The sequence below is a fragment of the Paenibacillus sp. LHD-117 genome (assembly GCF_030929555.1).
Taxonomy (GTDB): Bacteria; Bacillota; Bacilli; order Paenibacillales; family Paenibacillaceae; genus Pristimantibacillus.
Genome location: NZ_JAVFVT010000002.1, coordinates 115343 through 173013, shown reverse-complemented (window position 1 = coordinate 173013; position 57671 = coordinate 115343). Strand labels below are relative to the sequence as shown.

Below are 57671 nucleotides of genomic sequence, written 5' to 3'. Positions count from 1 at the left end.
AAGAGCGAATTTCGGAGACGCGCGCTGGAGATCATCGATGATTTGGCTGATCATGCTGCGGCTTCCGGCGAAGCCGCGATCGCGATCGCGAAAGCCCAGGTCGAGGAGCTTCGAGGCAGGACGGCTGCAGTCGACGCGCTCTCGGAGCTGGACCTGGAAGCAGAACGGAAGGAAGCTCATATCCTTGCGAGCTTGCCTGCCCGGCCGGATCAACCTGTTCTGCCGCATCCGGACGCAATCGCCCGCTTGACGGATGCCAATCGTCAAGGAGAAGCTGCGAGCACGGAGGCAGACGCGCCGGAGCAGCTACAGCATTCGTACGGCCAAGACGAATCATTGCACGCGAAGCGGCAGGTCGCTGCCGCCAAGCTTGCGGCGTCGGCAGTGGAAGACCTTGCTCCGGAACAATCTTCAACCATCCGTTCGAAGCAGCTGGCAGCGGCGAAGCGCATGCGATTAGCATCGGAACTGCTTGCGCCTCATAAGCTGCTGCAAGCTCCAGCTACGGCTTTGAGAGAGAAAGCCGACCGGCTCGGGAACAGCCGATTCACGATCGCGTTATTCGGCGCGTTCAGCGCGGGCAAATCTTCGCTAGCGAACGCTTTGATCGGCGAAGCCGTGCTTCCCGTGTCGCCGAATCCGACGACCGCGGCGATTAACAGGCTTATGCCGCCAACGGAGCAGTTCGGACACGGAACGGCTCGCGTCGCGATGAAGGCGAAGGAAGCGATGCTTGACGATCTGCGTTACTCGTTGTCACTGCTAGGCGAACAAGCGACGAAGGATACGTTGCCAGACGGGCAAGCGATTCTATCATTGATCGATAAATTATCGCCGGACGCAATCGGAGCTGGCGGAAGGCCGCATTACAGCTTCCTTCGAGCCGCCCGGAACGGTTGGCAAGCGCATGAAGCGCTGCTCGGTACGGAGCTGCATGTGGACCGTGACGAATATGCGTCATATGTGGCTGACGAATCCCGATCCTGCTTCGTGAGCGAGATCGACTTCCATTACGATTGCCCGTTAACGTCGGAAGGCATCGTGCTTGTCGACACGCCTGGGGCGGACTCCGTGAACGCAAGGCACACGGGCGTCTCGTTCAACTATATCAAAAACGCGGACGCGGTCCTCTTCGTCACGTATTACAACCATGCTTTCTCCCAAGCGGATCGGCAGTTTTTGGATCAGCTGGGGCGTGTGAAGGACCAGTTCGAGCTGGACAAAATGTTCTTCATCGTCAACGCGGCCGATCTGGCTGCGGACGAAGAGGAGCTGCAGCATGTGCTGATGCATGTCGAACACAATCTGCTGCAGCATGCGATCCGTCATCCGAGGCTGTACCCCGTCTCCAGCATTGAAGCGCTGGACGGCAAGCAGGACCGTATTCCTTCTTTGGTCGAGCGGTCTAGAATCGTCGCGTTCGAGCAGGACTTCATGTCCTTCATCGCCACGGATTTGGGCGCTCTGGCGATTGATTCCGCGGAACAGGAGCTAAATCGGACCGTCAGCCTGATTGAAGGCTGGATCCGTAGCGCGGAAGGCGACGAGGCGGCCCGCGAAGCCGAGCGGGAGAAACTGGCCGCGGCATTACTTCAGGTTCAGCCGCCGGTCGATCGGTTCCGCGGAAGCGTTCTGCCTGAAGGGTTGAAGCAGGAAATGACGGAGCTGCTCTATTATGTAGCGCAGCGTCTCCAATTCCGGCTTGGCGATTTTTATCATTTGGCATTTAATCCCGCTTCCCTGCAGGATGACGGACGGGATTTGAAGCGGGTCGTCTGGACCGGGTGGCTCGAGCTGCAGCGGCTGATCCAGCGGGAGCTGGCACAGGAGCTGCAAGCAACGTCGCTGCGCGTCGAACGAGCGATGAACGGTACGCTGAAGCAATTGTACGGCAGCTGCTCGGAAGAGCTCGGTAATCTGTTGACCGGTTATGACGCCGCGCCGTTCGCTTCGCAATCGCTCTCCGCGCCGGAAGAAGCGTTGCCTTGGGAAGAAGGGCGGATTGAGGCAAGATGGCTGTGGAGCCGCTTCAAATCGCCGCGTCAATTTTTTGAAGGAGACGGCAAGGCTTTGCTTCGCAAGGAGCTTGAAGGCCTGATCGTCCCATCGGTCCAGCAATGGACGAACGCGGCTTCGGACGCATGGCGGGATCATTACGGCAGAATATGGTCGGCAGCGGCAAACGCGGCGGCGGAAAAGCTGTCTTCCGACGTCTCCGCCTACTCCGAAGGCAAGCGGCAATCGTTAGCCGGCGGTTCGGCGGCGGCCGAATTAACCGAGCTGAGAGAATCGTTGATCCATATCCAAAAAGACTGATCTTTTCCTACTTCCATATCACGATTCGCTCAATGCTTTTGCCAGGGTTGTTCCGCCTGGCAAAAGCTTTTTTTATTTTTGTGTGCAAACGTGCAAAAACGGAGCAATACGTACAGTTTGGCATCGATTCGAGATCATTTGGGAGGTATGTCGGTTTCCATTTCCTCTATCGCCATAATAAGCGGTTTCACTCAAAAATTCGCAATTTTATCGAATTTGCTCCTCCTAACCGATGCTGATAATATTCATTCATGCTTAAGAAAACAGAGATGGGGAGATGGATTTACTTGGACGTACTGAGGCAGTTAAAGGCCTTCTATTGGCCAGAGCGAAAGTACTTGATCGGCTCGATCTTGTTCCTGATGATCGCGACGGCGCTCGGCCTGGTCTATCCGAACTTGTTGCGTTACCTGATCGACGACGTTATCAAACCAACAAGGTTCGACCTGGTGCCCGGGCTTGCGATGATCGTGGTGGGCGTCATTTCATTGAAAGCGCTCAATCAGTTCCTGCACGGCTTCTACGGAGGAAGACTCGGCAACAAAGTCGCTTATCACATGAGGAATGCGTTGTACGATAAGCTGCAAACCTTATCGTTCCAATATTACGATAAGGCGAAGACGGGCGATCTCATGTCCCGCTTGACGGCCGACCTGGAAGCGATCCGCAACTTCATCGGCTTCGGCTTCGCGCAAATTTTGAACACGGTGCTGATGGTTGTATTCGGCGGGGCCATGATGCTATACCTGAATTGGCAGCTGACGCTGATTACACTCATCCCGATGCCGATTCTGGCTTTCTTGGCGCTTCGGTTCGAGCGTCAGATCCATCCGGCATTCCGCGAAATGCGCCAAGCGATGAGCAATTTGACGACGGCCGTGCAAGAGAACATTACGGGCGTGCGCACCGTCAAGTCGTTCGCGAGAGAGTCCCATGAAGTGAACAAGTTTTCCGTGCGGAGCGAAGCGTATCAGCAAAATCAGGTCGGCGCCGCTTCGATCTGGGCGCGTTTCTTCCCGGTGATGGAGCTGACGGCGAACCTTAGCGCGGTCATTCTCCTCATTGCTGGCGGCACCATGGTCATTAACGGTTCGCTTCTGCTCGGGGAATTCGTAGCGTTCTTCAGCTTGATCTGGTACATTATCGGTCCGATGTGGGGCCTAGGCTTCCATATCAACAACTATACGCAGTTCAAAGCGTCGGGCGAGCGCGTGCTGTCGCTGCTGAACGAACATATTCATGTCAAAAGCGTGCAAGACGCGATCGAGCTTGACGACAGCCAAGTAAAAGGCCATGTCCGCTTCGAAAACGTCACGTTCAACTATCCGGACAAATCGCCGGCCATCACGGACCTTAACATCGATGCTCCGGCGGGCTCCGTCATCGGCTTTCTTGGCGCCACGGGTTCGGGCAAGTCGACGGTCATTCAACTGCTCATGCGAGCATATAACGTGAAGCAGGGTAGCATCACGCTGGACGGCATGGACATCCGGAACCTCGACGTGGCAACGCTAAGACGCCAAATCGCGCCGGTGTTCCAGGAGACGTTCCTGTTCTCCGCCTCCATTCGCGACAATATCGCCTACGGCGTTCGCGACGTTACGGACGAAGCGATCATGCGGGCGGCAAAGCTTGCGAAGGCGCATGATTTTATTATGGAGATGCCGCTTGGCTACGACACCGTCGTCGGCGAGAGGGGCATGGGGTTGTCGGGCGGCCAGAAGCAGCGGATCTCCATTGCAAGAGCGCTCATCAAAAACCCGCGCATTCTGATCCTTGACGACGCGACAAGCGCGGTCGACATGGAAACGGAGCATGAAATTCAAGCCGGATTCAAGGAATTGATGGCCGGCAGAACGACCTTTATTATCGCTCACCGCATCTCGTCGCTCCGCCACGCCGACGAAATTATCGTTTTGGATGAAGGGCATGTCGTGCAGCGGGGCACGCATGAACAATTAATCGCGCAAAAAGGGCCTTATTTGGATACGTATCGCATTCAGTACGCGGATTACATCGAGAAGCAGAAGGCGGAGTCCGGCCGCGAACCAATACCGGGAGTCTACGAAGCGCGGAGGAGTTCGATCTAATGAGCGCAAAAACGCATGCCAACGCAAGAAACAGAAACGAAAGATTCGTATACCAGGACGACGACGCGATCGAAAAGCCGTTTAACTGGGCGCAGCTTCGCCGGTTGTATCTGTACATGAAACCTTACAAGCGCCAGCTGATGCCCGTCATTATTATGATGGTCATCGGCACGCTGACGAGGCTGACGATCCCGCTGCTCATGCTGTACGCGATCGACAACATTCTTAACGCGGAATCCGGATCGCGCAGCGCGTGGGAGCTAGTGGCGGTTGCCGCCGGCATGCTCGTTCTGTACATCGTCCAATGGCTGTCCAACACGTACCGCATCAAATATACGAACATCATCGGCCAGAGCGTCATTTACGACCTGCGCCAACATTTGTTCCAGCATATCCAGAAGCTGTCGTTCCGCTTCTACGACAAGCGGCCGGCGGGTTCCGTTCTCGTGCGCGTCACGAATGACGTCAACGCGCTGCAGGACTTGTTCACGAACGGCGTCGTCAACTTGCTCATGGACTGCATCCAGCTGCTAGGCATTGTTATTATTTTGCTGGCGCTGAATGTGAAGCTCGGTCTTGCGGTCATGATTACCGTGCCGGTCATGTTCCTGGTATCGTCCTCCCTGCGGAAGAAGATCCGCTTCGCATGGCAGACGGTGCGGATGAAACAATCCCGCATCAACGCTCACTTGAACGAAAGCATCCAAGGGATGAAGGTGACGCAATCCTACGTTCAGGAGAAGGACAATATGGCCTTCTTCGACCATATGAACAGCGACAACGTCAAGTCGTGGAACAAAGCATCGGCGCTGAACCAAGGGTTCGGGCCCGTCATCGAGGTGACGTCCGCGATCGGCACATGCATCCTGTTCTGGTACGGCGCTTCGCTTATCGAGGACAAAGCGATTACGGTCGGCTTGCTCGTCGTGTTCGCCAACTATATCGGCAACTTCTGGGAGCCGATCAACAGGCTCGGCCAAATGTATTCGCAGCTGCTGATCGCTATGGCATCGTCGGAGCGGATCTTCGAATTCATCGACGAAGAGCCGACGGTAGCCGAGGCGCCACGCGCAAGGCTGCTGCCGGCCATCAAAGGCGACGTCGCGTTCGAGAATCTCGTCTTCGAATACGAACCGAACCGCCCGGCGCTCAAAAACGTCAGCATTTCGGTAAAAGCAGGGCAGTCCATCGCGCTGGTAGGTCACACAGGTTCGGGCAAAAGCACGATCATCAACCTGCTTTGCCGGTTTTACGATCCCGTGCAAGGCCGGGTTCTGATCGACGGCATCGATATTCGCGACGTGACGATCGAAAGCCTTCGTTCGCAGGTCGGCATCGTGCTTCAGGACACGTTTATTTTCGCCGGATCGATTCGCGACAATATCCGCTACGGCCGATTGGACGCGACGGACGACGAAATCGTCAAGGCCTCGCAAGCCGTGCACGCGCATGATTTCATCATGAGTTTGCCGGACGGCTACGATACGCAGGTCGAGGAACGCGGCAACGTGCTCTCGATGGGTCAGCGGCAGCTGCTGTCCTTCGCGCGCGCGCTGCTCGCCGATCCGAAGATTCTGATCTTGGACGAAGCGACCGCGAGCATCGATACCGAAACCGAGCTCAAAATCCAAGAGGCGCTGAAGACGCTGTTGAAAGGCAGAACGTCGTTTATGATCGCCCACCGGTTGTCGACGATTCGCCACGCGGACGAAATCATCGTGCTCGATCATGGCGTGATCGTCGAGCAGGGCAACCATACCGAACTGATTGCAAAGAGAGGCGTCTACAACGGCCTCATCGAAGCGCAGTACAAATTTGTTTGAGTTTGTTTGAGTGAATGTGAGTTAAATGAAAGTTCAAAAGTTCGGTTTCGAGTACCGAGAAGATTGAATGAAGCTAGAAACTGAGTAGCGGAGCGTAGCAGAGCTACGTGAGCAACGGAAGTTTCGGCTGAGTTCAATATTCGACGTCGAGTAAGCTACTTGGCATCCCATCGTAATCGTAATCGGACTTTTGAACATCCTTATATTGATTTTTGGGCGAAGAACCTCCACAATGGAAACATCATGTTTCCAGGAGGTTCTTTTGTTATGTATGGATCACCTTTATCTTCGCAAGCCCGTAAAATCATGTTGCTCGGCTCCGGCGAGCTCGGCAAGGAAGTCGTGCTGGAAGCACAGCGGCTTGGCGTCGAGACGATCGCCGTCGACCGGTACGACAACGCGCCGGCCATGCAGGTCGCGCATCGGAAGTACGTAACCGACATGCTGGACGGAGAGGCGATTCGCCGCATCATCGAGGAGGAACGACCTGACCTGATCGTTCCGGAAATCGAGGCGATCGCAACGGAGACGCTTCTTGCGCTCGAGAGCGAAGGCCATCGCGTCATCCCGACCGCTCGCGCCGCCCGCTTAACGATGGACCGCGAAGGCATCCGCAGGCTTGCCGCCGAGACGCTTGGCTTGCCGACGGCGCCGTACCGGTTCGCCGATTCGCTGGAGGAGCTGCGAGCCGCCGCAAGCGAGCTCGGATTCCCATGCGTCATCAAACCGATCATGAGCTCGTCGGGCAAAGGCCAGAGCGTCTGCCGCTCCGAAGCGGAGCTGGAGAGCTGCTGGAATTACGCGATGGAAGGCGGGCGCGCCAAGAAGACGCGCATCATCGTCGAAGGATTTATTACGTTTGATTCGGAAATTACGCTCTTGACGGTTCGTTCCGTCTCCGGCACGAGTTATTGCCCGCCGATCGGCCATGTCCAGAAGGACGGCGATTATATCGAATCGTGGCAGCCGCATGCGATGAGCGAAGCCCATATTCGCGAGGCGGAAGATATCGCCCTTCGCATTACGGAAGAGCTTGGCGGCTATGGCATCTATGGCGTGGAACTGTTCATAACGCCGAATGGCGTCCTGTTCAGCGAGGTGTCTCCGCGTCCGCACGATACGGGCATGGTGACGATGGCGACGCAGGATCTGTCGGAGTTCGCGCTGCATGTGCGCGCGATATTGGGCTTCCCAATTCCAACGATCCGGCTGCTGACGCCGGGGGCGTCCCATACGCTCAAAGCGGACCGCGAAGCAAGCGACTTCCGGATCGGAGGCATCGAAGAGGCGTTATCCGTTCCGAATACGCAAGTGCGCTTATTCGGCAAGCCGGAAACGAAGGTCGGACGCAGGATGGCCGTTGCGTTGTCCAGCGCCGGCGATATCGACGCTGCAAGATATCTGGCGCGTACTGCGGCGGAATCCTTATTTATCGAATACTCCGGCAAGTAGGTGAACAACGGCTATGGGCAAGAAGCAGAAGCGGCATGACGGATCCAATAAGTAGCAAAACAACGCGTCGGCGGCTCCGGAGCAAGGAGCGACGCTGAAGGAGCTGCTCGGCGCGGACGTGCTTAAGAAGCTGAAAGAACAATCCGATCAGTTAAAGCAAGAAGACACAGATCGCAAAGAGCGCGAGCGCAAGGAAGCCGAAGAAGCGAAGAAACGCGAGAAGAAGCAAAAAGAAAACGATTTTTCTTACTTGCTCGACAACAGCGATCCGAGCTGGAGCAAGTACAAATAGGCGTGTTTCGTCAAAGGCGTTATCCGCCCTAACCGAACCTCATGCTAATCCCCGCCATACGATAAGGTAGAATGCGACTGCACGATTGGAGCATGAACGACCGCTTACGTATGGGGAGGCAAAAGCATGCAAGTGAAGGTTAGGCCGGGGGATACGTTATGGAAATACAGCATTTTGTTCGGCGTCCCTTATCAATTGATTTTGGATTCCAATCGCGAAGCGATCCCGCAAGCATTAGCGATCGGCGATACGGTTAACATACCGGGTTACATGTGGGCGGAGCATACGGTCATCGCAGGAGATTCGCTTTGGCGCATCGCGACGATGAACGGCGTTTCGGTCGATCTGCTCATACAAAGCAACCCGGGGCTGCAAGGCGGACTGCTGTCCATCGGCTCCAAAGTATCGGTGCCGCGCAGGGTTACGAGCCGCGTCGTCGAACCGAAGCGGGAGTACGGATACGGATCGCTGCTGCAGGACTTGAATCGGCTGGCGGATATCTACCCGTTCCTGAGGCGATCCGAGATCGGCTCGTCGGTGATGGGCAAGTCGATTCCCGAAGTCGTTATCGGAGGCGGACAGAAAAAAGTTCACTTCAACGGATCGATCCATGCGAACGAATGGATTACGACATCCGTCATCATGCAATTCCTGAATGATTATTTGCTCGCGCTGACGAACAGCACGGATCTTGGCGGGCTGGCGATGTATCCGCAATATTTGACCACATCGCTATCGGTCGTGCCGATGGTGAATCCTGACGGCGTCAATCTGGTCGTCAGCGGGTTGCCGACTTATGAACCGTACCGCAGCGAAGCGCTTGCGATCAACGGAGGCAGCGAAAATTTTGATGGCTGGAAAGCAAATATTCGCGGGGTCGATCTGAACAAACAATTCCCGGCTTTGTGGGAACGCGATGCCGTCCAGGGGCCGCAAGAGCCGGCGCCCCGCGACTATTCGGGTTCTGCTCCGCTCACGGAGCCGGAGGTGCAGGCGCTGGCGGAATTGACGCGCGGCAGCGGATTCCAGCGCGTACTGGCGTTCCATACGCAAGGCCAGGTTATCTATTGGGGCTTCGAGGGACTCGAGCCGCCGCAATCCGAAGTATTGGCGAACGAATTCGCCGCCGTCAGCGGATACGAGGCGGTCCGGTACGTGGACAGCACGGCCGGCTACAAGGATTGGTTCATACAAGACTTCCGGCTGCCCGGTTTTACGCTGGAGCTGGGAAGCGGGGTCAATCCGCTGCCCATTGAGCAATTCGGGGAAATATACGGGCATACGCTCGGGATTATGCTCGCCGCTTTGTATATGTAACCGCTTCGGGATCGTCCCGAATGGAGGAAAGGATGCTGATCCAGCATCCTTTTTTCATCCGCGCGGCATAAGGGACGGCCGAAATGCGCACCATGGTAACAACTTCGCATGTTTCCTGAACGACCTTGGAATGGGATGTCCTGTTACGATGTCCCGCTATTATCGGAACAACAAAGATTATTTTGCGAACGTTCGTTCGATTTGATAAAATGGTTAAATTGCTTGCCATTACGGCATTATGGGTCGCCGGAAGGGGCCGTTCCGGAACGGCAGCAAAACATCCTTTACGATCATGACTTTACGAAAGGATTGTCTTGCTTTAAAATAGCTTGAAGATAAACGAGATTTACGGACTGGGGGAAGCTCATGGCTGAGCAAATGGATTTATTCATGAACGGAACGGCCACGGAACGGAATTACGAGGCCGATGATATACAAGTGCTCGAGGGATTGACGGCAGTTAGGAAACGCCCTGGCATGTACATAGGAAGCACCAGCGTCTCCGGTTTGCACCATCTGGTATGGGAGATCGTCGACAACGCCGTGGACGAGCATTTGGCGAAGTTTTGTTCCTCGATCGAGGTGACGCTCCATAAGAACGGTTCCATCACCGTACACGACAACGGGCGGGGCATCCCGACAGGCATGCACAAGACCGGCATTCCGACGCCGCAGGTCGTCTATACGATTCTCCACGCGGGCGGCAAGTTCGGCGGAGGCGGCTATAAGAAATCGGGCGGCCTCCATGGCGTCGGCGCTTCGGTTACGAACGCGTTGTCCGAATGGCTCGAGGTCGAGATTTTCCGCGACGGCAAAATACATAAAATGAGATTCGAGTATTGGGTGGACGACAGCGGCAAAGAGCATGTCGGCGAGCCGGTGACCGGCCTCGAACAGATCGGCAATACGAACCGCACGGGGACGAAGGTGACGTTCAAGCCGGATGGAAGGGTATTCCAGAACGGCACGTCGTTCAACTACGATACGCTTGCCGAACGCCTGCAAGAGATCGCATTCCTGAATTCGGGGTTGAAAGTGACGATCAAGGACGACCGAAGCGGCAAATCGGATGTATTCCATTACGAAGGCGGCGCAAGCGAGTTCGTGCAGTTCCTGAACGAGGAGAAGACGGTCTTGCACGACGTCGTCCACTTCGCCGGCGAACGCGACGACATCGAGGTCGAAGTCGCGCTCCAGTATAACGACGGATATACTGAAACGATCGCGTCATTCGTCAATTCCATCCCTACGCGCGGCGGCGGCACGCACGAGACGGGCTTCAAAACGGCGTATACGCGCGTTATGAACGATTATGCTCGCAAAGCCGCTCTGCTTAAGGAAAAGGACAAAAATCTCGAAGGCAACGATTTGCGCGAAGGCATGATGGCCGTCATCAATATTAAGATGTCCGAAGTCGAGTTCGTCGGCCAGACCAAGGATCAGCTCGGCAGCGCTTCCGCGCGCAGCGCGGTGGACGCCGTCGTCGCGGAGAAGATGCAAGTGTTCCTCGAGGAAAACCCGCAGGTCGCCCAATCGCTGCTGAAGAAGGCCGTGCAGGCGTCGAAGGCCCGCGAAGCGGCCCGCAAGGCGCGCGAGGAAATCCGCAGCGGCAAGAAAAAAAGCGAAAGCTCCAATCTGGGCGGCAAGCTGACGCCGGCGCAATCGAAGGATTACGCGCGCAACGAGCTGTTCATCGTGGAAGGCGATTCCGCGGGCGGATCCGCCAAGCAGGGAAGGGATTCGAAACATCAGGCGATTCTGCCTCTGAAGGGCAAGCCGATGAATCCGGAAAAGGCCAAGCTCGTCGATATTCTCAAAAACGACGAGTACAAAGCGATCATTTCGGCGATCGGAGCGGGCGTGGGTCCGGAATTCGAAGCCGAAGAAAGCAACTATAACAAAATCATTATTATGACGGATGCGGACACGGACGGCGCCCATATCCAGGTGCTGCTCCTGACATTTTTCTACCGGTATATGAAACCGCTGATCGACAGCGGTCGCATCTATATTGCGCAGCCGCCGCTCTTCAAGATTACGCGCAAGTCCGGGAAGCTCGAGACGGTGCGTTACGCGTGGACGGACGAGCAGCTGCAGAACTATTTGAAGGAATACGGGAAAGGCTACGAGCTTCAGCGCTACAAGGGTCTCGGGGAGATGAACCCGGACCAGCTTTGGGAAACGACGATGAATCCGGAATCGCGCACGCTGCTGCAAGTGCAGATCGAAGACGCGGCCAAGGCGGAGCGCCGGGTATCGACGCTGATGGGCGACAAGGTGGATCCGCGCAAGCGCTGGATTATCGAGAACGTAGATTTTACGGAATTTGAAGAGTAAGGGGGATTAGCATGAGTATCCTGGAACAATTCCTGCCGGCGTTCCTGGAGGAGGTCGTTGGAGACCGCTTCGGACGTTATTCGAAATACATCATTCAGGACCGCGCCATTCCCGACGTCCGCGACGGGCTTAAGCCCGTGCAGCGGCGTATCCTGTACGCCATGTACGATGCCGGCAATACGCCGGACAAGCCATACCGCAAGTCGGCCAAGACGGTAGGCGACGTCATGGGCAACTATCATCCGCACGGCGATTCTTCGATCTATGAAGGCATGGTACGCATGGCGCAGCCGTGGAAGATGGGACATCCGCTCGTCGACGGCCATGGCAACTGGGGTTCGCAGGACGACGATCCGGCGGCGGCGATGAGATATACCGAAGCTCGGTTGTCCAAAATCGCGATGGAGCTGCTTCGCGACATCGACAAACGAACCGTGCAGTTCAAAGACAACTTCGATAATACGACGAAGGAGCCGGTTGTACTGCCATCCCGTTATCCAAACCTGCTGGTAAACGGGGTCAGCGGTATCTCTTCCGGCTTCGCGACGGAGATTCCACCGCATAACCTTCGCGAGATCATAGACGCTTGCATCGCCTTTATGGCGAATCCGCAGCTGCCGCTTGAACAGCTTATGGCCATCGTGAAAGGCCCCGACTTCCCGACGGGCGGCCTGATCATGGGCGAAGAAGGGATTCGGGAAGCGTATACGACGGGCAAAGGCCGCATTTATATTCGCTCGAAGACGGCCATCGAGGATATGCGGGGCGGCAAGCAGCAGATCGTCATCACCGAAATTCCATATCAAGTCGTCAAATCGCGGCTTGTCACGGCGATGGAGAACATTCGGCTGGAGAAAAAGGTCGAGGGGATCGCGGAGGTGCGCGACGAGAGCGGCCGCAATGGGCTTCGCATCGTCGTCGAGCTGAAGAAGGATGCAGACGCAAGCGGAATTCTTGCCTATTTGTTGAAGAAAACCGATCTGCAGGTGACGTATAACTTCAATATGGTTGCCATCGTCAACAAAGCGCCGCAGCAGCTTGGCCTGCTGCCAATGTTGTCCGCTTACGTCGACCATCAGAAGGAAGTCGTTACCCACCGCACCAAATACGAGCTTGAGAAAGCCGAAGATCGCGCGCATGTCGTCGAAGGACTTGTGAAGGCGCTGAATTTGCTGGACGAGATCATCGCGACGATTAAAGCGTCGAAGAACCGCGGAGACGCGCAGGACAATCTCGTGGCGAAGTTCGGCTTTACGGAGCGTCAAGCAGACGCGATTCTGACCTTGCAGCTCTACAGGCTCACGAACCTGGAGATTACTTCGCTGGAGAAGGAATTGAAGGAGGCGCAGCGCCGGATCGCTTACTTGCGTTCCATCCTGGAAAGCGAGAAAAAGCTGATCGGAGTCATTCGCGAAGAATTGACCGAAATTCGGGATAAGTACGGTATAGACCGCCGTTCCGATATACAGGGCGAGGTCGAGGAGCTAAAGGTTAACCTTGAAGTGATGGTTACGCCGGAGGATGTTCTCGTCACGCTGAGCAAGGACGGCTACATGAAGCGGACCAGCATGCTGTCGTTCACGCGTTCCGGAGGCGAGCTCGACAATTCGGGCGTGAAGGAAGGCGACGTCATCCGCGATATGTTATTGGTCAATACGATCGATAGCTTGCTGCTCTTCACGCGCAAGGGACAATACTACTTGCTGCCCGTCCACCAAATTCCGGAATTCAAGTGGAAGGATACGGGGACGGCGATCGTCAATATCGTTCCGCTGCCGAAGGACGACGGCATCGTCAGCGTCCTGCCGGTGAAGGACATAAACGAATCGGGACAATCGCTTGTTTTCGTCACGAAGCGGGGTCAGGTCAAGCGGACGGAGCTGAAGGAATACGCGACGACGCGTTCGACGGCCGTCGCCGCATGCAAGGTCGCTGACGGCGACGAAGTGATCAGCGTCACGCAGAGCGATGGCTCCAAACATATCGTTCTCGTCTCGAAGAACGGCATGAGCATCCGCTTCGACGAATCCGAAGTGAATCCGATGGGCCGCGTCGCTACAGGCGTGAAGGGAATTGCTTTAAGGGAAGACGACGAGATAACGTCCGCGTTATGGGTCGCCGACGATGAAGGCGAGATTCTCGTCATCTCCGATCTCGGCTACGCGAAACGTTCGCTTCTGCTTGATTATCCGATTCAAGGCAGAGGCGGGAAAGGCGTCCAGACGTTCGAATTCAAGGAAGGCAAACGGGTACGCTCCAACGGCGCCGCGCTTATCGCCGCCTATTACTGCACGAAACCGCTCGAAATCGTTGCGCTTACATCGTCTGGCGCACGTTTGACTGCCGACTCGGAGAAGGCGCCGATTGAAGAGCGGAAGTCGATCGGAAGGACGCTGTTCCCGATCGAGAAGCCTGATCATGTCATAACGACGTTTGTCCGTTCCGCCTCGTCATTCCATCAATCATAAGGCTGATTCGGGGGATTAAATCGCTCGATAAGCTCCAGCATCGCTTCCAACATGACCCACAGCGGAACCAGCTCGTCAGGGCGGTCCAGCCACTGTGGGTCTTTGATGATGCCGTAAGCTTTGATTCTGCGTATCACTTCCGATTTCCGTTCATCCACCCGAATCACGCTCCCTCATGCCAATTAACGTCTCGCTCGCCGAAATACCCGCGAACATGGGCTGTCGCCTCATTATATGTCTTCTGCTGTCAAACGGTTCGGGATCATGGCGATAAGGCGCGCAAACTATTAATTGCGTTAACCTTTTATTCGACATTCGCGATAGGTATAATAGAGTTAGGAGATTCATAATGGACAGGAAGCGGGTGGATGGCATGATTTCCGAAGACTTTACGAAGGTATGGACGAAGCTGACGCGCGAGTGGAAAATCAATCTGGAGCAATCGCTGGCTCCGCTCACCGAAGGCCAGCTGAACGTATTGGAGCTGCTTCTGGATTCGGAACCGATGAAACCTTCCGATCTCATTCCGTATTTGTCGACGACGCCGGCAGCCGTCACCACCTTGCTTGATCGGATGGAACGCAACGGGCTCATCGTTCGTTCGCGGGACGATCAGGACCGTCGCATCGTATGGATTACCGTCTCGGAGCAAGGCAAGGCGGAGGCGGAGCGGGGGAGAGGCATTCGAAGCAACTTGATCGGCGAGTCGCTGGATCGCATCTCCGCGCACAACCAGCAATTGCTCGTATTGTTGTTAGGCAAAGTCGCGAATCATTGACCGCGGCGCGCATCCATATAGGAAGGGCTGTTCAGCCGCCAAAAGCGGCATGAACAGCCCTTTGTTCATTTCATAGATTTCAGCCGTTCGGTCAACATCGCGAAGTCCCTCTTCAGCATCTCGTAATCGGTTGGCTTCAGAAGTTTGTCGTCCGCGGCAGCAATCGTCGCCTCCACGGGAAGCACGCGATAACGATACGATTTGTCGAGGCGGTAACGGTGCACCCAAGTCGGAATCGCCTCCACTTCCGTCAATTGGACGGACTTGTCCGACATGTTTTTTTTCACGTTTACTTTGAAGATGACGCCGTAATCCTTGGAATCTCCGCGTTGGTTCGAGATGAAGTTGCCCATCGAATAAATGATGAGCGCTTGTTTCGGGCGTCCCTGCTCATCAAACGTATCGACAACCTCGTAAGGCTGCAGGACGTGGGGATGGGAGCCCGCGATGATATCGGCGCCGGCAGCGGCCAAGGCGCGCGCCAGCGTCGTCTGCGACTCGTTCGGGACGGTCTGGTATTCCGTGCCGAAGTGGAGCGATACCGTCACGATATCGGCTCCCGCTTCGCGCAGCCGCTTGATGTCGCCTTTGATCTTGGTTTCGTCGATCAGATTTACGAGATAAGGCTTGCCTTCGGGAATCGGAATGCCATTCGTGCCATAGGTGTACGCAAGCAGTCCCATTCGAATGCCGTTTTTCTCGGAGATGATTAGAGCATCGGCATCCGCTTGGGAAGAAGCCGTACCGACGGCTTGCAGGCCCAGCGCCTTCAGATGTTCCAGCGTGCGAAGAACGCCTTTCTCGCCTTTGTCGAGCGAATGGTTGTTGGCGGTGGACAACAAGTTGAAGCCGGCATTCCGAAGAGCTTCCGCCAGCTCGGTCGGCGCGTTGAAGGTCGGATAGCCGGAATAGCCGAACGACTCGCCGGCTACCGGAGTTTCCAAATTCGCCATCACCCAGTCGCCTTGCTCGAGAATCGGCTTGACGTTCGCGAAGAAGGGATTAAAATCATACTTGCCGGTAGCCGCGTCGTAAGCGCCCGGCAGCTGCGGGGAATGGCTCATAATATCGCCGACCCCCATCCATACCGCTTCGGCGAAGACGGGCGGAGCAGGCGTCGGATCGGGCGTAGGGGACGGCGTCTCCGTTGCCGGCGCCGCAGAAGGGGAAGCAGAGTCGGCTATCTCCGTTGCGTTTGGCGTGTTTATAGAAGTTCCTGTAAACGTAGGGAGAAACCAAATGAAGACAAAAGCGATCGATAATAGTGCCAAAATCGTAAAAGCGACATATGCGAATGTTTTTTTGTTTTTTCTTTTTCTCAAACGGATTACGTCCTCTCCTGGGCGGCTTCGGCTGCCAATCGGTTAGTCGCCGCTAACCGCCGACTTCTAACATGGCAGTCGAAGCGGCATCGAGTTCGTCCTGCGTCCACCATGCCCACGCGGAGCTGCTTTCCGGCAAGGACCGAAAGGTCAGCATCTCCTTCGTTACGGGATGGGGAAAGGATACCGAGGTGGACCAAAGCAGGATTTCGGAAATATCCTTCCTTCTGGCTGCGCCATACTTGAGATCGCCGACGAGCGGACATCCGATAAACGCCATTTGGGCGCGGATTTGATGGGGTCTTCCCGTGTGCAGCTTCACGGCAATCAGGCTGAAGCCATGATTCGAAGCCATAACCGCATAGTCTAGTATCGCTTCCTTTGCTTCAGGTGCAGGAGAGTCGAACACCGAGACCTGATTGCGTTTGGAATCCTTGCGAATGTAATGCGTAAGCGAAGCCGCGCGTTTCGCCGGCGTTCCCTGCACAACGCACATGTACGTCTTCCCGAACATCCGGCTTCGCACGGCTTCGGATAGCCGGGAAGCGGCTTTGGATGTTTTGGCGAACACCATGGCGCCTCCGACCGGGCGATCCAGCCGGTGGACAAGGCCCAGGAAGACGTTGCCGGGCTTGTTATGGCGAACTTTCAGGTCCTCCTTCAGCAGCGTGAGCATATCGGGATCGCGCGTCTCGTCTTCCTGCGACGGGATCCCTGGAGGTTTCACGACCGCCAAGACGTGATTGTCTTCGAACAGGACGCGGATCGCCATTATTCCGACTCCCAGCGTCCCAAAATGCCGCAAGGCAGATGGAGCCCGGACTTCTTGATAGGCAGGCCGATCTCGCCGCAGTGGATCATTCCGCCGTACTTCGGTTTCATGGCCATATGGAGCAAGTTATGAAGAACCGTCGGCGACAAACCGGTCGTATAAGAGTTGATCAGCAGGAACAGCGGATTGTCGGAGAGGATCGTCGTACATGTCTGCAGGAAGGGATACAGATTCTCTTCCAGCTTCCACGTTTCTCCGTTCGGACCGCGTCCGTAGGAGGGAGGATCCATAATAATCGCGTCGTACTGGCGTCCTCTGCGCTGCTCGCGCTGTACGAACTTGAATACATCGTCCGTAATGTAACGGATCGGCGCGGACTCAAGCCCGGATAAGGTGGCGTTGTCCTTCGCCCACTGGACCATGCCTTTGGCGGCATCCACATGGCATACATCCGCTCCGGCCGCCGCGGCCGCGACGGTTGCGCCGCCGGAGTACGCAAACAGATTCAGGACGCGGATCGGCCTGCCGGCCTTCCGGATCTTGTCCATCATCCAGCTCCAGTTCACCGCTTGCTCCGGGAACAGTCCCGTATGTTTGAAATTGGTCGGTTTAATATGGAACTTCAGATCGCCGTACGCAATCGTCCATCGCTCGGGCAGACTTGGGCGCATCTCCCACTTGCCGCCTCCGGAAGCGCTTCTGTGATAATGCCCATCGGCACGCTTCCACTCCCCGGTTTCATCGGCAATCGGCCAAATAATTTGCGGATCCGGACGTCGAAGGACATAATTGCCCCAGCGTTCCAATTTATCCCCGTCTCCCGTATCAATTACCTCGTAATCTGACCACTGATCGGCTAAATACATCAATTCGAACCATTCCTGTCTATTGAAAGTCTTGTAAAGTAAACATATCATCGCTTATTATAACGAAGCAAGGGAGAGTAAGCAACGAAAGCGAACGGGCGGAGGCGGTATTTATTCGAAGTGATAGGTTAACATGGATTATAGCGTTACTAGCGGGCGCAGCGGGATTGATTGCCATCTGTGTGACGTTGCCCGAACAAGGCGGCTATGCGATGGACCGATCGTTCCAGACGTATATGGCAGGCTGGCGAGGCGAGAGCGCAACGGCCGCGATGAAGGCGCTGAGCGGAATCGGATCTACCGCCGGAATTATCGCAATCACTTTGGCAGTCGCCGCTATCGTCGGCTGGAGAATGGGGTGGCGGCATGCAGCGATTCTGATTGGCGCGATGATCGCGGGGTACGGCTTGAATGCCGTTCTTAAAGCCGGCATTGGTCGAGTTCGTCCGTCCGATGCTTGGGGAATCGCCGTTGACGGCGCAAGCTTCCCAAGCGCTAACGCGATGCTGGGCATGATCTTGTTCGGCCTCCTGGCGATGTTTGCGGTTGCGAGAAGCGGCATGCGGGGATGGCTCAAAGGTACGATGGCGGCAATTTGCTTCCTCATGATCCTGCTTCTTGGCCTTAGCCGCTTGTATTTTCACGTCCATTATTTGTCCGACATCTTAGCGGGGTATGCCTCGGGCCTCGCGATCGTCGCGGGAGCGATGCTTCTGCCATTTAAGGCAAAAGAAATCGGGAAAGGGGCTTAATCGTTCATGATGCATCTGGAATGCGAATGCGGCAACCGTACGAATTTGTTCGCGACGGGAGACAGGGACGAACACGGCAGGGAATTTATCGAGCTGGAAGACGACGAACGGTTCAGCTTCGAGATCGGCGACGACAGTATCGTCTTCCGCTGTACGTTCTGCGGGTACAAATACCGGCTGAAGCAATACGGACTAATCGAATAACCGCATTAAAAATGAAACCGGGCTGAAGTCCATCGCGATTCGTCGCGAGGGCGCAGCCCGGTTACGCGTTAGTAGCAGTAATACTTTTCCCAAATCTTTTTGGAATCGTCCTTGTTGTCTTCCCACCAGCAGTAATCTTCCCACCAGTCGTCTTCCCACCAATCCCAGAAGCCGCCTTTGTCCTTATCCTTGTCCTTATCTTTGTCCTTATCCTTGTCCTTATCTTTTCCTTTGTCCTTGTCCTTGTCTTTGTCCTTGCCTTTGTCCTTGTCATTGTCGTACTTGTCATTGCCGCCGTAGCTGCTGCCTCCGTAATTGTACCCGCTACTGGAAGAACTGCCGAAGATAGAGAAGAGGCTGGAGAAGAAGCCTTTGCTCCCGTTATCCCCGGAGTAGCTTGAGTAACTGGAGGCAAAAGCCGATGCCGGGAATGCTAGCAACGTCAGCAGTACGGTCAAACCTAAGACCTTCTTCCAAACGGCCATGAGTGATTCCCTCCTATATGTACAGATTTAGAGAACGCAATGTTCTTTATAAAGAATTTACCATGCGCGAGCAATCGTGTAAACGAAAATTTTCCAGAAAAATCCCTTGTCTCCGGCATGGAGACAAGGGATTCGATTGATATAAGGATTACGTTAGACGGGGAGCCATAACGCAAGCACGTTCGGCGGCTCCCAACCCGACAACGAGGTATGGGTTTGCCTGCATTCGTAGATGGCGCCATTGTAGGAGACACGCGTTCCCACCGTATACAGAACGCCTGGTGCCCATGGCGCTTCGGCCGGAGGAGCGGCTGTCGTACCGCTAATGTTGCTGGCAGCCGACGTATTGCCCGCGGCATCGAACGCCACGACGCTGAAGGCGTACGTGGTTGAAGGCGATAACCCGGTTACCGTATAGCTGGTCGTCGTGGAAGATACGGTTGCAACCAGCGTTGTGCCGCGATAAATGCGATATCCGCTTACGCCGACGTTATCCGTGGACGGACTCCACATGAGCATTATGCTTGTAGAAGTCGGAGCGCCCATAACATGCAAACCCGGAGGCGCGGAAGGCGCTTGCGTATCGACCACGATTTGGCCGGTCGTGACGTTCACGGTATTGCTGGCCGTCGATTCGTTGCCGGCCGCGTCTATCGCGGTTACTTTGAAGGCGTAAGAAGTCGATGAGGTCAGTCCGGTTAACGTATGGCTCGTCGAGGTCGCGGGAACCGTGACGAGATGCGAGCTGCCGTTGTATATTTTGTAACCGGTAACTGCCGTATTGTCCGTCGAACCGCTCCAAGCAAGCGTAGCGCTTGTCGTGCCGACGTTGGAAGCAGCGAGATTGGACGGAGCGGTCGGCGCTGTCGTGTCCGCAGGTCCAGTCGGGAATTGAACGTCGATGGCATTGTAGAAGGCATTAGCCGTGTTGTCGACGTCCCATACGGCCAGGATGACATGATAACCGGTCCGGCTTGGCACGTTGCAATCATGGGAGTATGTCATCGGAGGCTGCGCGCCGTTGTACGTTTGCGTACAGAATGGCGTCAGCTCGAACTGGTCGCGCGTTAGCGCGGAGTTCGGGTTCCAATTGGTTTTGGTGATAAAATAGCGGAAGCTCGTCGTAGCATGGTTAGCCGTGAACTTCCATGTGAACGTTCTCGTACCCGGGCTGATCTGAACTTTGCTCCAGCGCGTGTTGGATTGCTCGTCGAGCTTAGGGAATGCGCCGTTCGCGCTGGCGATTTTCCCGTCCGGGGGACCTGCTTGAGGGAATCCTTTGGTCGTCTCCAAGCTTTGAGGTTCGTAAATGATATTGCCGCAATCCGTGTTGACGCCTTGCTTGCAAAGAATAGAACGGCTGGCCGGAGAATCGACGTACCCGTGAGCGGAAGCGAATTCCGCGATAAGCAAGGAACAAGCAAGCAGAACGAACAAAACGCCGGTAGTCATGAGCAGGCGCATACCCAAGCTGCGAAGCGGTTGCGTGATAGCCATTACATAAATCCTCCCAATCGAATAATTAGTGGCCGACCCTACATTCATGTTTTCTCTGCCTGACGGTGAAGAACATTCCACTCCTTTCTTTCCAAGAATCGAGCGTTCCAGCGTGCGATACGAATCGTATCTAAGTAAGGCTGGATGGCGATCGCTTTGCGACTGACTCAGCTGCTTGTATATAAACTCGAATGAGTTTATACCGAAAGTGAAAGTACGGTGAGGTCACTCTTCAAGTTAGCGAATGGGAAAATCATACAATGAACTTTCGAGTCAAGTATAAGGGATGCGGATCAAACGCGGGAGGGGAATTATTAAAGTAATCAAAATTTCCCCCTCATTCCGAGCGTATTCATGATTGCCATAATCGAAAAAATGGTTTGAACGAAAAAAAGAAGCCCGTTGTTATCAAGGCTTCGCATCGTTTTGGTAATAGAATCTCGGAGAACGTTCATCGTCTTTGTAACGATTATGAAAAATAGGGGTCGTAGCCGGAGATAGCGGCGGGACTAGCCAGGACCATCGCCCTGTTGCTTCTCGTCCGCTCGATCTTTCGTTTTTTTCGAACCGTCCGAATTGCTGCGCCGCCGTATGGTGGTCGACGATGGTTACGCCGCTCTTCCGGTAAGAGTCCAGAACGGCGACGTTCAGCTCAACCAGCGCCCGGTCCTTCCATAACGTAAAGTCTCTCGCCGTCTCGAGTCCCATCGCATGGGCCATCGCGGGCAACAAGCCGTAACGCCGCTCGTCGGCCAAATTGCGGGCGCCGATCTCCGTCCCCATGTACCAGCCGTTGAACGGAGCTGCCGGATAATGAATGCCTCCGATCTCAAGTCCCATGTCGGAAACGATGGGAACGGCATACCACTTGATCCCGAGCTCGTCGAAAGCGGGATACTCGGGATGCCTGATCTGCACCTCGAGCAATAGGCTCTTCGGAATGTCGAACCAAACGGGTTCGCGGCCCGCGAGGTTGAATACAAGCGGCAGCACGTCAAACGGCGTTCCTTCTCCCCGCCATCCCAGTTCTAAGCAAACTCGGGTGAAAGCGAGCGAAGCAGGGTCTCCGATGATCGAGCCGTCTTCCGATTCGTAGCCGGCATACCTGATTAATTGATGATTCCATATTCGGTTGCCTCTGGCAGCGGTATCGTTCGCCGCTAAAGGAGCGAAAACGGTGATGAAAGGCCGGATCACCCCGCCGCCCGTCGCGGATTCGATATGGGAGAACAACGCTTCCGCCATGTCTGCTTCGGTCTGAACGCCGCGAGCGTCGACGACGGACAACGTATCCCAGAACAACCGGCCGATGCACTTGTTGCTGTTGCGCCAGGCGAGCTTAGCCCCATGCGTCAATTCATCGACGGTATGCTCGTAGGTACCGGTCGACGCCAACTGCTCTCGAACGGAGGCCAGTCTCATGTCGAGCTCAACCTCGCTTTTGCCAAGCTCGCGGTAACATAAGGTTATAAATTCGGAAGCATCCCGGTATTGGGGATGCGGATGCAAAACATGTTTCATCTGGCCGCTCCTAAGCATGCATTTTCTTGATATTAGTATAGCAAGCCCGGGTCCCGTACAATCGGCGGAGTTGTGACAATTTGTTTAGGAAAATTATTTCTGCCTGGTTTTTAAGCAGGTAAAAGGCATGACCGCTCTAGAATATAGGAGGAAGTATTACTATACTTGGTATAGCAAACTGCATCGAAGAAAAACAAGAAGAGGGAGAGGATGATTATGGGCGACACGCCGCTGAAGGTCGGATTAATCGGCTACGGCTTTGCCGGGCGCACCTTCCATGCCCCGGTCATATCCGCCGTGCCCGAGTTGCAATTGACGAAAGTGGTGGAACGCAGCTCGGAGAAATCGAAGGAGCGTTATCCCCACGTGGAAGTCGTTAGAGATGTCCAGTCTCTGTACGCGGATCCCGACATCGACTTGGTCGTCGTGACGACGCCGAGCACGGATCATTATTCGTTCGCGAAGGACGCGCTGCTGGCCGGCAAACACGTCATCGTCGAGAAGCCGTTCACGACGACAAGCGAAGAAGCTGATGAACTCGCGGTCCTTGCGAAGCAACAAGGCAAAGTGATCAGCGTCTTCCATAACCGGCGATGGGACGGCGATTATCAAACCGTCCGCCAAGTGCTGGGGCAAGGCTGGCTGGGCCGGATTAGCGAAGCGGAATTCCGCTGGGACCGCTATAGACCGGAAGTCACGGCGGGCAGATGGCGTGATGCGGGCGATCGGCTAGGGTCGGGCGTGTTCTACGATCTCGGCGTTCACTTGATCGATCAAGCGTTGTGCCTGTTCGGCAAGCCGAAGGCGATTTCGGCAGATATCCGTACGCAGCGAGACGGAGCCGGGGCGGATGACGCCTTCGAGGTGACGTTAAGTTATGCGGATCGCCTGAACGTAAGGCTTCGTTCTTCGCTTTTGGTCCGGCAGCCGGGGCCGCGTTATTCCCTTTACGGCACGACAGGTTCGTTCGTGAAGTACGGCGAAGATCCGCAAGAGGACATGCTTAAAGCCGGTCTTACTCCGCTCGATGCGGGATACGGCATCGAGCGCGAGGACCGCCATGGAACGCTCGACGCGAACATGGGCGGCTTGCGGTTCTCCGGCCAAATTCAAACGCTTCCCGGCGGTTATCATCATTACTTCCGCAACGTCGCCGAGCATATTCTCGGGCGCGCGGAATTGGAAGTGAAACCGGAGGAAGCAAGAGACGCCATCCGCTTGATTGAGCTCGGACTTGCGAGCAACAAAGAAAAAAGGACGGTGAATGTGGAATGGTAAACGACAAAGATCATTCGTCCCGGACGTTTCCGTTCAAGAGCGCGCTGAACGCTTCTACGCTGTTCCCGTACCGTCTCGGGCTCAAGGAGCAACTTCGCGTTGCCGCGGAAGCCGGATATGACGGTATCGAGATATGGGTTCGGGATATGGAAGATTACTTGGCTGGAGGGGAGTCGTTAGACTCGCTTCGATCCGAGATTCAAGGGTCGGGGCTTGAAGTGCCGAACGCGATCGCTTTCTTCCGGTGGGCGGATAACGATGCGGCCGTGCGAGAAGAGGCTCTCGAGCAGGCGAAAAACGAGATGGAGATGCTGGCGGCGATCGGCTGCATCGCCGTTGCCGCTCCGTCGTTCGGCGATGTCACAGGTGCTTCCGTTCATAAAATCGCGGAACGTTTCGCTGCGTTATCGGACCTTGGCGAAACAACGGGCGTGACGCCGTATCTGGAATTTTGGGGCAGGGCAAAGCGGCTGAGCAGGTTGGAGGAAACCATCGAGGTGCTCCTGGCTGCCGATAAGCCGAACGCAAAGCTCTTGCTCGATCCGTTCCATATGTATACCGGCGGCTCAGATCAGGAAACGTTAGCGACGCTGAGCAGCGAGCGGATCGGCATCGTGCATGCGAACGATTATGGCGCGATACCGCCAAGGGATACGATAGCCGATTCGGATCGCCTGTTTCCGGGCGACGGCATCGCCCCGCTGGCGCGGATGGCGCAGCTTCTTCACGCGGCCGGTTACAACGGGTACTTGTCGCTGGAGCTGTTCATGGAAGATTTCGACGGATTAAGCGCGTCGGAAGTCGCCTCGCTCGGATTGCGAAAGATGAAGGCGGCGTTCGCAATTTAAACCGATCTCTTCGCAAGCAAGGAGGCTGGGCGCGATCGCCCAGCCTCTTATCTATAGCTATGTTAGCGCGGTCACGACAATTGCGTTTTCTTCATCCCTAGGAACGACAGCTCGCCGAGATCGCTCCGCTTGAAGCCGTACTCCCATGCAATCCAAGCATCATGAAACCGATCAGCCGAGATCGGGTACATCCGGTGAAGCTCGCGATCGTTCCATACGAAGAACATGCCTTCCTGGTCCCGGTCAACCGCCGCCTTGCATCCGAATCCTTCGTAGACGCCGATATAGTCTACGAACTGTTCGTGCGTCATGGCATAGGCTGAGGGAATTCGGGTACGACGGATTCCTCGCCGAACACGAGCGCGGATAACGCGTCCGCTAGCTTCGTCGCAGGCACAAAATCGTAATTCGTCAGCACGATAATCGTTGTTTCTTCGTCCGGATACCGGTGAAGCTCGGTGCGGAAGCCGCGGTAGGCGCCGCCGTGATGGATGCGCCTTCGCCCGTGTTTCTCGTCCAGAAACCAGCCGAGTCCATAAGGGGCGCCTTCCTTCGCGAAGGCCTGCTCCAGCGTAGAACGGCTTACGAGCTTCGCCGTATCGAACGATTGTGCCCACGCGTGCAGGTCGTCAATCGTCGAATACATGCCGCCGGCCGAAAACACCGTGCTCATCTCGATGAATTCCATCGGTATCGGACCATTCTCCGATGCATGATACGCGGATGCCAAGTCTGGGATCAGGCTTCTGCCGTCGTTTACGCCGGTTCGGCTTAAGCCAAGAGGCTGTAGGATCCGGCTTGCGATAAAAGCGTCGAACGCCATGCCGCTCGCGGCTTCGATTACGAGGCCGAGCAAGAAGTATCCCGTATTGTTGTAGGCAAACTGCGCGCCGGGCTCGAAATCCATCGGTTTGCTCAGCAATAGACGCAGCGTCTCTTCCTTGGAGACCGGTTTTTTGTTCAGTCCTCCGTTGTACTCCGGCATGTTCGTAAAGTTCACTAATCCGGAGACGTGGTTCATGGCCTGCAAAATCGTAATCCGTGGAGCGGCGGCCAACTCGGGAATGTAACGGCTCAACTCGTCATCGAGCTTCAACTTGCCTTCCTCCGCCAGCATGGCAACGGAGAGCGCGGTGAACGATTTCGTGATCGACCAGATGCCGAACTTCGTTTCCGGCCGATTCGGCACGTCATGTTCCAGGCTGGCGTGCCCGTACGCTTCGCGAAATAATAGCTCTCCTTTGCGGGCGACGAGGATCGTGCCGCTGAAGGGCCATTTGGCCATATAGTCATCCATGTATTGTCGCAAAACGCGCAAGGTTGCAAGCTTCATGTTAATTCCTCCCTTAGAAGGTCATTCTATCATAGAAGGCGGTTATCGTGGAGAAAAGGGTTGACCATGCGGTGCGCCCCATGCTTTATAGTAGGTGAGAGGAGGGGGCAGCCATCTACCGTATCGGAGAATTCGCGGAAATGACGGGACTCAGCAAAGAAACGCTGCGGTACTACGAGGAAATCAAGCTACTCGAGCCAGTACGTATCGATCCCAAAAACAAATATCGCTACTACGACAACCACTCGTATTTGATCGCCCGGATATTGGTGCATCTTCGGATGTTTCAATTTACGATACAAGAGATGTTGGCCGCGGTTCACGAGAAATCGTTCGAGCAGTTGGAGTCGACGCTTCTGGAGAAACGAAGCGGGTTGGAGAAGGAGATCGCGAGATTGCAAGGGATCGTAAACAGCATAGACGAATTTATGGCAGTAGGATATGAGGAGGCGGACAAAACATGATCGAATGGCATCAGGAGAGAAACATATCGGTGAATATCGAGAAGATCTGGACGTTGTTCCAGCTCGAGAACATCCAGCGCATTATGCCGAACGTGGTGGAGATGAAAGTTCTCGAGAAGAAGCCGGGTGTCGTCGGTTCGACGTACGAGCAGAAATACAAGGAAGGCAAACGGGTCGAAACGTATATCGTCGAGGACCTCGCCTATGAGAATACGGAAACGCTCAAGCACAATCGGATCGGATTTACGCTGGCGAAGGCGTTCGAGATAGAGGCTGCGTTTACGCTGAAAAAAGTGGATGAGCAGAATACGTTGTTTATTTATGAAGGCCACAACCGAGGCGTTAACTTCCTTGGAAAAGTGCTTCTGAAGATGGGCGGCCAGAAGAACAACGAAAAAGTCGTCACCGACTTTATGGATTTGGTAGAGAAAGAAGCGAAGCTTGTCACTTGAGAGGGAGGCGCTCCGATTGAAATTCGTCCTGCTATTCGGCCCGCAAGCGGTTGGCAAAATGACCGTCGGGCAGCAGCTTGAGCGGCTGACCGGGCTAAAGCTTTTCCATAACCATATGACAATCGAGCTCGTTTCTCCATTCTTCAGCTACGGTTCCCCTCAAGGCAAACGGTTAGTGAATTTGTTCCGACAGGAAATATTCGAGGAAGTATCGAAAAGCGATTTGGATGGGTTGATCTTTACCTATGTGTGGGCGTTCGACCTGCAGTCGGATTGGGATTACGTGCGAAGCGTATGCGATTTATTCGAATCCAGGGGCGCGACCGTCTACTTCGTCGAGCTGGAGGCGGAAATGGAGGAGCGGTTGGAGAGAAACCGCAGCGAGCACCGGCTCCTGCACAAGGCGACCAAACGGGATATCGCGTTTTCGGAAAATGACCTCATCAAGACGGCGGAGCGATACCGTCTTAACTCTCTCGAAGGCGAAATTGAATCTGAACGTTACCTCAGAATCAACAACACGAATCTGTCGCCGGAAGAGACAGCAGAGCGGATCAAGAGCTATTTCGGACTGTGAATTCGCCGAACGGGGATTAACGATTAATTATTTTTTTTAGACCAGATTCCGTTGGAATTCATCCGTTCCCGTATGCTATACTTTCCTAGAAATCGAGGAAAAAAAAGGAGAGTTGAAACGAATGCCAGTTAACGTCTATATGAACTTCAACGGCAACACCCGCGAAGCGATCGAGTTTTATGCGGAATCCTTTGGGGTGGACATGCCCAAAATCATGACGTTCGGCGAATCGCCGTCCGACCCGAACTACCCGTTGCCGGAGGAAGCCAAAAACATGGTCATGCATTCCCGCATGGACATTATGGGAAGCAACGTGATGTTCTCCGACGTGTTCCCGGGCATGCCGTTTACTTTAGGAAACAACATCACTCTTGCTTTAATTACGGATGACCGCGATGCGCTCCAATCCGCGTTCAACCGTTTGAAGGAAGGCGGCAAAGTGGTCATGGAGCTCCAGGAGACGTTCTGGGCACCGCTCTACGGCAGCATTGAAGATAAATTCGGCGTCCATTGGCAATTTAATCTGGGCATGGGCGAATTTTAAAACATATACGTGCAGCAAAAAAAGCCGATCAAGGTTTTCCTTGACCGGCTTTTTCGTTTGAAAGGTTCGCAGAAGGGCGTACGATTTATTGAATGTTTTGCAGGTGCTCACCCAGGCGATCCCAAGTTTCCTTGATACCTTGTTCCATACCCATGTCAAGGACGGCTTGCAGCGCTTCTGCAGTGTCGTATTTGGTGATGCTGATCAGCTTCGTCTTGCCTTCGAAGCTTTCGAACAGTATCGTGCACTCCGCTGCAGGCATTTCCTGCGAAACGTTGCCCTCCGCGTCGGAGAAGTGGTCGACGTAAACGAACTTCTCTCCATCGACGATTTCCTTGTAAATCCCCTTGCCCCAGGATTCCATGCCGAAGAAATCGCCTTGATCCTTGTCTTCGCATTTCATGCAATAATGCCATACGCCGCCTGGGCGGAAGTCCACCTTGCATACGGTTACGGCCCAGCCGCGCGGTCCCCACCATTGTTTCAGATGCTCCGCTTGGGTGAATACTTGGAAGACGAGCTCCGGAGGCGCATCGAATACGCGCTCCAGTGTAAGTACGTTACCTTCTACTTTGGTTACCATTGCATTTGCCATTGATAATTCCTCCTTGAGTATGGTTTATTCGTTCTGCTTCTCTTGCAGTTTCTTCAAGTAAACGTCTAAGTTGTCGTAGCGTTCGCTCCAGATGCGTCGGTAGTTCTCGAGCCAAGCGTCAAGCCGGCGGAGGGGGTCGACCCGCAATCCGTAGTGGCGTCGGTTCGCGTCGGCGTGAACCTCGACAAGTCCGGCTTCGAGCAGGACGCGCAGATGTTTGGAAGCTTGCGGCTGGCGAAGCTGCAGCCGATCCGCAATGTCTCCTACCGTAAGAGGTCCGGAGGCAAGCAGCTCTACAATGCGCAACCTGTTCGGCTCGGAGAGAGCGCTGAAGGTCGCTGTGTCCATCGTTTGCCGCACTTCCTTTCCTTACCGCCCGGCCGTCTGCCGTTCCCGTGATCTAAATATACCCTATTGGGAATATTCTCGTCAAGGAATATTTATAAAAAATTTGACCGCAGCGAAATATGGATTCCGATCAAGAAAAACGGGTAAACGGGAGGGGATGCCGACAAGGCATCTCTTCTTTTTCTTTTTGCGGAGAATTGTCGAATGATAGGCGAGAACCTCGGTTTTTGTTGTTTCAAACAAGGCATCTTGGGCAATAACTGAGAGTAATCCAGAAAAGGCGGTGGGTCCGCGTGAAGAATAGCTCGTATAGGCTTCGCAATCAGGCGGTCCGTTCGGGCAGCCATTCAGCCGAAAAGGATGATATGCCGCTATCCGCCGACTTGCAAAGCAACGTTGATTACATCCACTTTCGTCTACATACGCCCGGCGATCTGATTACGAAGGAAATCGAGCTGGGCCGAACCGGATTCCGATGCATTCTCATGAATCTGGACGGCATGATCGACAAAAACCTGGTGCACGATCATTTGATGAAACCCATCATCGCGTTCGGCAAAAGCGAAGAGGCGAAGGGCATACAAGACGCAAAGACGTTCATCGAAACGTTAAAAGATGAAGTTCTGCCGCTGGAAGGCGTTCAATCCGTTTTTATGAGGAAGGATGCCATCCACTCGATTCTATCGGGAAATACCTGCTTGCTGCTCGACGGAACGGAGCATGTGCTCGTCATCGGAAGCTGCGGGTGGATGCGACGCCAGATCGAAGAGCCGCAGACGGAATCGTTGATCCGCGGACCGAAGGATGGCTTTACCGAGGACATTCGGACGAATAGCTCGCTTATTCGGCGGAGAATCAAGGATCCGTCGCTTCGGCTTGATTCCTATATGATCGGGGAACGTTCGAAACAAGAAGTCATGGTTGCGTACGTCGACGGAATCGTTAATCCGAAGCTCGTAGCTGAAGTGAAACGCAGGTTGCTTACGATCGACGTCGACGACGTGGAGGGCTCCGGCTTCATCGAGCAGTGGATCGCGGACAGCTTCCTATCGCCTTTCCCGCAAATCATGGATACGGAGAGGCCGGACAAATTTGCCGCCTCGCTCATGCAAGGCAAAGTAGGCCTCATTGTCGACGGGACTCCGTTTCAGTTGGTTATGCCGATCACGATCTCTTCCGCGTTTAATTCACCGGAGGATTATTACCAGCACTGGCTTATTTCCAGCTTGATTCGCACCCTACGGTTTATTTCCGCGTTCGTCGCGACGTTCCTGCCCGGATTCTACATTGCGCTCGCGGAGTACCATCATGGCATGATTCCATCGAATATCGCCTTCTCGATCGCGTCCGCACGGGAAGGGGTACCGTTCCCGGTGTTCATCGAAGCGCTGCTGATGGAAGGTACGCTGGAAATATTGCGCGAAGCCGGCGTGCGGCTTCCGAAACCGATCGGCCAAACGATCGGCATCGTCGGCGGCCTGGTCATCGGGGAAGCAGCCGTTGCGGCCGGCATCGTAAGCCCGGTCATGGTTATCGTCGTGGCGGTAACCGCCATTGCTTCCTTCACGCTGCCTTCCTATTCGTTCGGCATCGTGACCCGGATATTGCGTTTTATCATTATGCTCGCGGCTTCCGTATTGGGATTATTCGGCGTTATTCTGGCTTTCCTGGTCATTTGCATCCATTTGGTCAATTTAAAGAGCTTCGGCGTTCCGTATCTCACGCCGATCTCGCCGATGTTCCCGTCCGACTGGAAGGATCTCATCCTGCGGGCGCCAGTAACGTTCCTGCGCAAGAGGCCGCAAATGATGCAGACGGAAGACAAGAACAAGATGAGCGAACGAAGAAGGAGGTGATCTTCCATGAGCTTGAGGAATTGGGAATATGGCGACGATCGTATCGGGCAGAAGGAAATTGTTTTTACGATGACCTCGCTCATCATAGGGGTTGGGATATTGACACTTCCAAGAGCCGTGGCGAAAGCGACGAACTCATCGGACGGATGGATATCGATATTATTGGCTGGCGCAGCGACCTTGCTGCTCGCATGGCTGGCCGCAAAGCTGGCTACGAAGTTTCACAACCGAACGTTTCTTGAATTTGTATCCGACGTGACGGGCAGGCCGGTAGCTTTCGGCGTAGCCTTATTTTATTTCCTCTATTATTTGACGTTTTCGGCGTACATCTCCCGATCCGTAGCCGAGCTCGCCAAACAATTCCTGTTCGAGCGCACGCCGATCGAGATCATCTCGCTCAGCTATATGCTCGTCGTTATATACGCCGTGTCCGGCTCCCGGACGGGGCTCGTTCGTCTCGCAGTCATGTTTGTTCCGTTCGTCATGGTGATCACGGGTTTATTTTTGCTGCTTGGCATTAATTTGTTTCAATTCAACAAGCTGCTGCCGTTCTTCTCGGCCTCGTGGGGGGAAATCTTGAACGGCTCCAAGGAATCCGTTTTCTCTTTTCTCGGATTCGAAGCGGTATTGTTCTATGCCGGATTGATGCGCAAACCGGAGAAAGCGCCCAAGCTGTCCATGATAGCGGTCTTGATTGCTGTCGTTACTTACATATTCGTCTACATCTTTTCCATCGGCATCTTCTCGTACGAGGTCACGCAGAACATCATGTACCCGACGCTCGAGCTTGCCCGGGAAGTCAGCGTGCCAGGCGAATTTTTCGAGAGGCTGGAGTCGCTGTTTCTAATCTTCTGGCTCGTATCCACCTTCGCGACGACTTCGATCGCTCTTGACATGTCGGTCCAATCGATTCATCACGTGGTCAAAGTGAAGAAAAAAACGATGTTATATGTCATGGCACCGTCGATATATCTTGTATCCATGGTACCTCAAAATATCGTGCAATTATCAAATCTTGGCACAATCGTCAGTTACCTCGGCCTCTTGGGCGCGATCGCCATTCCTTTGTTCTTGTATGCCGTTGCCAAGATCCGGGAGGTAAGAGTGCATGAGTAAAAGGTTGGGATTGCTGCTTGCGCTTATTCTGTTCATGCTTCCGCTCACCGGCTGCTGGGACAGAATGGAGCTGGAGCAAAGGGGATTCGTCACCGGCATCGCGGTGGACGAAGGGACGACGCCTAAAGGCTCGAAACAGACGAAGGGCAAACAAACGTTCCGCGTCACGTTCCAGGAAGTCATTCCCGCCGGGCTGAAGCAGACCGGACAATCCGGAAGCTCGCTTGCCGGAGATTCTTACTTCAACATTGCGATGGAAGGGAACAGCATCTTGTCCGTCATCACGAAGATGTCCTCCATGACGAGTCGGACGCCTTTTTTCGAGCATTTGAAGATTGTCGTCATCTCTGAGAAGGTCGCGAGGACGAAATTGGGTTTCGCGAACGTACTCGATTACTTCCTGCGCAATAACGACGCCAGGCGCAGCGTCGCGATCATGATTGCCAAAGGCGACGCGAAACAGGTGCTCGATACGATGCCCCAAGGCGAGAAGACGCCGGTCATTTTCATCCAATCGATCTCCAAAAACCAAGACAGCTTCAGGATGGTGCCGGAAACGAGAATTGGCGACCTTCATGAATTTCTGTTAAAGAAACAAAGCTTCATCGTACAAAAGGTAACCGCAAACGAAAATTTTATTTCGCTGATCGGCGCCGCCGTCATGAACGGGGCGACTAACAATTTGTCGGGCTTCCTGGATGAGACGGAGACGGAGGGCTACAATTTTATCGCGGACGGCATCAAAAGCGGCGTCATTGAAGTGAATGTCGGAGATAATCTAGTCGTCTACAAAATCGATCATATCGATCGAAGCATCTATTCGGATATTAGCGATCCGAATCGCGTTCGGTTCACGATCGAACTGCATGTCGAAGGGAGCCTGCTCGAAGCTTACGAGCGCTTGAATTATTTGGATGACGCGGTTCTAAACGAAATTCAGGAAAATATCAAACAATCCATCAACAATTTGGTGGACCAAACGATCAACAAAGCTCATAAGCAATTGAAAAAGGATGTTCTCGGACTCGGAAATCATTTGGAAGAGCATCATCCGAAGTTTTGGAAAACCGTCTACGACGAATGGGATAATGGCATGAACTATTTCGCGCGCAGCGAAATCTCGGTCGTTGTCCGTCCCGAAATTAGGCGAATCGGTTCCATTAACAATAGCGAGCAAAGATAAGGAGCAGCAGCATGAGCACATTTAACCTCGGAGAGATCCCTTCCGTTTTTAGTTTTGTATGCGCGGCGTTAACGGTTCTCGTGCCGCTCGCGCTGAATTGGATCTTCAAGAAGGTGAAGGATAACGGCAGTCCCACCTGGTGGGAGAACGATGAGTAAATGGGAGAGACCCCCTCGTCGGCGCAGCCGGCAAGGGGGTCTCTTTGTCATTGGCTTTTATCTCGCTTGAAGCATTTTCGTCCACAGCTCGGCATCCTCGTAACCCAGCCTCCAAGCGGCTACGCCGGCAAGATCATATTTTTTGGCGATCGCCATTCTCGCGAGAACGGTGTTATGCGTTTCGGCCCAGAACACATGCGTGTAACCGTCTTTCTTGTACGCATATTTGTTCTGTCCGGATTCCGGATCGTAGACGGCTGCCGCTTTGGTGTCGGCAATCAGCTTCGGCAAATCCTTCATCAGAATCGCGCGGTTATCGACCAGTTTGCCGGCCGAATCGATGCGCCACTCCCGGACGTAGAACGGAATGCCAAGCATCAGCTTGTTTCTAGGCACGCCGTAGTCGAGAAACTGCTTCACACCGTCCTCCGTCCACTTCAGTCCGGCGACGGAGCCTGGCTCCGTGCTGCCCTTCCAGTGTTCGTCGTACGCCATGATCATGATCATGTCCACGATTCCGGCGAGCGCCGCGTGGTCGTACGCGGTCAGATGGTTCCAGCTCGCGTCGCCGCGCGGTAGGTCGATCGAAACTTTAAGACCTTTGGCATGAGCCGCGTCCGTCAGCTTCTTGACGAACGATGTGTAGAGCGCACGGTCGGCGCCCGCCACTTCTTCGAAGTCGAGGTTCACGCCGTAGACGCCTAGCGCGGACAATCGGCCGACGAGCGCACCGATAAACTTGGACTGCGCGTTCGCGTTACGCAGAAACTCCGATGTCATTTTGCGGTTGAAGCCGTTATGGACTAGCGGCGTCACTTGAATGCCGCGTTCCTCCAAGGTCTTCACGACGGAAGTGTCGGACATGTCGCTCAGCGTACCGTCCGCGGCCGTAAGCTCGAACCACGTCGGCGAATCGAAAGTCAGCCCTTGCGTATTCGAGACATGGCTCATGATTGTCGATGTGGCGCTGCTGCCGTTCCAGCCAAGGAACTGAAGCGTTTTCGCGTTGCTCCATAACACGCGGCCTTCGAGGGTGCGGACGGAGCTGTTCGCGTAATGTTTCGCGTAATACAAGGCGGAGCTTAACGCGTGGTAAGCCTTGATTTTCTTATCGCCTTGATAGACTTCGAGGTAAGGCATACTCGACCACAATACCGCGCCTTGATGGATGACTTCGGCATTGGCTAACGTTTTGGCCAGATTGACGGCGCCTTTTAGCCCGATAAAAGCTTTTACAGGTTTGCCGCTTTGCCGTACCTCGTATGTAGGCACGTTTGAATGCACGGTTTTGCCGGTGGCGACGTTCACGATCTCGCTATTCGGATAAGCTTCGGATGCGTGAATCGCGTTTCGCAGGAAGGAATAGGTTTTGACGCCATCGATCGGCACTCCGTCCTGAACGATCTCATACACCGCTGCGGCAGAGCTTTGCGCGTTCACTTGCGCTTCTGTCAAGTTATCCCACACCCACTTGCCCGAGGCGAGATCGATGACATGCACGTTGCCCCACTTCTTGGCTTCTTTCTTTGCCTCTTCCAAGGTGCGGAACGTCCAATTCGGCAGCGTATTGTCGCCTTGATAGAGTCTGAAGTTCGGATACGAATCGTACAGCCAGCCCACGTTCTGGAGATCCCGTACGCTAGCGTTTTTTAACGTCTTGGCATAGGCCAAAGCCTGATTGTACGTCGCGAACTCCATCTTGGCATTGGATCTTCCGCTCTGATACACCTTGTAGCGCGGGAAGTTATCCCAGATCCACTTCCGGTCCGAGATTTGTTCGACATGGCTGTAGCTGTAATGGTCGGCATAATAGACAGCTTGCGCTTCCGTCGCGAATTCCTTGAGCGCCTTATCGTTCTGATATACCCGGTACTTGGTCATCTTGCTGGCCGCAGCCGCGTCGACGGACGGGCTTGCCGGAGCCAGGAACGTCTGCACCGCCATCAGCATCGCCGCGAGCAGGCTAAGTTTTTTCCACATAAGCGAATCTATCACTCTCCCCTCAGAATCTATTCATTAGACGCAAGGAAGAGGCAGGAGTTGCTCTATTTCCGCTATGTAAAAAGTGGAAGAGGTTGAACTCGGAAAAAAATCCAAAAAAAACATCCCTCAGCCCGAAGGCGGAGGGAGGTTCGAAGTGATTAGGTTAGTCGGCAATATCCGCGAAAAACTCGCCGGCGTCCTCGTCCAGACCAAGACGGATATCGGAACGGAAGGCGCGTTTGTTGTATTGCGAGTACATATATTGTTCGATGGCTTCGAGCAGGTTCGCTTCCATCAGGTATTGGCTTCTGCCTTGCACCCACATCTCCGCGGTATATCCGTATTCTTCTTCCCATGACAGCTGCACTTCCACGTCGCTCGGCTGTACGCCGCGGCGCTGCGCGGTGTGCAAGCAAACCGCGTTTATGATTTCTTCCGTAAAGATTCTCACGATTAATAAGGTCTCCGCGGATTCGCGTCATTGTTATTTTTTTTGCTCTTTAGATAGACGAACGCCACGCGGATCAGCATAATAATCGCGAAGATCGCGAGCAGGTTAATCATCAATCCGAAAATTTCGCCGAATGCGCCCATGCTGCCGAACAAGCCGCCGAACAGCATGCCTGCCAGACCGCCGATCATCAGGCCTTTCATCAAGCTGCTTCCGCCGAACAATCCGCCTTTGTTTGCGGTGCCGGTCGTTGCGCCGGATTTGGTTGTGCCCGGATTCGACTGGGTGACATTGTCGGATTTCTTAGGCGTTTGCGTGAAGCTTTGCTTCGGCGATTTGAAACCGCCTCGTTTCGCCGCGTCGGCAACTTGTCCGAAACCGAGCGTGAAGAACAGCGTTAACGCGATCATGACTAGCAATCCCTTTTTCATCTCTTTTTTCTTCTCCTTCTGCATTTCCCTGCGCGTAGATTGATATCATCATAAAATACGGGTACGATGAACGAAGGTTTCAACTTTTTTTTACTTTTTTTCGGAACACAGAAGGGAGTCGGCCATGCGTCCTTATCCTGAACCTTATATTGCCTATTTGGTAGAATTTCATGCAACAAGGGATTATTTTGAATGCCATGAGCTGTTAGAGGAGTATTGGAAAGACCATCTTGACGACGGTCTTGCCGATCTTTGGGTCGGTCTTATTCAATTGGCCGTAGGTCAATACCATGAGCGGAGAGGCAATCGCCGGGGAGCCGGCCGCATGTATGCCGAGAGCCTGAAACGGCTGTCGTCGGTCGATTGGAGCGGGACGGGGCTGCGACAAGACGATCTGTTGAAACAGCTTCGGATCAGGCTTGCGGCGGTGAATGAAGAAGGGGAGTCGCCTTACCGGGATATGCGCTTCATAATAGAGGACGATGAACTGATGCGGATATGCGAAGTCGAATGCCAGAAGCTTGGCGTCGTATGGGGAGCCGCGAGTCCCATGGATAACGATGCAGTCATCCACCGTCACAAGCTGCGCGACCGCTCTGTTGTGATAGCCGCGAGGGCGGCAGCTTTGGCCGAGAAGCGGGCGGGGCGGGAGAAGTAGCCCCGGTAAGGAAGCGGCGCGGGAGCGGGTGCTGTGCGTGAAATGTATTTGACAGTCGATGCTTCATTAAGCAAAGGGCAGAATAGTTTACCCTTTTCGTTGAATTATATACTGTTCGTCCTCTTTATATCTACTTATCTTTGAACGGGACAGTTTAGTTCAACGTTTTCAAAGAATGAAATGTCAAAAAATAATTTTCGACGGAGGTATGTGGTGCTGCTCTTCCTGGCCGCTCTGTTCTAATCTATTCATATTGCAGCAGCTGAGAGCCTTTATGCTTAAATCATTCAGTATCGGCTTACTGTTCGCTATAAGGTTGCGAATATCGCCCTATTGTAACAAACCGGCGCATGGCTGTCGCCACTCACCGGGAATGTTGACAAAAAACAGCCTTGAAGCTGCGCATAACGCGACTTCGAGGCTGTTTTTCTCATCCCGGATATTGGATAAGCGTCGTATACGTGATGACTTCATCCGATTTATTGTGGTACGAATGGGGCTGGTCGGCCGAAAAATGGATCGCGTTGCCGACTTTGACGCTGTACACATCCCCGTTGATCATAATATGAAGCTTACCGCTTGTGACGATAATATATTCTTCTACCCCTTCATTATGCGGGTCGGACGTATGGCTGCATCCGGGATCCATATGTACGGAATAGATTTCGAAGCCTTTACGCTGGTCGTAAGGAAACATCGGATATACGCGGTAATGACCTTCCTGCTCCAGAAACGGCTCCAGCTTATCCGCTTCAATGACCGAAATTTTCGGCTCGTCCTCTTCGATGAGCGAAGTAAACGAGATGCGCAGTCCGTTTACGATTTTCCACAATACTGAGATCGTTGGATTAGAATCGCCGCGTTCGATCTGCCCCAGCATGGCTTTGCTGACACCGGTCAGCTCGGCGACTTGATCCAAGCTTAATCCGCGGGCCTTGCGGATGGACTGCAAGTTTTTGCCCACTTTCTTATGAATGTGCTCCATTGCTCCTCCTTAGTTCAAGCTCTCCTACCTTCATTATACCGAATGGAATGCTGACTGTGAATCAATGACTCCCACTTAACTATCGTTTGAAGTGGGAGCTTGTAACTACCCGATCGTGTTAGCGTCTTTAGTGACTCCGATCTCTTAGCGCTTAGAAGAACGTGGTGACATGGTTTGATGTAGCGCCACCACTTGACTTTCCGTCGGTTTAATTTTGATCTTCGCCGTGATGGTTACGATCATAAGCGGGAGTATTCAGTCCGATTGTGATGAAATGAGGTGTACAATAAGACGCATTTTTGTATAATATAGTATACACCTTTCCAAAAGGAGACTTTCGCATCCTGTTCGTTCGAAAAGAGACCACAAGAAGAAAAATACGAATGAACTGTACATTATAACATACATATGTATAATATAACGTATAACATTATTTTCTTTATGAGGGTGGTCTTTCTTATGGGACAAGAAACGATGTTAGGACTTGTGAAATCCAAACGGGGACCGGGTGCCGAATACCTTGAAGTTCCTGTGCCGGCTATTCAGCCGCATGAGGTGCTCGTTCGCGTGAAAGCGACTTCGATCTGTGGAACCGATGTCCATATTTACAATTGGGACGCTTGGGCTGAAACCGCTGTCATTACTCCTAACGTATTCGGTCATGAGTTTTCCGGTATTGTCGAAGCTATAGGAGAAGATGTTAAGAACGTCGAGGTAGGCGACCATATCTCAGGCGAAGGCCACATCGTTTGCGGGTTCTGCCGCGCATGTCGGACAGGGAACGCGCATGTATGTCCAAATACGCGCAGCTTCGGCATTTCCGCTCCGGGCTGCTTCGCCGAATACGCCGTATTGCCGGCGAGCAACGTCATTCACAACCATCCGGATATGCCATTCGAGCTCGCTTGTCTTCAGGATCCGCTTGGCAACGCCATTCAGACGGTGCTCTCTGGCGACATCGTCGGCAAATCGGTTGCCGTCATCGGAACCGGAGCGATCGGCCTCATGGCGATTGCAGTTGCCAAGGCATGCGGATCGGGGAAAATTATAGCCGTAGACATTAATCCGTACCGGCTGGATAAGGCGAAGCAAATGGGTGCCGATGTCATTGTGAACAGCGCGGAGACGCCGATGGTTGAAGCGATTCGCTCCCATACGCAAGGAGAAGGCGTCGAAGTTGTGCTGGAGATGTCGGGCCACCCTGCCGCGATACGGGACGGCTTCGAGGCAGCAGCCCAAGCGGCTCGGGTTTCGCTGCTGGGCATTCCGAGTCAAGATGTCTCTTTGGACCTTGCCCGTCATATCATCTTCAAGAGCATTCGGGTTGAAGGGATTACCGGACGCCGCATGTATCAGACCTGGTACCAGCTGAAGGGGCTGCTTGATTCCGGAAGATTAAACTTGGACGGATTGGTTACGCACAAATTTACTTTGGATCGTTACGAAGAAGCATTCGAGCTGATGAAATCGGGTCGATGCGGCAAAATTGTATTTATACATGAATAATCGCGAAGAGAGGGATCACAGCATGGCGAATTTCGATCACTTGGCTGCCGAGCTTGAGCAGTTGAAGGCGGATGGAAGATACCGTCCACTTACGGTGTGGGACAGCGGTTCCGATATATGGATGGAACTAAACGGCCGCAAAGTGCTTCAGCTGTCGTCGAACAACTATTTGGGCCTCACGAACCATCCCGATTTGAAGCAAGCGGCGATTGAAGCGATCGAAACCTACGGCGTAGGAAGCGGCTCGGTCCGTACGATCACCGGCACGCTGCGCATTCACGACGAATTGGAGCGGGAGCTTGCCGAATTCAAAGGCACGGAAGCGACGCTTGTATTCCAATCGGGCTTTACGACGAATCAGGGAATATTGGGTACGATTCTTGGGCCGGAAGACGTCGTGATTAGCGACGAATTGAATCATGCCAGCATTATCGATGGAATCCGCCTGACGAAGGGGAACCGCAAAATATATGCGCACAAGGATCTCGACCAGCTGGAGCAGCGCCTGAAGGAGAACGGCTCATTCCGCTCCCGAGTCGTCGTAACGGACGGCGTATTCAGCATGGACGGAGACATAGCGCCGCTGCCGCAAATTGTAGAGCTGGCCGAAAATTATGACGCCATCGTCTACGTGGATGACGCGCACGCAAGCGGCGTACTGGGTCGCAATGGCAAAGGCTCCACCGACCACTTCAATCTGCACGGCCGCGTCCATATCCAAGTCGGCACTTTGTCCAAGGCAATAGGCGCAGTCGGGGGATACATGGCAGGCTCCCAAGTGTTGAAGGATGCGCTTATTCATAAAGCGCGATCGTTTCTGTTCAGCACGTCGCAGCCGCCGGCCGTTGCCGCGACCTGCCTAGCGGCCATTCGCGTGCTGAAGAACAGTCCGGAGCTGACGGAGAGACTCTGGAGCAACACAAATTATTTCCGCGACAAGCTGCATAAGCTCGGCTTCGATACCGGCTCAAGCGAGACGCCGATCATCCCGATCATCGTCGGTACGCCTGCCCGCACAATGCAATTTTCCGACAAGCTGCTGGAAGAAGACATCTTCGCGCAGGGGATCGTCTATCCGACGGTTGCTATGGACAAAGGACGGGTACGTCTCATTGTGACGGCGAATCATAGCCAGGACGATCTTGATTTTGCTCTCGATCGGCTTGAGCGCGTCGGCAGACATTTTGCGTTGATCTAAATTGGCATTCGCCGAGGCAGATGGGCAACTCGTTCATCGGCGCGCCTGAACAAGCGGCGCATGCCGTAGGACTTGCGCTCAAAAATACGCTCGGCCTCATATGCGACCCGGTTGGCGGACTTGTCGAGGTTCCGTGTATCGTCCGCAACGGCTTCGGGGCCGTTACGGAGCTCGCGGCGGCGGATATGGCGATGACCGGCGTACGCAGCATCATTCCTGTAAAAAATAGTTTCAGAATCATAATAAAGCGTTGCGCGCGCAACGCTTTTTATGCTATATATATTGAATTATAAAGATAAGCAAGCGCTTTCAAGTGGAGGAGGATGCTATGAAGAGGAAATGGCCAAACATGTCGCCGTTATTCCGGAAATTTATGATCTCCTATATTATCGTGCTGATGATTCCCCTGATTGCGGGGTATATGTCCTACAGAACCTCCATCGACGTCGCGCAATCCATCTCTATTGAAAACAGCTTGATGACGCTGGGTCAGAGCAAACAAATATTGGAACGAAACCTGGCCGAGGTCGAAGGTTTCACGAAGCAGCTTGCCATTAATCAAGATCTTAGACGTCTGATTACCGAACAAAGAAACGGGGAGCGCTATAATGTATACGGCTTATGGGAATCGGCTGGGGATGTAGGCAGCTACAGCCAGACAAATGATTTCCTGTCCAATTTTTATATCTATCTCCGAAATTTTAATGTGATCATTACGCCAAAGTCGGTTTATTTTCGCCCGGAACACTTCTATGAACTGAATCATTATGAAGGAATGACCTTCAAGCAGTGGGAAGAGACGATTCTGCATAACAATCACTTGAACGAAATTATCCCCGAGCGGAGGTACATTCACAAAAACCAAGAGTCGAACGTTCTTACGTTTTTACAGTCCTTGCCCTTGAACAGCTTTGATCAACCTATGGCTACGATCGGTGTCATCATTGATTCGAAGAAGATGGGGAGTTTTCTGGACAGCATTTCCAAGCAATATGGCGGTTGGGCTTTTATTCGCGATAACAAGGGCAATACGCTGATATCTCAAGGCATCGATGAAGCCCACATAGCGGAGCTGTCGAACGTTCCTTCAGGGGAATACGGCGATACGAGTCGGATGCAAAGCGGAACGCTGCTGATCTCCATACGCTCCGATCGGAACGGATGGGTGTATACCGCGGGCATTCCTAAGAAGGCTTTGATGGAAAAAGCCGACAGAATCAAGGAGGTAACGGGCATATTCGCCGCCTCCGCTTCATTGCTCGGCCTATTGATCGGACTGGCTCTAGCTTACCGCGACAGCACGCCGGTCCATCGATTGCTGAGCGTGCTCAGGGAGCAATTCGGTATGGAAACGGGAAAAGGGCGAAACGAATACGATTTCTTCACGGGGAGCATCTCGAGTTTAGTCGTCAGCAACAAACAACTGCAGACGGAATTAATCGATCAGCTGCCTATGCTGCGCGACGCTTTCATCAAAAGACTGCTTGTCGGTGAAATTCATTCCGCACGCGAGATTGAAGCCACATCTTCCCATACCGGCATTGCATGGAAGGGCGAATGCGGATATGTGGGTATTCTGAATATTAACGGTTATAGCGATCTGGACAACGAGGAAATCATTCATGAGCTCAGCGTGGCGCGGCTTGTGATGAGGCAAGCCCTTCTCCGAATGGAGCCGGAGTTGCTTGTCACCGATTGGGGAACCGACAAAATCGCCTTTCTGCACATGCAGGATCGCAAGCCAAGGATCGAGCAGGGAACCGAAATCGAAACCGGGCTGATTCGGCTTATTGAAAACGCGAACGTGCAGTCGCACCTTCCGGTCTTTGTCGGAATCGGCGCGCCATTCCAAGCGCTTCCCGAGATCAGCCGGTCGTTTGACGAGGCGCAGCAGGCCCTTGATAATGCCGTCTATACGGGAAAGATTGGCATGATCCGCTATGAGGATACGATCCGAGAAACCTCGATGTACTATTATCCCATCGACTCGGAGCAACGATTGTTGAACACATTGAAAGCTGGTGAAATGGAGGAAGGGAAACGGATCCTGTCCGAGCTTTTTGATCGCAATTTTGTCGATCGCGGACTTTCTTACGAAATGACGCAGCAGTTTATGACCGTATTAAAAGGCACGTTTCTTAAAATGATCGACCAAAAGGCGTTCCATGAAGCACCGCTTGCCGAATCGGTTAGAAAACAAATCGTGCAGATGCAGCCAACAGATGGCGTTCCTCAGCTTCAAGAGAAATTCCAAGCTATGGTGGAAGCGATTTGCGCTATGATTGCCAAGAAGAAATCCGATCTTGATCATGAAATCGTTCGAGCGGTGACACGATTCTTGGAGACGGAATACAAGGATCCCGATCTCACGTTACATCGCATTGCGGATACGATCGGGCAGCCGGAGAAATATATGTCCCAACTGTTCAAGGAGCACACAGGGGAGAACCTGTTTGATTACCTCGAACGCATTCGCATCGCTAAAGCGTCCAACTTGCTCCTCGAGAACCGGCTTACCATCGATGAAATCACCGTACACGTAGGATATAACAGTGCACATTCTTTCAGGCGAGCGTTCAAACGAGTGAAAGGTGTATCGCCAAGGGTGTTCCGTAATACTGAAAATATATCGTAGACCCCTCTTCGGACGGGTCTTTTTTTTGTAAACAGCAAAGAAAACCCCGCCATTACAACGTTATTGCATAGGCGTTCCCGCATTGTACGGTCCGTACCTAAGTGTTCCTTTACGGAGAGAAGCGAATTTTCTAATATAGGCAACAAGAAAGCGATTTCATTACAAGAGGGAATTTTCGGGGGTGGTTCTTTTTGGAGACGGCAGTGAATCGAAAACAACAAGTTTCGAAGACCGCGGGAAAAGCGTCTAATCCATTGGAGTTGGCAAAGAAGAGCGCAAGAAGGCATTGGCAGCTATATCTGTTGGTCATTCCGCCTATTCTTTATTTTTTGATTTTTAAATACGCGCCGATGGCGAACGCGGTCCTTGCGTTCAAAGACTACAACGTCATTAAGGGGATATGGGGCAGTCCATGGGCCGGAACGAAATACTTTGAATTGTTTTTCCGCAACCCGGCATTCGTCACCTTGATCAAAAATACGTTATACATTTCCTTGTATCAGCTTGCGGTCGGTTTTCCGATTCCGATCTTGCTCGCCTTGGCGTTGAATGAAGTTAGGAGCATGAGGTTCAAACGAACCGTTCAGCTCTTCACCTATGCGCCGTTTTTTATTTCCACCGTCGTCATGGTATCCATCATTATGCTGTTTCTTGCTCCGCGGCTCGGAATCATGAACACGATCTTAGGCGTTTTCGGCATGGATGCGGTTAATTTTTTGGGCGATGCAAGATGGTTCCGATCCGTGTACGTGTTCTCCGATATATGGCAGACAGCAGGGTATTCGGCGATCATTTATTTGGCGGCGCTCGCAGGTGTGGATCCCTCCCTGTATGAAGCCGCGAAAGTCGACGGAGCCTCGCGTCTCCAGAAAATTATGAACGTCGACCTTCCCGGTCTGATGCCGGCAGCCGTTATTATATTGATACTAAGCGTCGGCAATATAATGGCGATCGGATTCGAGAAGATGTATCTGCTGCAAAACCCGCTCAATCTGTCGACGTCCGAGATTATTTCCACTTACGTGTACAAGATTGGTTTGTTGAACGCCAACTACAGCTTTGCAACTGCCGTTGGATTGTTTAATTCGGTTATCAATTTGGTTCTATTAATTATTGTGAACGCGCTTGCAAAACGTGCATCCAGCACCAGTCTGTGGTAACGGAAGACGGGAGGAGAGAAGTCTATGATCGAAACGAAGAATAGAAGGATCAGGGAGTCGCTCGGGGATCGGATCTTTCTTGGTTTGACGTACCTGTTTTTAATAACGATTTTATTAGTGGTATTATATCCGCTCGTATACATTGCGAGCTCTTCCTTCAGCAGCCCAGAGGCTGTATCGGCCGGGAAAGTATGGTTATGGCCGGTAGACATCACGCTAGATGGTTACAAGACCGTGTTCCAGAACGATCAGGTGCTGCTCGGCTACGCGAATTCTCTGTTTTATATGGTCTGCGGCACGCTGATCAGCGTCGCGCTCACTATCATGGTCGCCTATCCGATGTCGAAGAAAACATTCTACGGCCGCAGTCCGGTCATGATCTTCATTACGTTTACGATGCTCTTCTCCGGCGGCTTGATTCCAACCTACCTGATTGTGAAGTCATTAGGCATGATCGATACAAGATGGGCGTTGCTCATTCCGAATGCGATTTGGGTCTGGCAGGTCATCATCGCTCGCACCTTCTTCCAAACCTCGATACCTGAAGAGTTAGGGGAGGCCGCCGAAATCGACGGCTGCAGCGATTGGCGCTTTATATTTAGCGTCGTGATTCCGCTTGCCAAGCCGATTATTGCCGTACTCGCCCTTATGTATGCCGTCGGGCAGTGGAATGCTTATTTCGATGCGCTGATTTACTTGAAGACGCAAGCCATCTATCCGCTGCAGCTGGTTTTGCGAAGCATATTAATTCTGGGCAATGCGGCAGGCACCGTTGACGCCAGTGAAATGGTAAGAAGACAACAGTTGGCGGAATTGATGAAGTATTCTTTAATTGTTGTCGCAAGCCTGCCGGTGCTGATCATCTACCCTTTCGTGCAGCGATTTTTTGTACAAGGCATGCTGATCGGTTCGGTGAAAGGGTAAGCGGAGCTTTCAAAGGGGGGATTTATATGTAAGTGTGAAACGACGCATTGAAGGCTGGGGGTTGAACAAGGATAATAAAATAAGGAGGGGTTATTTTGAAAAAACCGTGGACCTTTATTGTCGCATGCGTGCTTATGCTCAGTTTGATCTTGGCGGGTTGTTCCAAGGGAGGAAACAGCACCGAGGGCACAGGAGGCGATAACACCGGCGGTGAAACGCCATCCGGCCCTGTCACGATTTCCGTATTTGCGCAGCAGAGCACCGACACAGACTTGGCAACCAACAAATTCTCGAAATTGCTGGAAGAGAAATTTAATATTCAGTTCAAGTGGACGACCGTTCCGTTCGACGGCGCAGCCGAGAAGAGACAAATCTCTTTAGCCAGCGGCGACTATCCGGATCTGTATTTGCTTATTCCTTGGGTGGACCGGTTCTCTCAAACCGATCTGTTGAAGTTCGGCCAACAAGGAGTTATCGTTCCGCTGAACGATCTCATTGACCAGTACGCGCCGAACATTAAGGCAACGCTGGAGAACAACGAATATTACAAGGCAATGAATACCGCGCCGGATGGCAAGATCTACGGGCTGACAGGCCTAAACGAATGTTTCCACTGCTCCTACCCGAACAAGATGTGGATGAATACGAAATGGCTGAAGCAATTAGGTCTTGAAGAGCCGACAACGCTCGATGAATTTAAAAACGTATTGACGGCGTTCAAGACGCAAGATCCGAACGGCAACGGGAAGGCGGACGAAGTGCCGCTCAGCGGCTCCACCGAGCCTTACGGCGTGCACATCATTCCTTTCTTAATGAACTCCTTTATCTATAATGACGACCGGACCTATCTGTTCATGAAAGACGGGAAAGTGGATATGGCCGCCAATAAGCCGGAATGGAAGGAAGGCCTTGCTTATGTGAAGTCCTTGTTCGATGACGGGCTGATCGATCCGGGCGCATTCACGCAGAACGCCGAGGCTTTCAAAAAAATCGGCGACAACGCCGATGCTCAGCTGCTCGGCGCCGGCGCCGGCATGCACCCTGCCATATTCGTCAACACGGCCGTGGAAGGTCCTTATGGAAAAGATTATAACGCCATCGCTCCGCTGAAAGGGCCGCATGCGACCTACTCGACATATAATTACCCGATTGACCCGGGCGCGACGTTCGTCCTGACGAATAAGGCGAGCAAAGACGTTCAAATTGCGGCCATTAAGATGCTGGACTATCTCTATACGGAAGAGGGCGCGCTTGGCGGCATTTACGGGGAGAAGGACGTAGATTGGCGGGACGCGAAGGAAGGGGACATCGCTCTCGACGACAGCTTGGACGCGCTGTTCGCCACTATACCTGGGGAGCCGGGGGCCGAGCCGCGCAATAGCAGCTGGAGCGCGATGGCACAGTATAACCAGCACAAGGAATTGCGCGCAAGACAGACGCAAGGCACCGATATCTATGGTAGCGACGGCTTTGAGCGTCGTCTTCAAGAAGCCACTTACTTGTATGAAGGGCAAGAGCCTGATGCCGTCTTCCCTCATTGGGCGCTTTGGATCGATCCCGCACGAGCGGACGAAGCCAGCATGATGCAGACGAACATCAAAGATTTCATTGACCAGAATGCTTTGCAATTCGTGACGGGTTCCAAGAGCTTAGAGAAGGATTGGGATGCGTATGTACAGGGGCTTGAAGCTTTGAATCTGAAAGGTTATCTGGAAATTATGCAGAACGCTTACGATTCCTCCACGATTTCGAAGTAAACCCGCCGTACAAGCGTCTCTATTAGCTATAGAGACGCTTGTACTTCATCATTATAAGCTGACATGGGGATAGGTGATGTAATTGACGAATGATAAATTATGGTATCAAACGCCGGCTCAAGAGTGGGTTCAAGCTCTTCCTCTCGGCAACGGGCATATGGGTGCAATGGCATACGGAGGAAAGGATGGGTTGTTTGATCTTTCGGAAGTAACCTGTTGGTCCGGCGCGCCTCAGGAGAAGTATTTGAATGACGATGCGGCCGCACTCATGCGCGAAGCAAGATTGGCCCTATTAGCCGGCGACATTACGAAGGCAGAGTTACTGATGGAGGGTTGTAACGGTCTGAAACAAAATTACGGCAGCCAGGTTCCATTTGGTCGACTATGGGTGGGTGTGTCACGAGAACCGCATGGGCAGCGGAGGGAACTGGATCTGCGAACAGGTATGGCAAGGGATGATCTGTTCTATGACGATTTGGCAATTGTTCGCGAAAGTATAATCTCCAATCCCGACAAGGTAATGATGGTTAGAATGTCGGCGAAGGGCTCCCTTATGCCTGATGTGCGTGTCTGGATGGAAGGTTGGAGTCAACCCTCTAATACGACTCGTCAGGGATCTCTCTTGTTGGTGAGGGGAAGAGCTCTGGAGAACATTCACAGTGACGGTTTGCATGGTGTTTCCTATTATGGACGATTGCAGCTGGTGACAGATGGCCAGATAGAGTCGTCAAAGCAGGGAGTCTTGGTTAAGAATGCCACAGAAATGGTAGCTTATCTGACGATCATGACGGACATGTTTACAGACGACATGAAGGGGAGATGTGCTGAGCGGGCTCAATCGGCAGTAAATAAGGGCTGGGATAAGCTGCTGCAGGCTCACACGAACGAGCACGTTCAGTGGATGGATCGTTGTATGCTCAACCTGCCAGCAAGCGAAGCCTCTAAATTGCCGACTGATTTGCGGTTGAAAAAGTATAAGGAAGACAAGTCTGACTATGCTTTGGTTGCATTGTTCTTCCAATACGGACGATATCTGTTGTTAGGCTCGTCAAGGCCTGATTCTTTATTGCCTGCCGCCTTACAGGGAGCGTGGAACGATAATAGGGCATGTCGAATGGAATGGACGGATGACATGCATCTCGACATCAATACCCAGATGAATTACTTTCCAGCGGAAACGACTGGACTTGGGGATTGCGTACTGCCGCTCTTTACTTGGATGGAACAGGCGTTAGTTCCACAGGGCACCCGGATTGCGAGGGAGCTGTATGAGTGTGAAGGCTGGGTTGCACACACCGTATCCAACGCGTATGGCTGGGCAGCTCCAGGGTGGGGGGGCTGCAGCTGGGGATTCCATGTAAGTGGCGGCGCTTGGGTGGCCACTCATTTGTGGGAGCATTATCTCTATACTGGGGACGATAAGTTCCTTCAGCGTGCGTATCCAATTTTACGAGGAGCTGCGCAGTTTCTGCACAATATTCTATTGCCTCATCCTGAGACGGGAGAGCTTCTCGTAACGCCTTCTTATTCTCCGGAAAATAAGTATGCTATTCGAGGGGAAGAGCACCACATTAGTGCAGGGGCTGCGGTCGACACCATACTCGCGAGGCAGATTTTTAATATTGTTATTGAAGCCGACAGGTTATTGAATAGAGAGGATGCATTGATCCGGGATTTAAAGGAATCTTTGGAGAAGCTGCCACCCTTGCGTATCGGAAAACATGGTCAACTGATGGAGTGGTATGAGGACTTTGACGAACCCCTTCCCGATCATCGGCACACGAGCCACCTTCTGTCCCTATATCCTTTCGGCGTGATAAACCCGGACGATACCCCTGAGCTTGCGCAAGCTGCAGCCGTTTCCGTCAAAAGGCGTCTTGGCGAAAATGCAACCGACATTGTTTTTGCTAACTGGGCAGGTGCTCTATTAGTTCTATATAGTGCGCGCTTGCTAGAAGGTGAGGCTGCAGAACGTTTTCTTGACTCTATGATGTCTATCCTGAGTCGAGACAATATGATGATTACACACGATGGCCCCACTTCGTCCCTAACGGGAGGCATCTACGAGTTGGACGGAAATACCGGCCTTACCTCAGGTGTGGTAGAAATGCTTCTGCAAAGCTATCGCAATGAATTGCATATTTTGCCTTCGATTCCTTCATCCTGGTCTGAAGGAAGCTTCCAAGGATTAATGGGTCAAGGGGGGCATCGGGTTTCTGTTGATTGGGAATGTCATTCGCCTACTTCCATAACAATCGAGGCGGGCTGTGACGGGGAAATTCAATTGCGATATAAAAATTCCGTCGTAAGTTTCCCTTATCGGAAGAACGAGTCTCGTCGTTTTCGTTATGAGCAGGAGCAGTTAGTACTTAATTAAAGGACATGATTTCGCGATTCTTCCCACCATAATGCCTCGCTAAAATTGCTGATTGCGCAGGCCGATGAAACGAAGATGCGTCGTGTAGATCTGGTTGTCGCTGCGTAGGCTGAAGCTGCCAGCTGTTTCGTTATAATCGATTTTGAGCGGCTCATCGTAAAAAACCTCGTGACGAGGCTCGTAATAAAATGAAAACGGCTCTCCTTTGGCTTCGCGGTCCAAGGCGGACGGGGCGGACACGAGCTGGAGAGCGGGAACGCCGCTCATGACGCAGCCGCAGCCTTCGGTGTCGTGAAGAAGCTTCAGCTTGGAGGCGCCATCCTCCAGGTAAGGGGACAGCTTCCGAACGGCGGAAGGCGTAAACGTAATAAACATGAATGTTTTCTCCTTTCCAAAGATGCGCTTGTTGCAGCAGCCGACCTTGCAGGTTTAAGATGATTATAAGGAGATCGTTCTCCGATGACAAGCTTATCCCGAACCTTGGGGATGAGAGACAAAACCATTCGGAAAGGCGGTTGTCCGCGATGACGGAACAAAATAACGGAACGTTAGGCAAGTTCAGAGAAAGAATACATAAGATTGCGAGCTACAACGAAGCGCTTGGCTTACTCTACTGGGATCTGAGGACGGGGGCTCCGCGCAAAGGAATGGATACGAGATCCGAAGCGATCGGGTCGTTGTCCGGCGATATGTTCAAGCTGTCGACCGCGCCGGAGCTGGGCGAATGGCTGTCCGAGCTCGAACAGAGCGGCGTTAACGAAGGGCTGTCCGAGATCGACCGTCGGCTCGTGACCGAGACGCGCAAGGAATACGACCGCAGCGTGAAGATCCCGCCAAAGCTATACCAGGAATACGTCGTGCTAGCGGCGCAGTCGGAATCGAAGTGGGAGCAAGCGAAAGGCGAGAACGACTACGCGGGTTTCCAGCCGTATCTGGAGAAGGTGATCGCCTACACGAACCAATTCATAGATCTGTGGGGCGCGAAGGAAACGCGTTACGATACGCTGCTGGACCAATACGAGCCCGGCATGACGGTGAAGCAGCTGGACGCATTGTTTGGCGGGCTGCGCTCGGAGCTGGTGACGCTGTCGTCGGCGATCGCGGCATCGCCGCATCAGCCGGACGCCTCGTTCCTGAAGCAAACGTACAACAAGGCTGCGCAGAAGGAGTTCAGCCTGTACATTCTCGAGCAGATGGGGTACGACTTCGAAGCCGGGCGATTGGACGAAAGCGCGCATCCGTTCGCGACGGGACTGAATCCGGGTGATGTTAGGATTACAACAAGATACCTCGAGGACGACGTAACGAGCGCCTTGTTCGGAACGATCCACGAGGGCGGCCATGCGCTATACGAGCAAAACATCAGCGCGGATCTGATCGGCACGACGCTGTGCACCGGCACTTCCATGGGCATCCATGAGTCGCAATCCCGCTTCTGGGAAAATGTCATCGGCCGCAGCCGTCCGTTCTGGGAACGGTATTTCGGCGAGCTGCAGAAGCGGTTCCCCGGGCAGCTTGACGTACCGGTCGATCAGTTTTATCGCGGCAACAATATCGTTACGCCTTCCCTGATCCGGATCGAGGCCGATGAGCTTACTTACAATCTTCATATCATTATCCGTTACGAGATGGAGAAGCTCATCTTCAACGGCGGCGCGAAAGCGGCGGATCTCCCGGAGCTATGGAACGAGAAATACCGGGAGTACCTCGGCGTCGTGCCGACCTCCTATGCAGACGGCGTCATGCAGGACGTACATTGGTCGGGTGGCGCGTTCGGTTATTTCCCTTCGTATTCGCTTGGCAACATGTACGCCGCGCAACTCGCGAGCGCGATGGAGCGGGAGATGGAAGACATGTGGACCATGGTCGGCGCGGGCGATTTGCATCCGATCAAGGATTGGCTGAAGGAAAGAATCTACCAATACGGAAAGCTGCGTACCCCGTCCGAGCTGATTCAAGCCGTCACGGGCAAGCCGCTGGATCCGCAATATCTCGTGAACTATTTGACGAAGAAGTATACCGATATTTATAAGCTGTAAGAGAAAGTAAGATGGATCATTAACCGCAGGCGCGCCTATTGGAGCGCCTGCGGTTTTTTTGCGCCATGCCGACTTTCACCGTCTGGGCGGATGCCGCATAGGCTGTTATACATCACAATTGCCTTTTGGCGGGAGGAATGAAGCATGAAGAGGCGTACTTTAGCGTCCCTATTAATGGTAGCGGCGCTTATCGCGACGGCCGCGCTGGCAGGCTGCGGCAAGGAATCGGCGGATAAGAAGCTGATCCGGATCGGCGAAGTGACAAGGTCGCTGTTCTACGCGCCGCAATACGTGGCGATCGAAAAAGGATTTTTTGAGGAAGAAGGGTTGGATATCGAGCTGACAACAACGCCGGGCGGGGACAAAACGATGACCGCGTTGCTCTCGAACGTCATTGACGTCGCGTTGGTAGGCTCCGAGACATCCATTTATGTGTATCAGCAAGGAACGGACGACCCGATTATTAACTTCGCCCAGCTGACGCAGACGGACGGAACGTTCCTCGTCGCGCGCGAGAAGATCGAAAACTTCGACTGGAGCTCGCTCAAAGGAACCACATTCCTCGGCCAGCGAAAAGGTGGAATGCCGCAAATGGCCGGCGAGTTCGCGATGAAGAAACACGGCATCGATCCGCATGCCGACATGGAAATGATCCAGAACGTCGATTTCGCCAATATCGCGCCGGCGTTCTCTTCGGGAACGGGCGATTACGTGCAGTTATTCGAACCGACGGCATCGATCTTCGAGAAGGAAGGCAAAGGGTACGTCGTCGCTTCCTTCGGTACTGAGAGCGGACATTTGCCTTACACCGTGTTCATGACGAAAAACAGCTTTATCGACAAAAACGAAAAACACGTCCAGTCGTTCACGAATGCCTTGTACAAGGCGCAGAAATGGGTCGAGGAGAACGATGCGGCCGCAATCGCGGACGTCGTGAAGCCGTATTTCGAGAACGTCGATCTCGATATCCTCGTCAACTCAATCGACCGATACAAGCAGCAAGGTTCGTTTGCGTCCGATCCGATCGTGGATGAGGCGGAATGGAACAACTTGCTTGACGTCATCACGACGGCAGGAGAGCTGGAGCAGCGTACCGAGCATGGCACGCTCGTCAATACGAGCTTTGCAGAGAAAGCGATTGAAACGGTTAAGTAAACGGGTGCCGGACGGCCATTCCGGCCAAGGAGGCGATGAGGATGGGCGCAACCGTGCTGTCGCTGCAAGGGCTCTCGCATGTATACGTCAATGATAAGGGAGCTTCGCTAGCGCTCGAGGCGATTGATTTGACCGTTTCGAAAGGGGAATTCATCAGCCTTGTCGGCCCGAGCGGCTGCGGCAAGACGACGCTGCTCAGCCTGCTCGCGGGTTTGTTCCCTCCGACGGTCGGTACGGTAACCGTGAATGGCCGTGCCGTAACGGGACCGACGCCCGCCGTCGGCTACATGCTGCAGCAGGATTACCTGTTCCCATGGCGGACGATTCGGGATAACGCGGCGATCGGGCTGGAGATTGGCGGGCAACGCACGAAGGCGTCCATGCAGAAGGTCGAGCATTGGCTCAGCGAGCTTGGCCTCGAAGGCTACGGCGGAAGATATCCCCATGAGCTGTCTGGCGGCATGCGCCAACGCGTCGCCCTTGCTCGCACTCTCGTAACCGAGCCTGATGTGCTGCTGCTCGACGAACCGTTCTCGGCGCTGGATCTTCATATTAAGCTGCAGCTCGAAGAACTCGTGCAGTCGACGCTGGAGAGGCTCGGCAAGACGGCGGTGCTCGTGACGCATGATCTCGCGGAGGCTGCGGCCATGAGCGACCGCGTCATCGTGCTTGGCCGCAATCCGGGCCATATCCGGCGCGAGGTCGCCATCCCGACTGCCATTCGGGAGGCGGATCCGATGACGGCACGCAAACTGCCTGCATTCCAAGCCGTATTCGAGGAGCTGTGGGCGGAGCTGGACGCCGTGGACGGGAAGGGAGATGCCTGACATGGATAAGGAGCCTGCTCGGAGCAATCGGCAAGCTGCGACGGATCGAGCTGGCGCAGCGCTTGGCGATGTCCGCTTATCGGGCGTGAAGGAAGACCGCCGCGCATTGATGGACGGATTGTATTCCGCTTACAAGCGCAAGGCGAGACGGCTAAGTGGCACGGTCGGAATAACACAAATCCTATTGTTGCTGCTGTTTCTAGGCTTATGGGAGATGGCCGGCAGGAACAAGTGGATCGATCCGCTTTTGTTTAGTTATCCTACGAAAATAGTGAAGTTAATCAGCGGCATGATCGTAGACGGAAGCTTATGGCCGCATGTCGGAGCGACGGTATCGGAGACGATCGCCGGATTCGCGCTCGGAACGCTCGTTGGCACGACCATTGCAGCTCTGCTGTGGTGGTTTCCGTTCCTATCCCGCGTCTTCGATCCGTACTTGGTCGTTCTCAACAGCATGCCGAAGGTCGCGTTAGGTCCGATCTTTATCGTTGCGCTCGGTCCGGGCTTCCTCTCGATCGTCGCGGTTACCTTGTCGGTCACCGTCATCATTACGACGATCAACATTTATAACCGGTTCCGGGAAATCGACAGCGGCTATATTAAGGTCGTCCGCCTGTTCGGCGCTTCGCGGGCGCAACTGTTCCGCCTCGTCATCCTGCCCGGCTCGTTCCCTGTCATGATCGCGACGCTCAAAGTGAACGTAGGATTGGCATGGGTCGGGGTCATCGTCGGGGAATTTCTGGTGGCGAAGATGGGACTCGGCTATCAGATCATCTACGGCTTCCAGGTGTTCAACTTCACGCTCGTGTTATCGAGCTTGGTCGTGATCGGAATCGTAGCGACTGTCATGTATCAGCTCGTTGCCGCGCTGGAGAAGCGGTTGACGGAGGGCTGGCGGGAACGGTAGGATGGGAATGGAAACATGACCATTTTATCATTTTCGAGGGGCTTTCTTATGGGGATTCGCGTAATCAAAACAGCGGCCGCGGCAATCGCGGCCATCTACACGGCTTATTATTTGGGATTGGAGCCGCCGCTCTCGGCGGGAATTCTCGCCATACTCGGCGTCGAAGTGACGCGGATGAAAGGGCTTCAGAGCGCCTTCAGCCGGTTTCTCGCTTCGGTGCTGGGTCTTTTTTTCGCATCGTTTATTTTCACGGTGCTCGGCTTCCATTATTGGGTGCTCGCCATCTTCATCCTGGTGACGTTCCCCGTGCTAGCGCGCGTTCAATTGAAGGAAGGCATTCTGACGAGTTCCGTCATCGTGTTCCACTTATTCGATCATGGCAGGGTCGACGCAGCGATTCTGGGCAACGAGGTGATGCTTCTGCTCGTGGGCCTTGGCTGGGCGACGGTCATCAACCTGGTGTACATGCCGAAGGAAGAAGAAGAGCTGAACGCTAGACGGGCCGACGCGGAGGAGAACTTCAGCAGCATCTTCCGCGAGATGGCGCATACGCTGCGCGATCCGTCGCATGTATGGGACGGGGGCGAACTGCTCGTCGCCCATCGCTCGATCGAAGCCGGAACCCAGCTGGCCATCCGCTACCGGGAGAACCGCCTGTACTGGAACGACTCGCCGTATTGGCCGACGTACTTCGAGATGCGGCGCCAGCAGCTCGACACGATTCAGCAGATGCTCGCGGAGCTTGCGCTCGTCTACGAGAAGTGGCCGCAGGGCGAGCTGATCGCGGAGCTGCTGGACGGACTCGCAAGCGACGTGAAGGCGGACGTCTACGTGGGCGTCGCCGAACAGCGAGTATTCGAGCTGATGGCTTCGTTCCGGAGCATGGAGCTGCCGAAGACGAGGGACGAGTTCGAGATTCGCGCGGCGCTGCTGACGCTCCTTCATGAAGTAGATCGTTATTTGGTCATTGCGAAGCGGCTGAAGAAAAAACCGGAGACCGCGAAGGCTGGGACGGCTTAACAGGATTAGTCATATTTTTTCCGAGAAACGAAATAGGAAGATGAATACTCCCACCACTTATTTGAGCTAACGCTCCGATTGAAGCGGGGGTTTCTGATGTATCAATTTGACCGAAATCAAACTGCTTAACACCAGTGGAGCTGACACATTGACGGACTGGTTACCGTCCAGCCCCTCTATCCCATTGGAATTCCTTTGGGAATACGTTTGCGCTGGGAGGTAGATTCTTACGAATCTCAAGCGCATTGGTGGCTTGAACATTTTACGTAGCAGAGCCAAGTAGTACCTGCTACAACCGCATATGTTCAGTTATCAAAGAACATGTGTTCTCGTTCAAATCCTAACACATATTAATTTCCAAAGCCATTCATTTTTTTGGTTGATTCAGGGAGAGGCGATTCGCCTCACCTCTTATAGAAGAGGGAGTCCTCTCGGCTGGAACTGATAGAGTACATATTTGCCCGTGAAGTGGAATATAGATGAACCAAACAGATATTTAAGGTCGGCTAATCTCGTTTCCTGCGGGGATTGGCGCCTGGCAGGAGGCAGACAAAATAAATTTGTTTGTTTAGACTCGTTTAATCAACAAACGCCTACGAACTGCATACACTTTAATTGAATGATTGTATGGAGGAGGTTAATTGAATGACTATTGCAGATAAACAGCTACAGTGCAGAGAAATCATTACGAAAGCTGTCTGCGGCAAGGGTCGTAAGTTTTCCACTGTTACCCATACCGTTACACCGCCTCACCATCCGACCAGCATTCTGGGCGCATGGATTATCAACCATCAGTATGAAGCGGTTCGTTCGGGCGACGGTATTGAGGTTATCGGTACTTACGATATCAACATCTGGTATTCGTACAACAAAAACTCGCAAACTGAAGTAGCCAAAGAATCCGTACAATTCGTCGAAAATGTTCCTCTTTCGTATGTAGATCCTAAACATAGGGTTTCAACGGAGGAAGTATCCGCCGAAGTGCTTCAAGAGCCGAACTGCATCGAAGCGAACATCACGTCGAACGGAGCAGGCGTTTCGGTTCGCGTGGAGCGCGAGTTCGCGGTGGAGATGATCGCCGAGACGAAGGTTTGCGTAGCGGTAGTGCCAGGCGGTTGCAGCGACTTGGACGACAAGGATTTGGATTTCAGCCTCGGCGACGATGATGGCGACTTCGAGGATTTGGATTCCGATTTACTGGACGACGAGCTTTAGGATTTGCTCCGCGTGCGGCGCGGATAAGCCATTATATGCCGGTCATTCGGCAGATTCGAGGGCGCAAGCCCTCGTATTTTTTTTACCACATCCTCGAATTGCTCCGATAGGAGTTTTTCTCATTAAGAAGAAAGAGGCGGGTCGATGATGGCTGAAACTTGGGTGTGGGAGGAGTCGGACGAGCGTCCGAGACGAATCGAGCCGAGTGCTGGTGCCCACGCGGCACTTAACAGTCAGACTCCGGTCGATAAGGAGTATCGCGAGAGGGGACGATTGACGGCCGTATACGAGGTGGCGAGCGGGAACGGGGGATTGCGGAAAAAGCTGCTTCGATTGCCGCGGACCGGCGACGCCGTATTCGCTATGTCGCAGACACGACTTCTTGCTGAGCCCGATATTCGCGGCGCATGGCTGCTCAACGAAGGGGCTGGGACGGCGATGCGCCTGGGCGAGGAGGAGTGGAAAAGACGTCTCCGACGGTCGGGGCTCAGCGTTGCCGCGGCGCTGCCGGACGAGCGGGTTTTTCGCGTTTTTCTGTTTCACCTGTCGCCGCTGGGACTCGTCCGTCTGGACGCGCGCGGCGGGCCGATGGCAGGCACTCTGCTGAAGCCGCCATTGGCCGATAGCTTAGCCGCGCGGGAGCGCTGGCCGTCCGACTCGCCGATGAGAGCGGTCGTCCGCGCCGCGACGCGCGCGCTTTACGCGCTCCGCCTCGATGTCGGTGAGGCGGACGTCGCGCTGGGCTCTGACGGGCGGTTAGCCGTCAGAGCGGTTTGGCCGCGGCTGCGCGACGAGCGGCAGCAAGCGGAGGCGCTTGCGCGGTTCGCCGGTTGGCACGCGGCGAACGCGGTTATGGAGGATCGGCGCCTGCTCCTCGGCGCCGATCCGGAATATGCGCTGCTGATGCCGAGCGGCAAGGTCGCGCAGGCATCGCGGTATTTTGGCTTCGGCGTCGGCGGCGCCGCGGGCGCGGACGCCATGCTTGTCGGGCGGCGGCTGCTCTATCCCGTCGCCGAGCTGCGGCCTGAGCCGGCCGAGAGCCCGGCCGCGCTGGCCGCGAACGTGCGGCGGCTGCTCGCGCGCGCCGCCGCGAAGGTCGGCGACCCCACGCTGCGCTGGGTCGCCGGGGGCATGCCCGTGCCGGGGCTCGCGCTCGGCGGGCACATCCACGTCAGCGGAGCGGCGCTCACGAGCCGCTTGCTCCGCTTGCTCGACAGCTGCGCGGCATATCCGCTCGCGCTGGTGGAGGACCCCGCCGGGCGCGGCCGTCGTCCCCGGTACGGCGTACTCGGGGACTTCCGGCTGCAGCCGCATGGCGGGTTCGAGTACCGGACGCTGCCGAGCTGGCTCGTGTCGCCGGCAGCGGCCAAAGCCGCCTTCGCGCTCGCGCTGCTGTGCG

Annotated in this window: 51 protein-coding genes and 2 pseudogenes (2 of these 53 running past the window's edge); 37 read left to right on the top strand and 16 right to left on the bottom strand. The window is 53.9% G+C overall.

What is annotated here, in order from left to right:
- From RB620_RS01830 to gyrA, 8 genes and pseudogenes are all read left to right on the top strand, one after another.
- A protein-coding gene (locus RB620_RS01830) for a dynamin family protein (RefSeq protein ID WP_308091797.1) crosses the window boundary here: on the top strand, positions 1–2316 show its 3' portion. It extends 1386 nt beyond the left edge of the window; the window shows 2316 of its 3702 coding nt (coding positions 1387–3702); its start codon lies off the left edge, out of view; its stop codon occupies positions 2314–2316.
- Positions 2317–2603: 287 nt separating this feature from the next.
- Positions 2604–4406 (top strand): ABC transporter ATP-binding protein, encoded by a 1803-nt coding sequence (locus RB620_RS01825; RefSeq protein WP_308091796.1) that lies wholly within the window; start codon positions 2604–2606, stop codon positions 4404–4406.
- A complete protein-coding gene (locus tag RB620_RS01820; protein WP_308091795.1) occupies positions 4406–6229 on the top strand; it encodes an ABC transporter ATP-binding protein in 1824 nt (607 codons plus the stop codon). Before RB620_RS01825 ends, RB620_RS01820 begins: the two co-directional genes overlap by 1 nt.
- Positions 6230–6496: 267 nt before the next feature.
- The gene (gene purT, locus RB620_RS01815; RefSeq protein ID WP_308091794.1) at positions 6497–7681 is read left to right on the top strand and encodes a formate-dependent phosphoribosylglycinamide formyltransferase; all 1185 of its coding nucleotides are present in this window, start codon (positions 6497–6499) and stop codon (positions 7679–7681) included.
- 91 nt (positions 7682–7772) lie between these two features.
- Positions 7773–7973 (top strand): annotated as a pseudogene (locus RB620_RS01810) (DUF3886 domain-containing protein); the annotation flags it as partial.
- Positions 7974–8099: 126 nt separating this feature from the next.
- Positions 8100–9290 (top strand): M14 family zinc carboxypeptidase, encoded by a 1191-nt coding sequence (locus tag RB620_RS01805; RefSeq protein WP_308091793.1) that lies wholly within the window; start codon positions 8100–8102, stop codon positions 9288–9290.
- A gap of 366 nt (positions 9291–9656) precedes the next feature.
- Entirely contained in the window at positions 9657–11627 is a 1971-nt protein-coding gene (gene parE / locus RB620_RS01800) for a DNA topoisomerase IV subunit B (RefSeq protein ID WP_308091792.1), read from the top strand.
- Between the two features lie 11 nt (positions 11628–11638).
- The gene (gyrA, locus tag RB620_RS01795; RefSeq protein WP_308091790.1) at positions 11639–14095 is read left to right on the top strand and encodes a DNA gyrase subunit A; all 2457 of its coding nucleotides are present in this window, start codon (positions 11639–11641) and stop codon (positions 14093–14095) included.
- On the opposite strand, the gene RB620_RS01790 is transcribed toward gyrA, so the two are convergent.
- Positions 14086–14253, bottom strand: coding sequence for a hypothetical protein (locus RB620_RS01790; RefSeq protein WP_308091789.1), 168 nt, complete (start codon positions 14251–14253; stop codon positions 14086–14088). The genes gyrA and RB620_RS01790 overlap by 10 nt on opposite strands.
- A gap of 215 nt (positions 14254–14468) precedes the next feature.
- Here RB620_RS01790 and RB620_RS01785 point away from each other — a divergent pair, with 215 nt between their 5' ends.
- Complete coding sequence (locus tag RB620_RS01785; protein WP_308091933.1) at positions 14469–14873, top strand: MarR family winged helix-turn-helix transcriptional regulator; 405 nt, start codon at positions 14469–14471, stop codon at positions 14871–14873.
- Between the two features lie 65 nt (positions 14874–14938).
- On the opposite strand, the gene RB620_RS01780 is transcribed toward RB620_RS01785, so the two are convergent.
- The 3 genes from RB620_RS01780 to RB620_RS01770 are packed head-to-tail and all read right to left on the bottom strand — an operon-like array spanning position 14939 to position 17833.
- Positions 14939–16195, bottom strand: a complete 1257-nt coding sequence (locus RB620_RS01780; protein ID WP_308091788.1) for a CapA family protein — start codon at positions 16193–16195, stop codon at positions 14939–14941.
- A 52-nt stretch (positions 16196–16247) separates the two neighbouring features.
- The gene (locus RB620_RS01775; protein WP_308091787.1) at positions 16248–16967 is read right to left on the bottom strand and encodes an RluA family pseudouridine synthase; all 720 of its coding nucleotides are present in this window, start codon (positions 16965–16967) and stop codon (positions 16248–16250) included.
- Entirely contained in the window at positions 16967–17833 is an 867-nt protein-coding gene (locus RB620_RS01770) for a class I SAM-dependent methyltransferase (protein WP_308091932.1), read from the bottom strand. Before RB620_RS01770 ends, RB620_RS01775 begins: the two co-directional genes overlap by 1 nt.
- 167 nt (positions 17834–18000) lie before the next feature.
- On the opposite strand from RB620_RS01770, the gene RB620_RS01765 reads away from it, so the two are divergent.
- Positions 18001–18585 carry a phosphatase PAP2 family protein gene (locus RB620_RS01765; protein WP_308091786.1) on the top strand — a complete coding sequence of 195 codons (585 nt, stop codon included), beginning with the start codon at positions 18001–18003 and terminating at the stop codon, positions 18583–18585.
- 6 nt (positions 18586–18591) lie between these two features.
- Positions 18592–18789 carry a hypothetical protein gene (locus RB620_RS01760; protein ID WP_308091785.1) on the top strand — a complete coding sequence of 66 codons (198 nt, stop codon included), beginning with the start codon at positions 18592–18594 and terminating at the stop codon, positions 18787–18789.
- 68 nt (positions 18790–18857) lie between these two features.
- On the opposite strand, the gene RB620_RS01755 is transcribed toward RB620_RS01760, so the two are convergent.
- From RB620_RS01755 to RB620_RS01745, 3 genes are all read right to left on the bottom strand, one after another.
- On the bottom strand, positions 18858–19274 hold the full coding sequence (locus RB620_RS01755) for a hypothetical protein (RefSeq protein ID WP_308091784.1): 417 nt from the start codon (positions 19272–19274) through the stop codon (positions 18858–18860).
- A gap of 153 nt (positions 19275–19427) precedes the next feature.
- On the bottom strand, positions 19428–20771 hold the full coding sequence (locus RB620_RS01750) for a lytic polysaccharide monooxygenase (protein ID WP_308091783.1): 1344 nt from the start codon (positions 20769–20771) through the stop codon (positions 19428–19430).
- Positions 20772–21179: 408 nt separating this feature from the next.
- Positions 21180–22292, bottom strand: coding sequence for a nitric oxide synthase oxygenase (locus tag RB620_RS01745; protein WP_308091782.1), 1113 nt, complete (start codon positions 22290–22292; stop codon positions 21180–21182).
- Positions 22293–22502: 210 nt separating this feature from the next.
- On the opposite strand from RB620_RS01745, the gene RB620_RS01740 reads away from it, so the two are divergent.
- Both RB620_RS01740 and RB620_RS01735 read left to right on the top strand, forming a co-directional pair.
- Positions 22503–23570, top strand: a complete 1068-nt coding sequence (locus RB620_RS01740; protein WP_308091781.1) for an oxidoreductase — start codon at positions 22503–22505, stop codon at positions 23568–23570.
- Entirely contained in the window at positions 23564–24418 is an 855-nt protein-coding gene (locus tag RB620_RS01735; RefSeq protein ID WP_308091780.1) for a sugar phosphate isomerase/epimerase family protein, read from the top strand. Before RB620_RS01740 ends, RB620_RS01735 begins: the two co-directional genes overlap by 7 nt.
- A gap of 71 nt (positions 24419–24489) precedes the next feature.
- Here RB620_RS01735 and RB620_RS01730 read toward each other — a convergent pair whose 3' ends face one another.
- Positions 24490–24729 carry a hypothetical protein gene (locus RB620_RS01730; protein WP_308091779.1) on the bottom strand — a complete coding sequence of 80 codons (240 nt, stop codon included), beginning with the start codon at positions 24727–24729 and terminating at the stop codon, positions 24490–24492.
- Positions 24726–25751, bottom strand: a complete 1026-nt coding sequence (locus RB620_RS01725; protein ID WP_308091778.1) for a serine hydrolase domain-containing protein — start codon at positions 25749–25751, stop codon at positions 24726–24728. The genes RB620_RS01730 and RB620_RS01725 overlap by 4 nt, the downstream gene beginning before the upstream one ends.
- Positions 25752–25891: 140 nt before the next feature.
- Here RB620_RS01725 and RB620_RS01720 point away from each other — a divergent pair, with 140 nt between their 5' ends.
- From RB620_RS01720 to RB620_RS01705, 4 genes are all read left to right on the top strand, one after another.
- Entirely contained in the window at positions 25892–26215 is a 324-nt protein-coding gene (locus tag RB620_RS01720; protein ID WP_374121345.1) for a MerR family transcriptional regulator, read from the top strand.
- Entirely contained in the window at positions 26212–26667 is a 456-nt protein-coding gene (locus RB620_RS01715) for an SRPBCC family protein (protein WP_308091777.1), read from the top strand. Before RB620_RS01720 ends, RB620_RS01715 begins: the two co-directional genes overlap by 4 nt.
- A 16-nt stretch (positions 26668–26683) precedes the next feature.
- The gene (locus tag RB620_RS01710) at positions 26684–27244 is read left to right on the top strand and encodes an AAA family ATPase (protein WP_308091776.1); all 561 of its coding nucleotides are present in this window, start codon (positions 26684–26686) and stop codon (positions 27242–27244) included.
- Positions 27245–27365: 121 nt separating this feature from the next.
- Positions 27366–27788 carry a VOC family protein gene (locus RB620_RS01705; RefSeq protein WP_308091775.1) on the top strand — a complete coding sequence of 141 codons (423 nt, stop codon included), beginning with the start codon at positions 27366–27368 and terminating at the stop codon, positions 27786–27788.
- Between the two features lie 85 nt (positions 27789–27873).
- Here the strand turns inward: RB620_RS01705 and RB620_RS01700 are convergent, their stop codons facing one another.
- Both RB620_RS01700 and RB620_RS01695 read right to left on the bottom strand, forming a co-directional pair.
- Positions 27874–28383 carry an SRPBCC domain-containing protein gene (locus RB620_RS01700; protein ID WP_308091774.1) on the bottom strand — a complete coding sequence of 170 codons (510 nt, stop codon included), beginning with the start codon at positions 28381–28383 and terminating at the stop codon, positions 27874–27876.
- A 24-nt stretch (positions 28384–28407) separates the two neighbouring features.
- Positions 28408–28731 (bottom strand): ArsR/SmtB family transcription factor, encoded by a 324-nt coding sequence (locus RB620_RS01695; RefSeq protein WP_308091773.1) that lies wholly within the window; start codon positions 28729–28731, stop codon positions 28408–28410.
- 293 nt (positions 28732–29024) lie between these two features.
- Between RB620_RS01695 and RB620_RS01690 the strand changes: the two genes are divergently transcribed.
- The 4 genes from RB620_RS01690 to RB620_RS01675 are packed head-to-tail and all read left to right on the top strand — an operon-like array spanning position 29025 to position 33044.
- Complete coding sequence (locus RB620_RS01690) at positions 29025–30587, top strand: spore germination protein (RefSeq protein ID WP_308091772.1); 1563 nt, start codon at positions 29025–29027, stop codon at positions 30585–30587.
- 6 nt (positions 30588–30593) lie between these two features.
- Positions 30594–31703, top strand: coding sequence for a GerAB/ArcD/ProY family transporter (locus tag RB620_RS01685; RefSeq protein WP_308091771.1), 1110 nt, complete (start codon positions 30594–30596; stop codon positions 31701–31703).
- Complete coding sequence (locus RB620_RS01680) at positions 31696–32886, top strand: Ger(x)C family spore germination protein (RefSeq protein WP_308091770.1); 1191 nt, start codon at positions 31696–31698, stop codon at positions 32884–32886. The genes RB620_RS01685 and RB620_RS01680 overlap by 8 nt, the downstream gene beginning before the upstream one ends.
- An 11-nt stretch (positions 32887–32897) precedes the next feature.
- Positions 32898–33044: a hypothetical protein gene (locus tag RB620_RS01675; protein WP_308091769.1), complete on the top strand. Its 147-nt coding sequence runs from the start codon at positions 32898–32900 to the stop codon at positions 33042–33044.
- Positions 33045–33101: 57 nt separating this feature from the next.
- Here RB620_RS01675 and RB620_RS01670 read toward each other — a convergent pair whose 3' ends face one another.
- The 3 genes from RB620_RS01670 to RB620_RS01660 all read right to left on the bottom strand — a co-directional run bounded on the left by RB620_RS01670 (position 33102) and on the right by RB620_RS01660 (position 35909).
- Positions 33102–35024: a glycosyl hydrolase family 18 protein gene (locus tag RB620_RS01670; RefSeq protein WP_308091768.1), complete on the bottom strand. Its 1923-nt coding sequence runs from the start codon at positions 35022–35024 to the stop codon at positions 33102–33104.
- A 166-nt stretch (positions 35025–35190) separates the two neighbouring features.
- Complete coding sequence (locus tag RB620_RS01665) at positions 35191–35481, bottom strand: YxcD family protein (RefSeq protein ID WP_374121350.1); 291 nt, start codon at positions 35479–35481, stop codon at positions 35191–35193.
- Entirely contained in the window at positions 35481–35909 is a 429-nt protein-coding gene (locus RB620_RS01660) for a hypothetical protein (protein WP_308091766.1), read from the bottom strand. The genes RB620_RS01665 and RB620_RS01660 overlap by 1 nt, the downstream gene beginning before the upstream one ends.
- A 124-nt stretch (positions 35910–36033) precedes the next feature.
- On the opposite strand from RB620_RS01660, the gene RB620_RS01655 reads away from it, so the two are divergent.
- Positions 36034–36567 carry a DUF309 domain-containing protein gene (locus RB620_RS01655; RefSeq protein WP_308091765.1) on the top strand — a complete coding sequence of 178 codons (534 nt, stop codon included), beginning with the start codon at positions 36034–36036 and terminating at the stop codon, positions 36565–36567.
- A gap of 430 nt (positions 36568–36997) precedes the next feature.
- Here RB620_RS01655 and RB620_RS01650 read toward each other — a convergent pair whose 3' ends face one another.
- Complete coding sequence (locus tag RB620_RS01650; RefSeq protein WP_308091764.1) at positions 36998–37552, bottom strand: helix-turn-helix domain-containing protein; 555 nt, start codon at positions 37550–37552, stop codon at positions 36998–37000.
- Positions 37553–38011: 459 nt separating this feature from the next.
- On the opposite strand from RB620_RS01650, the gene tdh reads away from it, so the two are divergent.
- The 8 genes and pseudogenes from tdh to RB620_RS01610 all read left to right on the top strand — a co-directional run bounded on the left by tdh (position 38012) and on the right by RB620_RS01610 (position 49109).
- Positions 38012–39058: an L-threonine 3-dehydrogenase gene (tdh, locus tag RB620_RS01645; protein WP_308091763.1), complete on the top strand. Its 1047-nt coding sequence runs from the start codon at positions 38012–38014 to the stop codon at positions 39056–39058.
- 22 nt (positions 39059–39080) lie between these two features.
- Positions 39081–40256, top strand: a complete 1176-nt coding sequence (locus RB620_RS01640; protein ID WP_308091762.1) for a glycine C-acetyltransferase — start codon at positions 39081–39083, stop codon at positions 40254–40256.
- A 38-nt stretch (positions 40257–40294) separates the two neighbouring features.
- Positions 40295–40474 (top strand): annotated as a pseudogene (locus tag RB620_RS01635) (L-serine ammonia-lyase, iron-sulfur-dependent, subunit alpha); the annotation flags it as partial.
- A gap of 110 nt (positions 40475–40584) precedes the next feature.
- Positions 40585–42891 (top strand): helix-turn-helix domain-containing protein, encoded by a 2307-nt coding sequence (locus RB620_RS01630; protein ID WP_308091761.1) that lies wholly within the window; start codon positions 40585–40587, stop codon positions 42889–42891.
- Positions 42892–43241: 350 nt separating this feature from the next.
- A complete protein-coding gene (locus RB620_RS01625) occupies positions 43242–44051 on the top strand; it encodes an ABC transporter permease (RefSeq protein WP_374121349.1) in 810 nt (269 codons plus the stop codon).
- Positions 44052–44075: 24 nt separating this feature from the next.
- On the top strand, positions 44076–44975 hold the full coding sequence (locus RB620_RS01620) for a carbohydrate ABC transporter permease (protein WP_308091759.1): 900 nt from the start codon (positions 44076–44078) through the stop codon (positions 44973–44975).
- Between the two features lie 95 nt (positions 44976–45070).
- Positions 45071–46732, top strand: coding sequence for an ABC transporter substrate-binding protein (locus tag RB620_RS01615; RefSeq protein WP_308091758.1), 1662 nt, complete (start codon positions 45071–45073; stop codon positions 46730–46732).
- An 82-nt stretch (positions 46733–46814) separates the two neighbouring features.
- Positions 46815–49109 carry a glycoside hydrolase family 95 protein gene (locus RB620_RS01610; RefSeq protein WP_308091757.1) on the top strand — a complete coding sequence of 765 codons (2295 nt, stop codon included), beginning with the start codon at positions 46815–46817 and terminating at the stop codon, positions 49107–49109.
- 39 nt (positions 49110–49148) lie between these two features.
- Here RB620_RS01610 and RB620_RS01605 read toward each other — a convergent pair whose 3' ends face one another.
- Complete coding sequence (locus RB620_RS01605) at positions 49149–49484, bottom strand: iron-sulfur cluster biosynthesis family protein (protein ID WP_308091756.1); 336 nt, start codon at positions 49482–49484, stop codon at positions 49149–49151.
- Between the two features lie 149 nt (positions 49485–49633).
- On the opposite strand from RB620_RS01605, the gene RB620_RS01600 reads away from it, so the two are divergent.
- The 7 genes from RB620_RS01600 to RB620_RS01570 form a co-directional block, all read left to right on the top strand.
- Positions 49634–51148 carry a carboxypeptidase M32 gene (locus RB620_RS01600; RefSeq protein WP_308091755.1) on the top strand — a complete coding sequence of 505 codons (1515 nt, stop codon included), beginning with the start codon at positions 49634–49636 and terminating at the stop codon, positions 51146–51148.
- A 144-nt stretch (positions 51149–51292) separates the two neighbouring features.
- Positions 51293–52303 carry an ABC transporter substrate-binding protein gene (locus RB620_RS01595; protein ID WP_308091754.1) on the top strand — a complete coding sequence of 337 codons (1011 nt, stop codon included), beginning with the start codon at positions 51293–51295 and terminating at the stop codon, positions 52301–52303.
- Positions 52304–52344: 41 nt separating this feature from the next.
- Entirely contained in the window at positions 52345–53130 is a 786-nt protein-coding gene (locus tag RB620_RS01590) for an ABC transporter ATP-binding protein (protein ID WP_308091753.1), read from the top strand.
- Positions 53131–53239: 109 nt separating this feature from the next.
- Entirely contained in the window at positions 53240–54037 is a 798-nt protein-coding gene (locus RB620_RS01585; RefSeq protein ID WP_308091929.1) for an ABC transporter permease, read from the top strand.
- A gap of 48 nt (positions 54038–54085) precedes the next feature.
- Entirely contained in the window at positions 54086–55057 is a 972-nt protein-coding gene (locus RB620_RS01580) for an aromatic acid exporter family protein (RefSeq protein ID WP_308091752.1), read from the top strand.
- 645 nt (positions 55058–55702) lie between these two features.
- Entirely contained in the window at positions 55703–56272 is a 570-nt protein-coding gene (locus tag RB620_RS01575) for an outer spore coat protein CotE (RefSeq protein ID WP_308091751.1), read from the top strand.
- A 312-nt stretch (positions 56273–56584) separates the two neighbouring features.
- Positions 56585–57671 carry the 5' portion of a putative amidoligase domain-containing protein gene (locus RB620_RS01570; RefSeq protein WP_308091750.1) on the top strand. Its footprint extends 245 nt past the window's final position, so only the first 1087 of its 1332 coding nucleotides appear in the window; it begins with the start codon at positions 56585–56587; the stop codon falls past the right edge of the window.

Excerpts from the sequence above, each read along its gene's own strand:
- RB620_RS01820 (WP_308091795.1), top strand. The coding sequence starts at position 4,406 with ATGAGCGCAAAAACGCATGCCAACGCAAGAAACAGAAACGAAAGATTC.
- purT (WP_308091794.1), top strand. The coding sequence starts at position 6,497 with ATGTATGGATCACCTTTATCTTCGCAAGCCCGTAAAATCATGTTGCTC.
- RB620_RS01805 (WP_308091793.1), top strand. The coding sequence starts at position 8,100 with ATGCAAGTGAAGGTTAGGCCGGGGGATACGTTATGGAAATACAGCATT.
- parE (WP_308091792.1), top strand. The coding sequence starts at position 9,657 with ATGGCTGAGCAAATGGATTTATTCATGAACGGAACGGCCACGGAACGG.
- gyrA (WP_308091790.1), top strand. The coding sequence starts at position 11,639 with ATGAGTATCCTGGAACAATTCCTGCCGGCGTTCCTGGAGGAGGTCGTT.
- RB620_RS01785 (WP_308091933.1), top strand. The coding sequence starts at position 14,469 with ATGATTTCCGAAGACTTTACGAAGGTATGGACGAAGCTGACGCGCGAG.
- RB620_RS01775 (WP_308091787.1), bottom strand. The coding sequence starts at position 16,967 with ATGGCGATCCGCGTCCTGTTCGAAGACAATCACGTCTTGGCGGTCGTG.
- RB620_RS01770 (WP_308091932.1), bottom strand. The coding sequence starts at position 17,833 with ATGTATTTAGCCGATCAGTGGTCAGATTACGAGGTAATTGATACGGGA.
- RB620_RS01760 (WP_308091785.1), top strand. The coding sequence starts at position 18,592 with ATGATGCATCTGGAATGCGAATGCGGCAACCGTACGAATTTGTTCGCG.
- RB620_RS01755 (WP_308091784.1), bottom strand. The coding sequence starts at position 19,274 with ATGGCCGTTTGGAAGAAGGTCTTAGGTTTGACCGTACTGCTGACGTTG.
- RB620_RS01750 (WP_308091783.1), bottom strand. The coding sequence starts at position 20,771 with ATGGCTATCACGCAACCGCTTCGCAGCTTGGGTATGCGCCTGCTCATG.
- RB620_RS01745 (WP_308091782.1), bottom strand. The coding sequence starts at position 22,292 with ATGAAACATGTTTTGCATCCGCATCCCCAATACCGGGATGCTTCCGAA.
- RB620_RS01740 (WP_308091781.1), top strand. The coding sequence starts at position 22,503 with ATGATTATGGGCGACACGCCGCTGAAGGTCGGATTAATCGGCTACGGC.
- RB620_RS01735 (WP_308091780.1), top strand. The coding sequence starts at position 23,564 with ATGGTAAACGACAAAGATCATTCGTCCCGGACGTTTCCGTTCAAGAGC.
- RB620_RS01730 (WP_308091779.1), bottom strand. The coding sequence starts at position 24,729 with ATGACGCACGAACAGTTCGTAGACTATATCGGCGTCTACGAAGGATTC.
- RB620_RS01725 (WP_308091778.1), bottom strand. The coding sequence starts at position 25,751 with ATGAAGCTTGCAACCTTGCGCGTTTTGCGACAATACATGGATGACTAT.
- RB620_RS01720 (WP_374121345.1), top strand. The coding sequence starts at position 25,892 with ATGACGGGACTCAGCAAAGAAACGCTGCGGTACTACGAGGAAATCAAG.
- RB620_RS01715 (WP_308091777.1), top strand. The coding sequence starts at position 26,212 with ATGATCGAATGGCATCAGGAGAGAAACATATCGGTGAATATCGAGAAG.
- RB620_RS01705 (WP_308091775.1), top strand. The coding sequence starts at position 27,366 with ATGCCAGTTAACGTCTATATGAACTTCAACGGCAACACCCGCGAAGCG.
- RB620_RS01700 (WP_308091774.1), bottom strand. The coding sequence starts at position 28,383 with ATGGCAAATGCAATGGTAACCAAAGTAGAAGGTAACGTACTTACACTG.
- RB620_RS01695 (WP_308091773.1), bottom strand. The coding sequence starts at position 28,731 with ATGGACACAGCGACCTTCAGCGCTCTCTCCGAGCCGAACAGGTTGCGC.
- RB620_RS01685 (WP_308091771.1), top strand. The coding sequence starts at position 30,594 with ATGAGCTTGAGGAATTGGGAATATGGCGACGATCGTATCGGGCAGAAG.
- RB620_RS01680 (WP_308091770.1), top strand. The coding sequence starts at position 31,696 with ATGAGTAAAAGGTTGGGATTGCTGCTTGCGCTTATTCTGTTCATGCTT.
- RB620_RS01675 (WP_308091769.1), top strand. The coding sequence starts at position 32,898 with ATGAGCACATTTAACCTCGGAGAGATCCCTTCCGTTTTTAGTTTTGTA.
- RB620_RS01670 (WP_308091768.1), bottom strand. The coding sequence starts at position 35,024 with ATGTGGAAAAAACTTAGCCTGCTCGCGGCGATGCTGATGGCGGTGCAG.
- RB620_RS01660 (WP_308091766.1), bottom strand. The coding sequence starts at position 35,909 with ATGAAAAAGGGATTGCTAGTCATGATCGCGTTAACGCTGTTCTTCACG.
- RB620_RS01655 (WP_308091765.1), top strand. The coding sequence starts at position 36,034 with ATGCGTCCTTATCCTGAACCTTATATTGCCTATTTGGTAGAATTTCAT.
- RB620_RS01650 (WP_308091764.1), bottom strand. The coding sequence starts at position 37,552 with ATGGAGCACATTCATAAGAAAGTGGGCAAAAACTTGCAGTCCATCCGC.
- tdh (WP_308091763.1), top strand. The coding sequence starts at position 38,012 with ATGGGACAAGAAACGATGTTAGGACTTGTGAAATCCAAACGGGGACCG.
- RB620_RS01640 (WP_308091762.1), top strand. The coding sequence starts at position 39,081 with ATGGCGAATTTCGATCACTTGGCTGCCGAGCTTGAGCAGTTGAAGGCG.
- RB620_RS01630 (WP_308091761.1), top strand. The coding sequence starts at position 40,585 with ATGAAGAGGAAATGGCCAAACATGTCGCCGTTATTCCGGAAATTTATG.
- RB620_RS01625 (WP_374121349.1), top strand. The coding sequence starts at position 43,242 with ATGGCGAACGCGGTCCTTGCGTTCAAAGACTACAACGTCATTAAGGGG.
- RB620_RS01620 (WP_308091759.1), top strand. The coding sequence starts at position 44,076 with ATGATCGAAACGAAGAATAGAAGGATCAGGGAGTCGCTCGGGGATCGG.
- RB620_RS01605 (WP_308091756.1), bottom strand. The coding sequence starts at position 49,484 with ATGTTTATTACGTTTACGCCTTCCGCCGTTCGGAAGCTGTCCCCTTAC.
- RB620_RS01600 (WP_308091755.1), top strand. The coding sequence starts at position 49,634 with ATGACGGAACAAAATAACGGAACGTTAGGCAAGTTCAGAGAAAGAATA.
- RB620_RS01595 (WP_308091754.1), top strand. The coding sequence starts at position 51,293 with ATGAAGAGGCGTACTTTAGCGTCCCTATTAATGGTAGCGGCGCTTATC.
- RB620_RS01590 (WP_308091753.1), top strand. The coding sequence starts at position 52,345 with ATGGGCGCAACCGTGCTGTCGCTGCAAGGGCTCTCGCATGTATACGTC.
- RB620_RS01585 (WP_308091929.1), top strand. The coding sequence starts at position 53,240 with ATGGACGGATTGTATTCCGCTTACAAGCGCAAGGCGAGACGGCTAAGT.
- RB620_RS01580 (WP_308091752.1), top strand. The coding sequence starts at position 54,086 with ATGGGGATTCGCGTAATCAAAACAGCGGCCGCGGCAATCGCGGCCATC.
- RB620_RS01575 (WP_308091751.1), top strand. The coding sequence starts at position 55,703 with ATGACTATTGCAGATAAACAGCTACAGTGCAGAGAAATCATTACGAAA.